Genomic DNA, 56,846 nt, shown 5'->3' on the forward strand with positions numbered 1-56,846 from the left:
TCACGCTTATCGCGTTGAGGAGGCGCATCTTACGCTCCTCACTTCGAAAGTCAAGCGGTTGTTTTCGCTTTTCTTTCGGCGCCCACTTCCTAAGGAAGCTGGCTCATCAGTTCGGCGTGGACCGCCGTGCTGGTAGGGGCGCATTATAGGGAGCCGCGCCGTGATGACAAGGGCTTTTTCACCGAAAAGAACCGTTCGCTCAGATATGCAGCAAAGCGGTTCAATTTCGTTCGCATCACCACCATTTCGGGCTGTCATTGGATTTAAATTGAACATTTGAAAAGCCACTTTATAATTGGCTTTTAAAATGTTCAATTAAGGTTTCATTCATGCACCAGATCCTGGATAGCCGCAAAGAGGAGAGAATCGTTCCTTTGTTCCGCCTCGGGTTTCGGCCTTTCTTCCTGTTCGGCGCCTTGTTCTCGGCTTTGGCGATGCTGGGCTGGCTGGGGCAGCTCAACAGCTGGTTCGCTCTGCCCGGGATTGCCAACCCCATCTGGTGGCATGCACATGAAATGCTGTTCGGCTTTGGTGCCGCCATAGTGGCGGGTTTTCTGCTTACCGCCGTCCAGAACTGGACCGCTCACCCAGGTGTACGCGGTTGGCCGCTGGCACTGGTCGTGGGATTGTGGGCCATCCCGAGAGGCCTGCTCCCCTGGTTTGGAGAAAGCAATGTCACTCTGATGGTCATGGACCTGGCCTGGTTGCCCCTCTGTACGTGGTTCCTCGCCAGACCCATCATAGTGACGCGCCAGTGGCGCAATCTCTTTTTTGTTCCCCTGCTTCTCGTGTTGACCCTGCTCAATACCGCTTGCTGGCGGTGGCATGCCGAATGGCCATTGGTGGAACATATCCTGCTTGCAACCGTGCTCCTCTTCACAACCCTGATTGCCGTCATGGGAGGACGTGTCATTCCCTTCTTTACCGCCAGAGCCACTGGGACGGAAAAAGCATTACCACTGCCGTGGCTGGAGCGCATTGCCCTCGCGTCTCTGTGGCTCATCCTGCTGCTCTGGTTGGTGCTCCCGACACAGTGGGTCATCGGAATTCAGATGTTCCCTCTATATATAGTGGCGGCAGGGGCTCACCTCTACAGGCAGCTGCGCTGGCGACCCGGAACCACGTTGGCCCAGCCCCTGCTGTGGTCGCTTCACCTGGCCTACCTCTTTATCCCACTGGGGCTGACCGCCCTGGCGGCACGCACGGCTGGCTGGCCGATTGCCTTGTCACTGGCCAGCCATCTGTTCAGCGCGGGCAGCATGGGGGCCATGATCCTCGCGATGATAGCCCGTGTATCCCTCGGACACAGTGGCAGAGCCCTGCAGATAGGACGCAGGATCACGGCGGCATTTGCACTGGTGATCCTGTCCGCGCTGTTGCGGGTCTTGCTCCCTCTCTTTTGGCCAAATCTCACCCTCACGGGATGGAACCTCAGCGGATGGAGCTGGGTTGCCGCCTACGGTCTGTTCATCTGGGTTTATACCCCCATACTGACCAGTCCCAGAGCGGATGGCCGCCCCGGCTAATCATCGCGTGGCCATGGACGGATAGTGGATCAGATTGTGGAAGATGGCGGGAGCGACCCCAAGATTGCGATAGCCATGGGTACGGTCCGCTGCAAACCGGACTGCCTCACCCTGATCGAGGGAACGCCACGCTCCGTCAACCAGTACCTCCATCACACCGCTGATGACGATGACATGTTCGGTCACTCCGGGTTCATGGGGTTCTGACTCCCGCTGGTATCCAGGTAGCAGGGTCAGTTCGAACAACTCGAAACCAAAGCGGGCCTCATAGGGGAAAAGCGGGGCAACCTGCATCCCCTCTCCCGCCGGCTGCTGTCGAATATCATCGGCAATACGGTATACCGTCTCTCCCTGTGCCGCTGGTGTCGGCTCAATGAAACTGGAGAAAGAGACCCGAAAACCGGTGGCAATCTTCCACAATGTTGCCACCGTCGGACTGGATTCACCTCGCTCGATCTGTCCCAGCATGGCCTTGCTCACCCCCGTTTCACGGGCGGCCATATCCAGGCTCCATCCTCTTTCAGTGCGCAGCCCTTTCAATCGCTGGGCCAGATAGCGACTCATCTCCTGCATCTGTTCTCCGATTTCTTCGAGCCATATTGTGCGCCATAACGCACAGCGTTATAGTCCAAACCACATTGTACGCAATAGCGCACAAGCTATCAGCATCCACAAGGAAGTTTCCCATGCCCCTAGCCCTCCCCCACATGGTCGCGGGACTCATCGCCGTATTGGTGGGTTACACGAGTTCTGTCGTCTTGATCATCCAGGCCGCCACGGCCGCCGGTGCCGATGCAGCCCAGGTCTCTTCCTGGCTATGGACACTGGGTATCGGCATGGGGGTCAGCTGCATCGGCCTCTCCCTTTATTACCGGGTGCCTGTCTTGACGGCCTGGTCCACCCCGGGTGCCGCCCTGCTCATCACCAGCCTGGGGAACTTCAGTCTGGCTGAAGCCATCGGCGCCTTCATCATCTCTTCACTGCTGATCACCCTCTGCGGTATCAGCGGCTGGTTCGACAGGCTGATGCGTCACATTCCCGCCCCACTGGCGGCCGCCATGCTGGCCGGAGTCTTGCTCAGGTTCGGGCTGGATCTCTTCAAGGTGGCACCGCAAGATCCTCTGCTGCTTGGCACCTTGCTACTGGCTTTCTTGCTGGGTCGCCACCTCTGGCCCCGCTACACCATGGTGCTGGTCCTGGCTGCCGGCATACTGCTCTGCACCCTGAGGGGCGAGCTGCAACTCAACGAGGTTCACTGGCAACTTTCCACCCCGGTCTGGATCTCGCCAGCCTTTTCCATCGACGCCCTGCTCGGCATCGCACTCCCGCTCTTTCTCGTTACCATGACCTCGCAAAACATGCCGGGCATTGCCATCCTGCGCGCCCACGGCTATCAACCTGCCACTTCTTCCTTGATTGGCTGGACCGGATTCATCGGCGTGCTGCTGGCACCGTTTGGCGGCTATGCCTTCAACCTGGCCGCCATCACAGCCGCCATCTGCATGGGCAAGGAAGTGGATCACGATGTCACTCGACGCTGGCCTGCTGCCGTGTGGGCTGGATGTTTCTACCTGCTCACAGGCTGTTTCGGTGCCACCGTGGTTGCCCTGTTCAGCGCATTCCCTGCGGTGCTGGTCACCTGCGTGGCCGGGCTGGCGCTGCTCGGCACCATAGGCAGCAGCTTGCACAGCGCCTTGCAGCAGGACGAGGAGCGGGAAGCCGCGCTACTGACTTTCCTCGTGACTGCCTCGGGGATCACCCTGCTCGGGGTCGGGTCTGCCTGCTGGGGATTGCTGATCGGAGTGACATTGCATCAAGTCAACCGGCTCCGCTCCTGACCTGACCATCTGGGGAGACTCCAGTGAGACGCAGCACATAATCCTGAGAAGAGCGTTCACATATGAACCTTATTCCTTTCTAGTGAGAAAACGGCGCAGATCCTTCCCGACAAGCGCCGTTGTCAGACTCAATACTGGAGAACGAAGATGAGGAATCAGGCTGTCATTTTGTTACTGGCACTGCTGGGCGCCACCACGACCCAGGCTGCCGACACCGATCGGGAGCTGGCACGCCAGCTCGCGCTGCAGCAGAAGAACCTGCTGCCACTCCTGCACAATCAGGAATACCAGAGCCCGCTGCCCAACCTGCTGCCAAAGGCCAGCCCGCGTCTGAAGCGCCAGGCTCGGGATGCCAACCAGGCGGCCATCAGTCGGCAAGGGCTGGATGGCGAGGTCAGGGAACTGATGCAACTGCGGCTGGCCAATCCGGATCAGGCGGATGCACTGCAACAAGGGGTTGAGCCACTGGTTGCCTACATACCAAGTGGTGACGAAAAGAGCTGGAGCGCCATCGAGGCGTTCGACAGCGCCGGCAGCCCGATCTATCTCGATGTGAACCAGCCGCCGGCGCGGCCGGTACTGGTGGTGGAGGCCGATCCGGTAAAAGCCAAGAATGCCGGCCTGAAGGTGATGCGAAAGGCGCTGGCTGCCGCCGACATGCAGGTGACGCCCCGTGCCACCAGCAACACCACGCCCCTCAAGACCAGCATTCTCAAGAAGATCAGGCTCAACGATGATCAGGAGCCCTGGCTGCTGGGCGCCGCCGAGGTCTATGCCGTCGTGGTCGGGGTCAATCCTGGTAGGGACGAGCCCGTGGTAGATATCGTCGACATGCCCTATCTCGACTACGACAACACCGACTACACCCCCAACCAGATCCTGGTCTATTGGGATCGCTACCGCTGGGGAGCCGTCGACGTGGTCATGATGGAGCAGGATGACAACGTCAATTACAAGGCGCTGAGTGCCCTCCTGATTGACGCACTCAAACTCGGCTTCACTGCGGGCGGCGTACCCGAGGCCCTGCCCTTCCTCGACCTCGGCGGTCGTATCGTCAAGGCACTTCCGGACTCCTGGATGACCAACAACGACGACTACCTCGACACCTTCTATACCCTGGAGCAGGACCAGAGCTATCACCAGTATCCCGGTGCCGCCGGCAATGCAGTCATCGATCTCGAGCCCAGGGAGATCCAACCAACCCGGCCCTGACTGTCGCTCAAAATAAAAAGCCAATGAGAAGACTCATTGGCTTTTCTGTATCAGAGCCGCGGATCAGGCCTGACCTTTCGGCCTCACACCCAGTGTGTGACAGATGGCGTAGGTCAGCTCTGAGCGGTTCAGGGTATAGAAGTGGAAATCCTTCACCCCTTCCTGACTCAGCACACGCACCTGGTCGATGGCAATGCTGGCTCCCACCATGTTGCGAGTCATCTGATCGTTTTCCAGCCCTTCGAAACGCTGGTGCATCCAGCGCGGGATCTTCACGTTGGTGAAACCGGCAAACTTGGCCAGGGTCTGGTAGTTGGAGACCGGCAGTATCCCCGGCACGATCTCCGCATCGATACCGATGGCGGCGCAGCGATCCCGAAAACGCAGATAGGTCTCCACATCGAAGAAGAACTGGGTAATGGCCCGGTTGGCACCGGCATCTATCTTGCGCTTGAGGTTGAGCAGGTCGGATTGCGCACTGCGAGCCTCGGGGTGGCCTTCCGGATAGGCGGCGACCGAGATATCGAAATCGGCTTCGGATTTGAGCAAGGCGACCAGGTCGGTGGCATACATGTCAGGCTTGTCGAGGCCGGGAGGCAAGTCTCCGCGCAGGGCCACGATGTGGCGAATGCCGCTGTTCCAGTAGTCACGGGCAATGGTGCGCAACTCGTCACGGCTGGCATCGATACAGGTCAGGTGCGGGGCGGCGATGAGCCCGGTACGCTCCTTGATGTCCTTGATCACCTTGTGAGTGCGGTCCCGGGTGCCCGAATTGGCGCCATAGGTCACAGAGACGAATTTGGGCTCCAGCACCTGCAGGCGCTCGATGGACTGCCAGAGGGTGTTCTCCATCCCTTCGCTGTTGGGCGGGAAAAACTCGAAACTGACCGATATGTCGCCACCCAGATCCGCCAAACTCTGGTTGAGTGCCTCAACCTGACGCGCGCTGTGAAATCCCATCTGCTCTCTCCCTGTCCTGCAACCCATTCCTTCACGCCAAAACGGATGTTTGGACGTCTAAACGTCTTTCTATCTTTATGATAAAACGGATCAAAGTCAATACCGATTTGTCAGCGACAAGGGGGATTGCCGATTTTTTTATTTTGCAATTCAACCTAAGTAATGAGCGACCCCATCCCAAAATGCTGTCAGGCACGCTATGATGCGGGCGGATCGTCCTGGACGTTCTGAATCTGCGTGTGATTGTTTGGCCGGGTTTCCCGGCCTTTTTTTAATTTCTTTCCCCGCCTGCCGATAAGCAATTCAAGCGTTTGCAGGAGCCCCATCATGGAAGATCACCCCGGTTTTGCCACCGATCTGCTGTTCGATCGCTATCAGGGCGAGGTGACGGATCATGATGCGTTCTGGACCGTGCGCACCCCGGGCTCTCCAGACTACTACTTCGGCAACTACCTGTTGCTGCCCACCCCCCCAAGCGATCGTGACAAGGGCTGGCTCGAGGCCAGTTTCGACAGGCTGATTGGCTGGGATCCCCGTATCCGCCACCGCACCTTCCAGTGGCCCCTCGCCGCAGGCCAGAACAGCCGGGTCGCCGGGTTCGTGGCGGCGGGATACCAATACATGGAGTGCGTGGTACTGGCGCTGGGTGCAATGGAGTGGCAAGCCCCCACCGGCAGCGACCTGGCTCCGGCTCGCCCGTTCACCGCGGCAGACTGGGATCAGTGGCTCGCCTTCGAGCTGGCAGAGCGGGATCCCGCCCATTCGGAGGAGCGCTATCTTCCCTATCTCTTGTCACGCCGCCAGCTCTATCAGGCCATGATCGATGACGGGCTCGGACAGTGGTGGGGGTTATGGCACCAGGATCAACTGGTTGCCAGCTGCGGACTCTTCTTCACCGGCACCCTGGGACGCTTTCAACTGGTGCGCACGCACGCAGAGTGGCGAAACCGGGGGCTCTGTCGTCTGTTGCTGAGCCAGGTCGCACGCCAAGGACTGGCACGGGCCAGTTCGCTCATCATAGTGGCAGACGAGCACTATCACGCCCAGCGGGTCTATCGCACTCTGGGTTTCGTGCCGGTGGCCCGTATTGGCAGCCTGTGCCGCTTGCCACGGGAATGACAGGTCATCACGCAGATGAAGAACGGGAGGCCAAGGCCTCCCGTTCTTCATGGTGAACCATCAGGGCTGTGCCCCCTCCAGTTCGCTGGCGAGCGCCTCCTCCACTTCGGCAGGAGGCGCTGGAGCGACGGCTCCGGACACCGGTACTGACGGAGGCTGGGTCGCGCTTGCTCCGGAAGGCGCTTGTCCATCCGGCACCACAGGTGCAGCAGGTTCGGTCCCGATGGCACCCGACACAGGGACGGCAGGCACGCTCGCCTCACACTGACACTCCTGTCCCTTGCCCTGGTTGCCCTGATGGGGGGCATACCACCCTTTCAACCCCTGTTCCAGGCGATCGGCCGCCGCCTTGGGTGCCACGGTTCCCAGCAATACCTGCTGGCTCACCTCGGCCAGTTCATCCCCGAGCTTGGGAGTGCCGCGGGAGAGGATCTGGGTGGCAACCCGGATGGTGGAATCGCACTGATCCCGCCACTCCATCATCTCTCTGGCCGCCGGATTGGTGGCTTCAAAGAAGTGGTTGGAGAGCGAGAAGAAGCCGGGCAGCGAGTTGGTATAGAGCTCGGCAAACTGGGGAGTGGTCAGCCACTGCAGGAAGGTCATGGCGGCCTCCTTGTTCTTGCTGGCCGGATTCATCCCCATACCGATATCGGTGTGATCGGTGAAGAAACAGCCATCCCCCTGCTTTGCCACGGGCGGGCGCATGACACCGAAGTCCACCTTGCCGGTGAAGGGGGCAATCTCCCAGGATCCCGCCGCATAGAAGGCAGCCTTGCCCGAGGTGAACAGCTCGTTGGTGGTGGCGTAGTCGCGGCTCTCGCCCCCCTCCCCCAGGTAGTCACGCCAGCGGGCCAGCTCCTCGAACACCTTGACGTATTGCGGGTTGTTGAAGCGCTCCTGGCCCCCGATCAACGCCAATCGACCATCCTCCCCCTTCCAGTAGTTGGGGCCTATGTTCTGGAAACCGAGCTCGGAGGCAACCCAGCTCTCCGAGCCGCTCACGGCGAGGGGAACATAGCGACCATCCGCCTTCACCTTGTCCAGGGCCGCGAAGAATGCCTCGCGGGTCTGGGGAACCGTCAGCCCCAGCTCACTGAAAATCTTCTTGTTGTAGAAGAAGCCGTGAATCACCGATGCCATGGGTACGCAGAAAGTCTGGGCGCCACTGTCGGTCTGCCAGGGGGATTGGGCAAAGCTCGGGAAGTTCTCCATCCCCGCCATCTCGCTCAGCTCCACCAGATGGCCCGCCTTGAACAGGGCCAGGGAGTCGTCAAACGGGCGGCAGGTGATGAGATCCCCCGCCTTGCCCGCCTTGAGGCTGGCCCAGAGGGTCGGCATGTACTCGACGTTCTGCACCCCGTTGAATTTCACCTGAATACCCGGGTGGGCGGCCTCGAATGCAGGAATGATCTTCTGTTCCCACAAGGCCTTGTCATCTATGCGCCAGCTCTCTATCACCAGCTCGCTGGCCATCAGCTGGCCACACAACAGGAGACTCAGGGCCCCGATCCACTTGTTAGCCATAAGTCCTCCTACACCTTGAAATGGGCGATCAATTGCTGCTGCTTGGCAACCAGATCCGCCAGCACCTCACTGCTGCTGGCCGATTCCCGCGCCTCCCGCTCGGTCTCGTAAGCCACATCCGCAATGCCGGCGACATGACGGGCAACCCCCTGACTCACGGAGATCTGTTCCTGGGCGGCATGAGCCACCTGATCCGCCATCGCCTTGATGGCACTCATCCGCTCGGCAATGGATTGCAACGCCTCGTCCATCACCCGGGTCTGGGCCACGCAATCCTGGGTCTGCTCCTGGCTGCGTGCCATCACGGCCACCACGTGCTTGCTGGAACTTTGCAGGTTCTCGATCATGGCCTGGATCTCCTCGGTCGAGGTCTGGGTCCGGTTCGCCAGTGCCCGCACCTCGTCCGCCACCACCGCGAAGCCGCGACCGGCGTCCCCCGCGCGGGCCGCCTCGATGGCCGCGTTCAGCGCCAGCAGGTTGGTCTGCTCGGCGATGCTGCGGATCACGTCGAGGATACTGCCGATGTTGTCGCTGAATTCCCCCAGCTTGTGGGTGATGCCGACCGCCTCTTCCATGGCACCCGCCAGTTGTTCGGTGATCTGGCGCGTAGTCGCCACCTGTTTGCGTCCGGCGCGGGCCTCTTCGTCCGCCAAGTCCACCTCGCGCTTGGTGCCATCGGTGGAACGCGCCACCTCGGTGGCACTCACCTCCAGCTCGGTGATGGCGGCAGCCACCTGATCGGTCTGGCTCTTCTGATCCTGCACCCGTGACATGGCCCGCTCGCTGATCTCGGCGGCGCGGCTCGCCTCGTCCACCAGATGGCGCGAGCCGGCATTGATCTGGGCGAGCAGCTCGCCAGTCTTGTCTGCCAGGGTATTGATGGAGCGGGTCAGGCTGCCAAATTCGCAGCGGCTCTGGTAGTCGATGCGCCGGGTCATGTCACCCGTAGCCATGCGATCCAGCTCCCGATCGATGAGTTGCAGCGGACGCTGGATACTGCGGGCCGTGGTGTAACCGATGAGGAGCGCGGCGGCCGCGGAGATGGCAGACACGATCAGGATCCAGGCGCTGGCGCTGCTGACGGCGTCATCCGCCCCGACCCGGCTCGCGCTGGCAATGCTGCCCGCCGATTTGGCCATCTCGTCCAGCAGCGCCAGGCTGTTGACCAGACTGGTGTCGAGCTGCTGGTTCAGGGACTGCAGCGAGGCCGCCAGTTGCTGGCCATTGCGCATGGTCGCCAGCAACCCTTTCGGGCCGAGGGCCAGCTCCTGCATCCGATCGAGGTTGACGATGAAACGCTGCCTCACGTCATCGGGCACCTGCACCCGTTCGAGCCGTTTGCGTGCCATCTCGATATCCTTGCCGAGCACCTTCTCCAATTCATTGAGATCGGTCTTGGCATCGGCCCGGCGGATGTTTTTCAGATCCCGGGCAATGCCGGAGGTGATGAGTTCGGCCTTGTTGCGCATGGAGCGTTTGCTCGCGGTCTGCTGCAGCAACAGATCGGCGGCCCACTGGTAGGTATCTTCCAGCCGGATGAACGCCAGCTCCAGTTCATGGCGCCGATCGAGTGCGGCCACCCACTGACCGTGCTGGGTCAGCACCTGATCCGCCAACCCGTAGAACTCGCGGGTCGCCCCGTCGACCTGGCGAAACCGCTCGCTCGCCTCGGCCACCCCGTCAAACCGGGCCATCTCCTTGCTCTGGGCCAGGAAACGCTCCTGCTGCGCCTTGAACTGGCTGGCCAGTTGCGGCAACTGGGCCGCCTCCTCGCTGGTTCTGTAGGTGAGCACCCAGCGGTTGCTGTCCTGCAGTGCGCCCTTGAGCCCGGCGACCGCGATCACCAGGGGGGTGGCACGATCAGAAACCTGGGAGAGCCCCTCGTTGATCCCCCGGATCTTCAGAATACTGATGAAGCCGAGCAGAACCAGCAACAACAGCATCAGCACGAAGCCGGCGATGATCCGCTGCACAATAGATAAACCCATGGAGGCATCCTCACTCGTTGGGGAAAGGGGTGAATGCCGAGGTTATCGGCAACGGGATGCAATGGAATAGCGGTTCGTGACGCGATGGCGGGCCAGATCACAGTTGGCGTGACATGGCAGGCAGAAAAGGGCCCGAACAGAGCCGGGCCAAAGAGACATGCTTGTTGTCATGGCCGTGCACCGGCCACGTTTGTCATCAGAAGCGGTAACCGACGCCGAACATGAAGGCCACCGGATCGATGGAGGTGTTGATGGTGCCCACGGCGGTATGCACATCGGTATCGATGTCGATGAGCCAGGCAGAGGCGTTGACGAACCAGCGGTCATTGATCGCCATGTCCAGGCCCACCTGACCCGCCATCCCCCAGGAGGAGTCCACGCTCACATCCGTCCCGGCCAGGGCACCGCGCCCTTCCTCGTCGAAGAAGGTGGTGTAGTTGATACCGGCACCCACATAGGGGCGCACCTTGCTGTTGGCATCACCGAAGTAGTACTGCGCCATCAGGGTCGGCGGGAGGTGTTTGACCTTGGCGACCTCACCCAGGCCGGCAGTCGACACCGAGTGGGAGAAGGGGGTCGCGGCCAGCAGCTCGACACCCCAGTTGTCCGTCAACATGTAGGAGAGGGTCAGGCCAAGCTGCATGTTGCTGTCGATCTCCAGCTCGCCCGTCCCCAGCACGTTGTCACTGCTGGTCTGGGGAGAGACGAACGCCAGGCCACCACGGACCAGGATGTCACCGGCCTGATGTGCCATGGCGACGGGGGAAGCAAAAGCGGCTGCGATTAACAGAGGAAGGATCTTTTTCATCACATTATTCCTTTTTTGTTTTCTTTCTATGTTGCAAGCCCGAAAACTATAAAAGGATGTGAATGGCCGGTTATTGATTTAGCTCAATAGTTATCAAGAAATAGATAGATGTACACGGCAGCTTTGATTGGACAATCAAACCGCAGATGAAAATAAAAAGTCATTCAAATACATGATGATGCCTTAAATTACCGCATCAGCATGAAATGTAAAATACCAATTAAATACACCTTAAACACCTTCATATCACCTTTCAATTGTTGTTTAATTATGCCCCGGGGCGTATTTTATTAATGCGATGTAACCACGCTGTAATTTGAATTTTATGAAACCACAGACACGCAAAGACAAAATTCTCGGCATTCTTGCCGCCATCTGGGGGATAGGTTCCTTCCTCTTCATTCTGCTGGGTTTCCTGTTCGCCCTCGCCTTCCTGATGCTGACACACTGAGTCTGCCGGACGAGTCCCTCTTTTCTCCCTCTCATCCCTGGCCGGGCGCCAGACCGGCGCACCTCGCCCACCGGCCAACAAAAAAGGGGCCTTGGCCCCTTTTTCTCGAGTGACGCTTATTTCTCCAGTAGAGGAGCGAGGAAGCGCGCCGTGTGGGACTCCTTGCAACGGCTCATCTCCTCAGGCGTACCCGTCACCAGGATGCGGCCACCACCAGCGCCCCCTTCCGGGCCCAGATCAACGATCCAGTCCGCGGTTTTGATGACGTCCAGGTTGTGCTCGATGATGACGATGGTGTTGCCCCGATCCCGCAGTTGGTGCAGTACCTTGAGCAACTGCTGGATATCGTGGAAGTGCAGCCCCGTGGTCGGTTCGTCCAGGATGTAGAGGGTCTGGCCGGTGTCCCGCTTGGAGAGCTCCCGCGCCAGCTTGACCCGCTGCGCCTCGCCGCCAGAGAGCGTGGTAGCGGACTGACCGAGGCGGATGTAGGAGAGGCCCACGTCCATCAGGGTCTGCAGCTTGCGCGCCACCGCTGGCACCGGATCGAAGAAGGCACGGGCATCTTCCACCGTCATCTCGAGGATCTCGTGGATGTTCTTGCCCTTGTACTTCACCTCCAGGGTCTCGCGGTTGTAGCGCTTGCCCTTGCAGACGTCGCACGGCACGTAGACGTCCGGCAGGAAGTGCATCTCCACCTTGATGACCCCGTCCCCCTGGCACGCCTCGCAGCGTCCCCCCTTCACGTTGAAGGAGAAGCGGCCCGGCTGGTATCCACGGGAACGCGCTTCCTGGGTGCCGGAGAGCAGCTCGCGGATCGGGGTGAACAGGCCGGTGTAGGTGGCCGGGTTGGAGCGCGGGGTGCGTCCGATGGGGCTCTGGTCGATATCCACCACCTTGTCCAGATGCTCCAGCCCCTCGACGCTGCGATAGGGCGCAGGTGTGGACTCGGTGGCCTTGTTGAGCTCGCGGTGGGCGATGCGGAACAGGGTGTCGTTGATCAGGGTCGACTTGCCGGAACCGGAGACGCCGGTGACGCAGGTCATCACTCCGATGGGCAGATCCAGGTTGACGTTGCGCAGGTTGTTGCCGCTCGCCCCTTTCAATTTCAGCCACTTGCCGGTGAGCGGGGTGCGCTCAGCCGGGATGGCGATCTGCTTGCGCCCGGAGAGGTAGTCACCGGTCAGAGACTCGGGGTTCGCGATGATCTCCTCCGGCGTCCCCTGGGCGACGATGGCACCGCCGTGCACGCCAGCCCCCGGGCCGATGTCGAGCACATGGTCGGCGAGGCGAATGGCATCCTCATCGTGCTCCACCACGATCACGGTGTTGCCGAGATCACGCAGGTGAGTCAGGGTCTTGAGCAGCCGCTCGTTGTCCCGCTGATGCAGGCCGATGGAAGGCTCGTCCAGCACGTACATGACCCCCACCAGGCCAGCCCCGATCTGGCTGGCCAGCCGGATCCGCTGCGCCTCGCCGCCGGAGAGGGTCTCTGCACTGCGCGACAGGCTCAGATAGTTGAGGCCGACGTTCACCAGGAAGCCGAGCCGCTCGACGATCTCCTTGAGGATCTTGTCCGCTATCTGGGCACGCTGACCGGACAGGTTCAACCCTTCGAAGAAGGCCAGGGCATCGCCGATGGACTGCTCGGCGATAGCCGGCAGGTTGCGATTGTCCACGAAGACGTGGCGGGCTTCTTCCCGCAGTCGGCTGCCACCGCAACTGGTACAGGACTTGTTGGCGATGTATTTGGCCAGTTCTTCCCGCACCGCGTTGGATTCGGTCTCCCGGTAGCGGCGCTCCATGTTGTGCAGGATCCCCTCGAACGGGTGCTTGCGCACCACCACGTCGCCGCGGTCATTCATGTAGCGGAACTCGATCTCGGTGCGCCCGGAACCACGCAGGATCACCTCCTGGGTCTTGAGCGGCAGATCCTCCCAGGGGGTCTCCAGGTCGAACTTGTAGTGATCGGCCAGGGATTTGAGCATCTGGAAGTAGTAGAAGCTGCGTTTGTCCCAACCACGGATGGCGCCGCCGGCCAGGCTCTGGCCCGGATCATGGATGAGCTTAGCGGGATCGAAATACTGCTGCACCCCGAGACCGTCACAGGTGGGGCAGGCCCCCGCCGGGTTGTTGAAGGAGAAGATCCGGGGCTCCAGCTCCGACATAGAGTAACCGCACTCGGGGCAGGCGAAGTTGGCGGAGAAGGTCATGGGGGCAACCCCATCCTCCCCGTCCATCGGCACCACCAGCACGATGCCGCCGGAGAGAGTCAGCGCCGTTTCGAACGATTCGGCCAGGCGCAGGGCCAGGTCATCGCGCACCTTGAATCTGTCCACCACCACCTCGATGGTATGCTTCTTGTGCAGCTCCAGGGCGGGAGGATCCGACAGATCGCACACTTCGCCGTCGATGCGGGCGCGGATGTAACCCTGGGCCGCCAGGTTCTCCAGCAGCTTGGTGTGCTCCCCCTTGCGGTTGCGCACCACGGGGGCCAGCAGCATCAGCTTGGCGCCTTCGGGCTGGGCCAGCACCTGATCCACCATCTGGCTGATGGTCTGGGCCGCGAGCGGAATGGCGTGGGTCGGGCAGCGTGGCTCGCCGACCCGGGCGAACAGCAGCCGCAGGTAGTCGTAAATCTCGGTGATGGTGCCAACCGTCGAGCGCGGGTTGTGGGAGGTGGACTTCTGCTCGATGGAGATGGCAGGCGACAGCCCCTCGATGTGGTCCACGTCCGGCTTCTCCATCAGGGAGAGGAACTGGCGGGCATAGGCGGAGAGCGATTCCACATAGCGGCGCTGCCCCTCGGCATAGAGGGTATCGAACGCCAGGGAGGATTTGCCCGAACCGGACAGGCCGGTGACCACGATCAGCTTGTCACGTGGCAGGATCAGGTTGATGTTCTTGAGGTTGTGGGTGCGGGCACCCCGGATCACGATTTTTTCCATCTTGTTGCGCGCTCGATACGGGAACCAGAGCGGGCCAGTATGGCATAGAGACTACTGGATGAATAGACAGTCTTTCCTTCCGTACCCCTTCCTCAGAGATACTCCTTGGCCCAGCTCACCGCCTGCAACCGGTTCTTGACGTTCAGCTTCTTGAAGACGTTGTAGAGATGGGATTTGACGGTGTGTTCGCTCACGAACAGGCTGTCGGCGATCTCGGTGTTGGAGGCCCCCGTCATCAGGTGACGCACGATCTCCTGCTCGCGGGCGGTCAGCAGCGTCTGCTGACGCTGAGGTTGCCCGCTCCCCTTGCGGTAGTAGTCCACCAGGTCGCACAGCAGGTGGCGAGGGATCCAGTACTCCCCCTGCAACACCTTGCGGATGCCGAAGACCAGCCTGTCCAGCGTGTCCTGACGAAAGAAGAGCCCACTGGTATGGGGCCACATCAGCAGCAGCTCTTTGTTGGTGCTGGTCGGGGCATTGAGCAACACGGCACTGGCCTCGCCAAAGCGCTGGCAGATGGCATTGCTCCACAGCTCCTGCTGGGTCGACTTGAGATAGTCCAGATCGATCAGCAGCAAGGTTTTGGGGGCGCCCTCTGCAACGTCTGGCAGGTCATTCAGCTCCCCCACCAGCAAGATGGGCAGACCAAGCTCTTCACTGAGGTGACGCTGGAAACGGGAGGCTTGTGCGTTATTTTCGGTGATCAGCACCAGGAGGGAGTCGGGCGTCATCAAGAGAACTTCCTTGCACATTCGAGTCGGGGCTTTTTGGCAAGGAAGAGTACCAATCCCCCTCCCGGCTGCAGCATTAAAAAAGTATTAGACGCATCGGTGGCTCCTTTGAAGCCCAGCAATTTTCCAGCCAATACAATTGGCTAGCACGCCCCCCCCATTTGGGGGGTCAAGTAGTGCCGGTGCGCACCATAACAGCTCCGCCCTCTTCACGCAGCCTGCCCCAGCCGCCTCCCCTTGCTGGTGGCACCTTACCTCGGGTAAGTTACTCAAGCTGTGGCGATCCATTGACGCCACAGTGGCAGGGAAGATGTGCGCTCATGCCCGTCAACTGGTACTATGGCGGCCAAACGCTGCGGCCGATCCATGACGCCTCTGCCGGCAAGCTCCGGCGCAGCCAGGACACTGAGGAGAGATGACACCCGTCCAGGGCGCGCATCTCGTTGCAAACAAACGCATTATTGAATGGGCCCAGGCATCTGGCCTGGCCGGTATACATAAGGGTGGAAGAGAGATTATGGCCAGTCGAGGCATCAACAAAGTCATTCTGATCGGTAACCTGGGGCAAGACCCGGAAGTGCGCTATATGCCGAGCGGCGGTGCCGTGACTAACATCACCCTGGCCACCTCCGATACTTGGCGCGACAAGCAGACCGGTGAGCAGAAAGAGCGCACCGAATGGCACCGTGTCGTCTTCATGGGCAAGCTGGCCGAAGTGGCCGGCGAGTACCTGAAGAAGGGCTCCCAGGTCTATGTGGAAGGCAAACTCCAGACCCGTAAATGGCAGGATCAGAGCGGCCAGGAGCGCTACACCACCGAGGTGCTGGTCGACAGCTTCACCGGTGTGATGCAGATGCTGGGTGGCCGTCCGCAGGGCGGTGGCCAGGGCATGGGCGGCCAGTCATCCCAGGGCAACTGGGGCCAGCCGCAACAGGCTGCACCGCAACAGAACATGCAACGTCCTGCTGCCCCGCAGCAGAACATGCAACCGCAAGGCGGTTACGGCCGTCCGGCCCAGCAGCCGCAATCCGCCCCGCCGGTCTACAACGAACCGCCGATGGATTTCGACGACGATATTCCGTTCTGATCCCCTGCGGCAGGCCCTGATTCATCAGGGCCTTTTTTTACCTGTTTCTGACGCATTCACCTCCCCCGACGACCATGTTGCTGCCACTTTCCCGCGCTTTACGTCCCCTTCGTCCAGGCTTGTGGCTATCATCGAGACGATTTCTCCCTTCGGGAACCTGCATGAACCACTTGAGTCGTCTGCTGTGCCTCGCCCTGCTGATGTTCGGCAGCCACCTTGCCGCGGAGCCGCTGCGGGTGGGAGTCAGCTTTGCCATTCCTCCCTATGTCATCAGCCACGAAGACAGGGGCATTGAACTCGATCTCATGCGAGAGGCCTTCGCAGGCAGCCCCCATGAGCTGCAGGTCGTCTATCTTCCCCTGGAGCGCACCTTCAGGATGCTGGAGGAAGGCAAGCTGGACGCCATCATCAACGTCAAACCCGGCATGCTGGAAAGCGCCTACCTCTCACAGCCGGTGATCACCTTCCACAACCGGGTCTTTACCCTGGACCCGACGGCAGTCCACACCATGAAGGATTTGCAGACCCTGCGAGTCAGTGCCTTCCAGCGTGCACGGCAGATCCTGGGAACGACCTTCTCCGACATCGTCGACCAGAATCCCCGTTATGAAGAGGTGGCGAGGCAGGAGGGACAGGTACAGCGGCTCCTGCTCGGGCGCACCGATGCCGTGATCCTGGAACAGCGGGTGTTCTACTACTATCTGGCGCAGTTGCTCGGGGATGACCAGGAGGGCGACCGCTATCCCAAGGACAAGGTCAGACAGCACGACCTCTTCCCCCCGACTCACTACCACTTCGCCTTTCGCGAGGCGGGCCACCGGCAATGGTTCGACAGACAGCTCGCCAAGATGAAGGCGGACGGGCGCTATGAGCGGATTTTTGCCGCCTATGGCACCACCTCTACTGCCGGAGACAAAAAAGCCAGCCCATGATGGACTGGCTTGATACCGGCTCCAGGGAGCCGCAGTGGATGGAGCGTTACTTCATCGCGCTGCCGTTTTTCAGCTCTGCTTTCTGACGTTTGGCTTCGCGTTTCTCTTTCAGTGACATCTGCGGTTTTTTCTTGGCATCTTTGCCGTGATGCTGTTCTTTGTTGCTCATCATCAGACTCCAAAAAGGTTACCTGGACAGTTGGAACGGGTGTTCCAGCATGTCAGCCGAATCGTGGATTTCAGTACGCCAACAGTGACGATCGGGGATCGCACTGGCCTCAGCATACTCCCAATCTTCCGCCGGGATCCAGCCTCCCGGCAACGCCTGTCAGGCAGGCGTTCCCTTAGCGTGCTCCCCCGGAAATGACGACCGGGCGACACTTTTGGCATCCGGGGACGGATGGTCAGCCTGTCTCCGGTGGATGTGTGTTAGGGTGGGCATTCAACGATCGCAGGAGCGCGTCATGAAGAAGCTGGAAATGAAAGATCTGACCGAGGCCGAGAAAGCCGAGATTGCCCTGCTGGTGCAAAAGGCCCAGGCCAATGCCGATCACACCCTGACCAACGGGGAGCGCAACAAAATCCGCGAAGCAGGACGCCAGAAGATCGCCGCCGATCGCGCCCAGGCCGCCAAGGCGGCTTCCGCACTGGCGCGGGAGAAAGCCAAGGAGCGAGCCAGCGCCCAAGTGCTGCCTGACACCTTCAACTGGTCCGATTCCGTCAGCAACAAATACCGTGGCAGACGGTAACGGCAGCATGAATGCACGCAGATGACGCTGCTGCATAAAAGGGGGCTGGCAGAGCGTCCTGTCATCCCCCTGAAAAGGGCAGCAGGAGGCGCCTGGCAGCTGATGCACACCCGGATAAAACGCCGATCCAGCCATCACCGGCAGAAATGAATCCCAAGATAAAGATTGCCATGACAGGGTGTGCGTGTTCTAATCGTTTTCGATGGTTCGGTAGTTCAGACCTGATTATGTTAGGCAGTCATCTTAAAGCAGTGATTTGTGCAGGCAGTTATCCCCGATAATTCTTGCCAGATAATTCTCCTTCTTTAGTGCTCCCCATACGTATTTCTGACGAAAAATCATGGATTGCCGCTCCGGTGGCGTTTCACTAATCACTACTCAAGGAAATTATCATGTCCAAAATGACTGGTACCGTAAAATTCTTCAACGCCGAGAAAGGCTTCGGTTTCATCTCCCCGGCTGACGGCAGCAAAGACGTGTTCGTTCACTTCTCCGCCATCCAGTCCAACGGTTTCAAAACCCTGGAAGAAGGTCAGCGCGTTGAGTTCACCATCGAGCAAGGCCAGAAAGGCCCGGCTGCTGCGAACGTCGTTCCGCAGTAATTCAAGCCGGAGCACCTTCCCCTCTTTGGGCAAGGGCCTCAGCAAGAATTGAAAAAACCCGCTTCGGCGGGTTTTTTGTTGCCCGTTTCCGGGTGGCCGACCTGTTGCTCTGCTTCCCTAGCGCCACGGGCAGCAAAAAGGGCACCCTGGTGGTGCCCCATTTTCTGGTCAGGTTCCTTACAGGGGCAGGCTGATCCGCGCTTCCAGCCCCCCCTCCTCGCGATTGTGAAGGCTGAGCTCACCGCCGTGCTGGTGCACCAGGGTACGGGCGATGGCGAGCCCCAACCCCACGCTGCCCGACTCGGTATTGCGGGCTTCATCCAGGCGCACGAAGGGCTTGAACACCTCCTCCAGCTGGCTCTCCGCAATCCCCGGCCCCTGATCGCGAACCAGGATCAGCAACTCGCCGTCACCGCGCACCAGCGAAACCTCGGCACCCCCTGCGTACTTGATGGCGTTGCCGATGAGGTTTTGCAGTACCCGGCGCAGGGTATTGGCCCGGCAGGCGTAAACCTGCTTGCCCTCGGCCAGGCAGGTGACGGGCTGGCCCATGTCGGCATAGTCGTCACACAGGCTCTCCAGCAGGCTGACCAGATCCAGCTCCCGGGTCGCCTCCTGCTGCCCCTCCTCCCGGGCAAAGCTCAGGGTCGCCGCCAGCATCTGCTCCATCTGCTGCAGGGTCTGCTGGAAGCGATCCTTGTCTTCCCCGTCCGCCAGAAACTCGCTGCGCAGCCGCAGGCTGGTGATGGGGGTGCGCAGGTCGTGGGAGATGGCGGCCAGCATCCGGGTTCTGTCCTGCACGAAGCGATCGAGCCGGGTGTGCATCCGGTTGAAGGCCTGGATGGACTCGCGGATCTCGGTGGGCCCCTCCTCGCGCAGGGGCTCGATGTCCTCACCACGCCCCAGCCTGTCGGCGTTGGCCGCCAGTTGCTTGAGGGGACGGGTCGCCCGGCGGAACAGCCAGATCATCAGGCCGATCACCAGGCTCGCCACCAGCAGCAGGTTGAGGGTGGTCTGCCAGGACCAGCTCGCCGTCTCCTTGTCCACCAGGGAGCTGAACTGGAGCCAGCCGCCGTTGGGCAGTTCGATGGAGCCGTAGAGCCGCATGTCCTGGGGCGGCGGCATGCCGTTGCGATCCTTCATCATGCGGTTGTGGTGCTGCCAGGCCCGGCTGCGCTGGATGTCCTGCTTCAGCTCGGCGCTGATCTCCACCGCCAGGGAGGATGGATAGCCGAGCTTGGCCCGCACCAGCTTCTCGAAGCGGGGGCTGCGGTTGTCCGGCTGCAACGGCTCGTCGGCCAGACGCAGCAGCAGGGTCTCGCTGCGGCTCGCCTTGAGGATCTCGTGATAGAGGGAAGGAGGAGAGAGGGAGAGCAGGCGCACCACGGAGATGATGCGCTGCATGGCGTTGCGGCTGTTGACGTAACCGAGGGCCTCCTCCCTGTCCGAGCGGTAGATCTGGATACTGAGCAGCTGGATCAGTACCAGCCCCGCCAGGGCCACCAGCACTATCTGGCCGGTCAACCCCTTGGGCAGCAGCCTGGCGAAGACGCGCTTGATCATGTCGGCCTCACTCCTGGGTCACGTCGGCGGCGAACAGGTAACCGCCACCCCAGATGGTCTTGATGAGCTCGGGATTCTTGGGATCCCGCTCCAGCTTGCGCCGCAGCCGGCTCACCAGGGTATCGATGGCGCGATCGAAGGCCACCGCCTCCCGGCCACGGGCCAGATCCAGCAACTGATCCCGGCTCAGCACCCGCTGGGGCCGCTCCAGAAACACCTTGAGCAGATCGAACTCGGCGGTGGAGAGGCTCATCCCCACCCCCTCCTCGTCCACCAGCTCCCGGCGATTGACGTCGAGCAGCCAGCGATCGAAGCGCAAATCCCGGGTCAGGGTCTCCGGCACGGGCAGGCTCTCCGCCTGGGTACGGCGCATCACCGCCTTGATGCGGGCCAGCAGCTCCCGCGGGTTGAACGGCTTGGAGAGGTAGTCGTCCGCCCCCATCTCCAGGCCGATGATGCGGTCCGTCTCCTCCCCCATGGCGGTCAGCATGATGATCGGCAGGCGGGATTTGACCCTGAGCTCGCGGCACAGGGTGAGGCCATCCTCCCCCGGCATCATCAGATCCAGCACCAGCAGATCGAACTCCCGCTCATCCAGCAGCCGCTTCATCTCCTTGCCATCGCGGGCGCAACTGACGCGCATGCCATGCTGCTCCAGAAAGCGCTTGAGCAGATCGCGGATCTCGCTGTGGTCATCGACCACCAGAATATGAGGGCTGCCTTGGTTCATCATCATCTCTCCGTTATCGGGCTGGGGCGATTATACGAAAATCAACCGGGCGGGTTGTGTCAAAGTGTGCCAGCATGCCCCTGTGCCACACTCTGCTACAAAATAGGCTTCTACTGGCAAATTTCAGACACTTCCACGGTGTTTACTGGATACCAAGGCGAAAGAGCCTCTACCCGTACACATCCGACAGGAGTTACCCATGAAAAAGCTGACCAAGACCCTGCTGACCGCCACCCTGATCCTCGGCCTGCCGCTGGGCGCCTATGCCGCCAGCGAGGCGGTCTCCACCGCGCAACCGACCCAGGCCACGGCGACCGGTTGCCCCATGGACGGTAGCGGCATGATGGGCGGCAAGCATCATGGCGGCCGCCACGACAAGATGGCCCGCATGAAGAACATGACCCCGGAACAGATCCAGGCCCATCTGCAACAGCGCTACGACAAGATTGAAGATCCGGCCAAGAAGGCGGAGTTCGTGAAGAACCTTGGTCTGCGTGCCGACGGCATGATCAAGCATGCCGAGGTGATGAAGCAGTTCGCAGAAGCAAACCAGTAAAGCGAAGTAATGAAGCGGTTTGCCGAAGCAGACCCGTGATCCGGCGGGGCACTGCCCCGACACCGGCGAAAACGACAGGGTGGCGCAAGCCACCCTTTTTTGTCTTAACCCCCCAGTTTTTTCACCTTTTCCTGCCTGGCCGCATCATGTTATGTGAGCGATAACAAACGTTTCACTTTCGAAATAAATCATAATGGTCCCTCATACAACAGACGCGGGCACGATCCCGGACACAGTGGACAGGAGTCGTTATGGGATGGAATCTGGGCACAATCAAGGGGCGCTATACCGCCGTTTTTCTGGGCTTCATGGCGCTGGTGTGCGCCCTGACGGTGATCGGCATCCAGATCTGGATCACCCCCGCCCTGCAAAAAGCGGGGGAGGAGAACGTGGCGCTGCGAGTCGGCGAGATAGCGACCGACATCCGTGACCAGCTCAACGGGGTGCAGACCCAGTCGCGCAGCATCACCCAGCTGGTGGCACAACTGCCGAGCGAGCAGATAGATGCCCAGCTCCCGGCCCTCATCGACCAGTACGGCAACGGCATGGTCTTCGGTGGCGGCATCTGGCCCCTGCCGGACAAGCGGGAGGCGGGACGCGCCAAGTTCAGCACCTTCTTCCACAGGGATGCGTCCAACGCCCTCATTCCCAACACCTACTGGAACTCGGCAGAGGCGCCCAACTATTTCGATCAGCCCTGGCACAAGGCCGGTCAGCAGGCGCCCCGTGGCGTCTGTGCCTGGGCCGCCGCCTACAAGGATGGCGCTAGCCAGCAGCCGAGAACCAACTGCGCCATGGGGATCTACCAGGATGGCGCCCTCTACGGGGTGTCGACCATAGACGTCACCCTGGGCTTCTTCAACGACCTGGTGGCCAAGAAAGAGCAGGAGATCGGCGGTCAGGTGATGATCATCGAGGCTGACGGCAAGATCCTGAGCCGCAACGCCCGTCTGACCGGGGATGTGGTGCTCGGCAACCTCTCCGCCCACGCCGACTATCCCTTCGCCCTCGCCATCAGCGGCCTGCTGGGCCAGGATGCGAGCAAGGGGCAGCTGCGCACCACCTTCCAGGATCAGGGTGAGGAACAGACCCTGCTGATGGAGGCCATCGAAGGGACCCCCTGGCTGCTGGCCGCCGCCCTGCCGACCCGCACCCTGACCCAGGACAGCCGGGATGTGCTCGCCACCCTGGCGAGCATCCAGCTCCCCCTGGCGGGGCTGCTGTTCGTGCTCATGGTGCTGGCCATCAGCCAGCTTGGCAGCCGCCTGCAGACCCTCAAGCTCAACATCGACGCCCTCAGCGCCGGCGACGCCGATCTGACCGCCCGCATCCAGGTCAAAGGGCATGACGAGCTGGACAACATCGCCCTGTCGGTCAACCGCTTCATCGCCTTCCTGCAACAGATGATGGTGCAGGTGACCGCCGCCACCGACCTCATCACCCGCGAGCTGGCCCAGCTCGATCAGCAGACCGGGCAGGCCAGGCGGATCCTGGGAGAACACGCCAGCGAAACCGATCAGGTCGTCACCGCCCTCAACGAACTCAGCTCCACCGCCGACAGCGTTGCCCGCCACGCCAACGACTCCGCCAGCTTCACCGAGGCCGCCAACGGTCAGGCGGCCAGCTCCCGCAAGGTGGTGGGATCAGCCTCCGCCAGCGTGGTGGCCCTCATCGACGAGGTGGATCTCGCCGCCGCCAAGGTGCTGGAGATGCAGGAAGATGCCCAGCAGATCGGCAGCGTGCTCGGGGTGATCGGCGGCATCGCCGCCCAGACCAACCTGCTGGCGCTCAACGCCGCCATCGAGGCGGCCCGGGCCGGTGAACAGGGCCGGGGCTTCGCGGTGGTGGCCGACGAGGTGCGTGCCCTCGCGGCACGCACCCAGAACAGCACCGCCGAAGTGGGCAGCATGTTGTCACGGCTCACCCAGGGGGTCGCCGAGGCCGTGGTCGCCATGGAGCAGACCAAGCGCAGTTGCCAGGCGGCGGCCGACACCACGGGGCAGGTCACCGGCGGCCTCGACACCATGGCCGACGCCGTGGTGCAGATCCACGATCTCAGCAGCCAGATCGCCACCGCTGCCGAGGAGCAGAGCCGGGTGACCGAGGAGATCAACCGCAACATGGTGAGCATTCGCGACATGCTGAACCTCCTGGTGGAGAACGGCGGCAACACGGAGCAGAGCGCCGCCACTCTGCTGGGGTCCAACCGCCAGTTGCTGGCCCTGGTACACCGCTTCAAGGTGTGAGCCTGAACACCAGACAGCAAAAAGGGGCCCTCGGGCCCCTTTTTCATTCACTTTGCCAGGACTCAGGCCTTGTTGGCCAGGTTCAGGGTCTTCACGGTCTCGCCTTCGAACTTGATGACCACGTTCTTCTGGGCCACTTCGGAGTCTTTCAGCAGGGACTTGGTGGTCTCGGCCAGCAGCGGGGAGGCCTTGTTCAGAGCGTCCAGGTCATAGGTCCACACTTCCAGACCGGCGTCGGTCTTGGTGCTGGCCGGGGCGCCCAGCTTGTCCTTGATGGCCTGCTTGTTGGAGCCGCCTTCCTTGATGTCCAGGGCCTTCTTGATCGCTTCGTTGGAAGCGGTGTCCATGGCGTTGCCAGCCATCTCTTTGGCGGTGCTGGTGACGCTGCTGGTCACGGTGTCGGTCAGGGAATCCATCAGGCCGGCGTGGGCAACCAGAGGCAGGGCGGTCAGGGCAATCAGCAAGGACTTTTTCATGAAGATACATCTCGCAAGAATGAAAAGAGCGCGCATGAAACCAGCGGGATGAATTGGAGTCAAGAAAATCCCTTGGTCAAGCCGTATTCGGGGGGGAAAAGCCCCGTAGCGGCTCCGACCAGTGCCCTTGTCAGCCGCTGAGCTGGTCCTTGCCCGCCAGCTTGGCCCGGTAGAGCGCTCTGTCGACCCGTGCCATCAGATGGGACACCTGCTCGTCGGGGTCGGACTCCACCAACCCGAAACTCAAGGTCACGGGCTCGATCCCCTTGACCCTGGCATGGCTCAGGCGCTGCCTCAGCTTTTCGGCCACCACCCGGGCGTCGGGCAACCGGGTATTGGGAAGCACCAGCATGAACTCGTCACCCCCCCAGCGGGCCAGCAGATCGATCTCGCGGATGCAGCCCCGGGTCAGCTGCACGATATCGATCAGGGTCTGGTCCCCCACCCCGTGGCCATGGCGATCGTTGATCTGCTTGAAGTCGTCCACGTCCATGGCGATCACGGCAAAGGGCTCCTTGAAGCGCTTGGCGCGCTCATGCTCCAGCCGCACCGCCTGCTCCAGCCGATAGCGGCTGGCCGCGCCGGTCAGGGAGTCCGTCTCCGCCAGGCGGCGGTTCTCCTCCACCTGAAACTGCAAGGCCTGGTTGAGCCGCTCCAGTTCGGCGGTACGCTGCGCCACCTGCTGCTCCAGGGTGCGGTTTTGCAGCTCCAGCCTGGCGTAGAGTTCCCGCTGGGCGTGGATGTTGCGGTGTGCCCCCACCATCCTGGCGACACTGCCGTCCGGGTTGCGTGCGACGATGCGGCCACAATCCGCCACCCAGAGGTAGTCACCGTTACGGCAACGGCAGCGGTATTCGGCCCGGTAGTCCGCCGCCCGCCCGCTCAGGCAGGCATCGAAGCTCTCCATGACCTGCGCCAGATCGTCCGGGTGGATCAGGTTCTCCCAGGTGAAGACGGTGTTGTCGAGGGAGTGTGGCTCATACCCCAGCATCTGATACCAGCCGGGATAGCGATGGACATAGCCGGTGTTGGCATTCCAGTCCCAGAGACCGTCGCTCACGACCTCCAGCATGCCGCTCATCACGGCCTCGTCGAGGGCCGGTAGCCTTGTCATCTCATTGTCATGCAGCATGAAAACCTTCCTTGTTCTGCTACTCGGCGCCACGGTTCCGCTTGTTGACCTGGCGGGAAAACCGGGCCTGCCGGTCGAGCCTTCAAGGGGGCGACTGGCCTCGACACCCCGTCATGACGGGTTATCGGCCAGGTTGCCCTCTTGTTGAACAACAGTAGCAGCCCGCACACTTTCGAGTCTTGCGCGCCGTCACGCTCCCTTCCGTTCTTCTGCCGGCCAGATTGCACCACGGCGGTGCACACCTTTGGCGCAGCCCTGCCCATATTGGGCAAGCCTCGCTGACCAGGGCTGCGATTAATAAGCAAGTGCATGAATAAAAAGAAAAATACTTTTCTGGCGCAATATTTGCCTTTATCTGGGTGAACCACAAGGATTGGGGATATTGCATGAAATTAATCACCGCCATCATCAAGCCGTTCAAACTCGACGACGTGCGCGAAGCCATCGCCAACCTCGGCGTCGAGGGGCTGACGGTTTCCGAGGTCAAGGGGTTTGGCCGCCAGAAGGGGCACACCGAGCTGTACCGGGGTGCCGAATACCAGGTGGATTTCCTGCCCAAGGTAAAGCTGGAGATCGCCACCCTGGCCGACAACGTCGAGCAGATCATCGAAGCCATCAGCAAGGCCGCCCACACCGGCAAGATAGGTGACGGCAAGATCTTCGTTTATGACCTGCAGGCCGCCGTGCGCATCCGCACCGGCGAGACCGACGCAGACGCCCTTTGATACGACTGGAACTGAGGAATACGACATGGAAGAGTTGATCACATCCGTCAGCGAGCTGCGCTATGCACTCGACACCTTCTACCTGCTGATCTCCGGCGTGCTGGTCATGTGGATGGCCGCCGGGTTCGCCATGCTCGAAGCCGGCCTGGTCCGCGCCAAGAACACCACCGAGATCCTGACCAAGAACATCCTGCTCTATGCCATCGCCTGCATCATGTTCCTGCTGGTCGGCTACAACATCATGTACGTGGACAACAGCGCCGGCGGCTGGCTGCCGAGCTTTGGCAGCCTGATGGGCAGCCAGGCGGACGACGCGGGCCACTCCCTGCACTCCGACTTCTTCTTCCAGGTGGTGTTCGTCGCCACCGCCACCTCCATCATCTCAGGTGCGGTGGCAGAGCGGATGAAGCTCTGGTCCTTCCTGCTGTTCTGCGTGGTGATGACCGGCTTCATCTACCCCGTGGAAGGCTACTGGAGCTGGGGTGGTGGCTTCCTGAAGGAGGCGGGCTTCTCCGACTTTGCAGGCTCCGGCATCGTCCACATGGCGGGCGCTGCCGCTGCCCTGGCCGCCGTGCTGCTGCTCGGCCCCCGTCGCGGCAAATATGGCAAGCAAGGGGAGATCTACCCCATCCCCGGCTCCAACCTGCCGCTCGCGACCCTGGGCACCCTGATCCTCTGGATGGGCTGGTTCGGCTTCAACGGTGGCTCCCAACTGGCGCTCTCCAGCGCCGCTGATGCCACCGCCATCGGCACCGTCTTCGTCAACACCAACGCCGCCGCGGCCGCCGGTGTGGTCGGCGCCCTGCTGGTCAGCAAGCTCACCTGGGGCAAAGCGGATCTCACCATGATCCTCAACGGCGCCCTCGGCGGTCTGGTCGCCATCACCGCCGACCCGGCCTCCCCCAGCCCGCTGTTCGCCAGCCTGATCGGCGCCCTGGCCGGTGCCCTGGTGGTCTACGCCATCGTCGCCTTCGATCGCCTGAAGATCGATGATCCGGTCGGTGCCATCTCGGTACACGGCGTCTGCGGCCTGTTCGGCCTGATGGTGGTGCCCTTCTCCAACACGAGCGCCACCTTCGGTGCCCAGTTGCTGGGTGCTGCCACCATCTTCGGCTGGGTCTTTGTCGTCTCCCTCGTGGTCTGGAGCCTGCTCAAGGCCACCATGGGCCTGCGGGTCAGCGAAGAGGAAGAGATGATGGGTGTGGATGTCCACGAGTGCGGCATCGATGCCTACCCCGAGTTCGTCAGCGTCAAATCCAGCATCTAAGCACGCCATCTGCTTGCGGGGCCCGGGGGACACCTCGGGCCCCGTTTTTTTGGGCGCCCTCAGCGCCCCTTGAAGGCGGGGTGATGCAACCGGCGATAGTGACTGGGCGCCAGCCCATGCTGGCGCTTGAAGGCGGTGGAGAAGTGGTATTCGTTCTTGAAGCCGCACTGCTCGGCCAACTGCTTCACCGGGTCGGCCCGGCTCGCCAGCAAGAGCGCCGCCCGCTGCAACCGCAACCGTTGCAGCAGCGCCATGGGCGCCAGCGCGAAATGCTGCTGACAGAGTCGATGGAGCTGACGCTCGGAGAAATGCAGGGCGCCGGCCATGCGGGCTATGTCCCAAGGCTCGGTCAGCGCCTCTTTGAGCAGTAATTCGAGGCGCAGCGCCAGCCGCTCGCCGCGGCTCTGTCCCTCTCCCTTTTGCAGCAGGCGGCGCAGGTAGAAACCGAGCTGCTCCACCAGCAGAGCGCTGAGCAGCGGGTCCTGATGGCGCTCCTGCTCCGCATAGAGGTTCTCGATCGTGCGCAGCACGGTGGCCTGCTGGGAGGTACAGCCGAGCCGGGGGTGGCTGGCGAAGGCATCCCAGGGGGAATCCTTGTGCAACAGCAGCCACACCAGCGCCCACTCGTCCGTCTCACTCAACGGCTGATCCAACGGCTCATTAACCTTCTCACTAGGCTGCTCACCAAGCTGATAGCAGAGCGGCTCCCCGGCCGGGATCAGGGCCCACTCCCCGACCTGCAACCGCTCGAAGCGATCGCCGATCAGCACCTCTCCCTCGCCCCCCAGAGTCAGCAGAAAACAGTGCACATCGGCAAAGCGGCGGGAAATGCGATAACGGGTCTTGAGACGGGAATAGCCCGCCAGCCACACCTGCTCCTGTGCGAGGGCCGGCAGCAGGCTGTCGCAACAGATCTGCTCGCGGCAGTCGAGGGAGACGTCAATGACTTCAAGATTGGCAGTTTCAGACATCATCAGGACGGGCTCAGCCATGTCGAAGGGACAGGCCCCAGCATAGCATCAAGGGCATCGAGTCACAGGAGACCAGCCATGCATATCCATCACGTCGCCATCTGGGCGCAAGATCTGGAGGCACTCAAGGCATTCTACTGCTCCCTGTTTGGCGGGCAGGCCAATGAGCGCTACCACAACCCGACCAAGCAGTTTTCGTCCTACTTCGTGCGCTTCGAGGGAGGCGCCAGCCTGGAGCTGATGCACAGCCCCATCCTGTTCCCGGCAGATCTCAGTCTGCCACACCCGTTGCAGGGACTGGCCCATCTCGCCTTCTCCCTCGGCAGCGTGGAGGAGGTGGACAAGATGACCGCCCATCTCAAGCTGCTCAAGGGCGCCGATGTAAAACACCTGGACGGCCCCCGCTGGACCGGCGACGGCTATTACGAGAGCACCTTCCTCGATCCCGAAGGCAATCGGCTGGAGCTGACTATCTAATTACCTGAATGATCCCCTCACCCTGCCCTCTCCCAATGGGAGAGGGGATAAAACCGCATCGGGGATATGATCGCCAGCCACGTAGGTTCGATTAGCGAAGCGTAATCGGACGACATGTTTTCTCCCTTCTCTCCTTTCTCTCCTTTCGGGAGAAGGGCTGGGGATAAGGGAAAGAAAAAATATTTCGCGATATATATAACACCACTAACAAGTAATAACCATCATGTGATGAAATTATCTAAACCCTCGGAAGAAAATAATCATTCAACACTTTCAGCGCTGCATCATCAAACTTAGCAGCATCTCTAATTTCGACTGGGCCAACGACAATGAGGTTATATTTGTGTTTGTTTACCTCTTTTGTTTTTAAAATTCTAGCCATAGAGTCATCTGAAATTCTTCCTGTTGTCCACAATTCAAATATAGGAATTTCTCTGCTTGGCTTGACTATCTCCAATCTATTTAAGTGTTCTCTTACTCTATTAATCCTAACATTCAACCATCTATCAATTTCCTCATTACTAACAAAAGAGCCTGGTTTCATTGCTTTGCACTCTATCATCCTAGGATTTCCAATTTGAGGAATCACATAGACATCTACCTCAGCATTTTCTCCTTTATTATCCTTGCATATCTTATTCAGTTCAAAAATCCCAGCTGTAGAGCTTCTAACTATATGACTGACAAGCATTTCAAAAAATGCTCCCCGCATATTACCCATCACCCCCTCTAAACGATTCAGCTTAGCCATGACTTCATCAAGATATTTGCTTTCTAGATTGCCAGAAATTGACTTCTCAGTAACTTTAATTAGAGAAATAAATGCTTCAGCAATATCCTTACCAAAGAGACTCTCCGGTGTTGCGGGTATTATACCTTTCTCCCTTAACTTTCTATAAGCATCATTCTCATAACTAAGCGCCACAAAAATATAAAGCGTCCTTTTTATATTTTTAAGTGATTGCAATGACTGGACCTTGTTAAAGAATGGCTCCAAATCACCCATATTGACATTCGTACTAAATAGAACATCACAAACAACAAAACCAGGCGTTGGTTTATCTTTCGTCTTCCATTCTACAAGCGGGGCTAGATAACTAGGTGATGAAATATCCCAAAAGAATGGCCCAACCAAAGGGGGATTTGAAAAATCCTCCCTGGTTTTAATACTGTCATAACTTGCAATAGATAAACGACGAAGCCACTCTTTAATCGCGCCAATAAATACCTGTTCTGCGAGGAGCCTTGATCTAATAGAGTTTACCACTTGTTCTTTTAAAACATTATTATCATGCAGTTTCTTAGTAAGAATGCATTCTCCTATACCATTTATCTCATCTTTTACAAAGATGTTCGCCTCAAGCATTCTTTCCATAACACTGAATAAACTTATTTTTTTCTGCTGAGCCTTTGGTGAACCACAAGCTATTTTAAAATGTTCAATTGGGACAATACCTCTACTTTCCACAGCTCTAAGGGCTAATGCATATGCGCCCTTCTGGCTATAAATCACTCGAAACAAATTATCCCAAAATATAGGTGAACCGTAGTCTTTTTCTAAGTATGTAAAGCGAGTACCTCTAGAAAATTTCAAATGTGAGAGCTGCTTGACTTTATCACTTGCCCTGCTGATTCGTTGACGAGCAGCCTCTTTTGACAATCCATATGCATCCACAAGATGCGCTGCCAACTCACTACTCAGGCACGGACCAAGTTCCTTGTACGACAATGCTTCTTCAACCACCGTCTTCTCCTTCATAAATCGCTGTCACACTGCGCTATTTATAAAACAAAAATACTATTCACCCCTCCCGCAAAAACAGCAACAGATAAACTTCATATTTATCATATGTTTGCGACGTGATTTCGAGAGGTGATTTACTTTGATGTCACGGTCGATGAAAACCTAGCGCTCAACGCTCCCCCCCATGACGGGTAAGGAAGCCCACAGTAGGACTCCTACTACGTATTCAAACAGCGGTAAATTCCTTCACCGCCATCCAATAAATCACTCCCCCAACCTCTGTGCCAATCCCGAATAACGCTCGGTCTTTTTCCGCACGGCCTGTGCCAGCAGGGCGCGATCGCCGTAGAGATCGAGGCGGGCCTTGGCGCGGGTGATGCCGGTATAGACCAGCTCACGGGTCAGCAGCGGGCTGGGGCTGTCGGGCAGCACCAGCACGGTGTGGGCAAACTCCGACCCCTGGGATTTGTGGATGGTCATGGCGTAGACCGTCTCGTGGGGGGGCAACCGGCTGGGCAGCAAAGCCCGCAGGGTGCCGTCCGGCTGCTCGAACCACACCTTGAGGCGGCCGGTGTCATCGGGCAGACAGAGCCCCATGTCGCCGTTGTAGAGGCCCACCCCGTGGTCGTTGCGCACCACCATCACCGGGCGGCCCGCATACCAGTCGCCGTCACGCTGGATCAGCCCTGCCTTGGCGAGGGCCAGTTCGAGGCGCTCGTTAAGCCCCGTCACCCCGAAGGGGCCGTCCCGCAGGGCGCAGAGGATCTGGAAGCCGTTGAACGCCTTGAACACCGCCGCCGGATCCTCTCCGGCCCGGGCCGCCTTGAGGTAGCTGCCATAACCGGCCACCCCCTCTGCGATCAAGGCGTTGTAAGCCTCCCCCACCCAGGGGTGCAGGCGGATGTCGCCAAATCCTGCGCCCCAGACCGCCTCCACCGCCGCCCCGTCGCCGCTGTTGCAGGCCCGCGCCAACTGGCCGATGCCCGAATGCTGGTCAAAGCGCCAGCTCTTGGAGAGCAAACAGAGGCTGTCGCGCACGCTGGCCCCCGCTGGCGTGCCTTGCAGGCGATAGCCGGTCTGGCGGGAGAGCCAATCCGCCTGCGCGGGGCTGATGCCCTGTTCGATAAAGCTGCAGATATCCCCGAGCACGGCCCCCGCCTCCACCGAGGCGAGCTGATCCTTGTCGCCGAGCAGGATGAGGCGGGCGTGGCGGGGCAGCGCGTCCAGCAGGCGCGCCATCATGGGCAGGTCCACCATGGAGGCCTCGTCCACCACCAGCAGGTCGAGGTGCAGCGGGTTGCCTCTGTGGTGGCGGAACTGGCTGCGCCCAGGGATCACCCCGAGCAGCCGGTGCAGGGTGCCCGCCTCGGTGGGGATGGCCTCCACCCACTCGGGGGGCAGATCCAGCGCCTGCAGGGCAGCGCCGATACTCTCGGTCAGACGCGCCGCCGCCTTGCCGGTGGGGGCCACCAGCCGGATCGCCGGGGCCTTGCCCCCTTGCAGGCCGGTCTCCACCAGGATGGCGAGGAGCTTGGCCACCGTGGTGGTCTTGCCGGTGCCGGGGCCGCCGGAAATGACCGCGAAGGGGCGCGCCGCCGCCGTGGCCGCCGCCAGCTTCTGACCGTTGCAGCAGAGCGCCTCGGGCACCAGGGTATCCAGCCGCTCCAGCTCGCTGGCCGCCTGGGCGCTTTTTAGCAGGGTCTCCACGGCGGGCCACTCCACCTCATGGGGGAAGACCAGATCCAGGTACTTCTCCACAAAGTGGCGGACGGAGAAATCCGGTGCGAGGCGGGCCTTGAGCAGGGCCCCGAACACCAGGCCGTAGTCGCGGGCAAAGAGGCGTGACAGGGCCGGGGCAATCTCCGGCCATTCGGCCCGTTCACTCAAGGCGCTAAGGTGGCGGGCCACCCCCAGCTCAAAGTCGTGGTAGCGGGTGAGGTAGAGGCGATCCCCCCAGAGTCGCAGGGGCCAGCGGGGGGTCTCCCCCTCCTCCTGTTCGCTCCCCACCAGGGGGCTGGCCGCAAAGAGGGCGGGCCAGCTCGCAGGATCCGCGAGATCCGCCAGCAGATCCCGGCTCTGATCCGGATCCAGCCCGAAGGGACGCGAGGATCCCTGCCCGTCACCGCCCTGAGCGAGCATCGCCAGCGGCAGGCAGACATGGCCGCGCCCCAGCTCATGACAGGCGAGCGCGGCCCCCAGCACCAGCTCGGGGCTGCCGCCAAGGTCGGCCACCAGCCTGGCAAATTGCAGGTCAAGCTGGCGGATGCGCCCCGCCAGCGCCAAGGCTTTCAGCCGCTCTATCATGGTTTCGCCCTTCATCTCGCCCCTCATGCCTCTGCCTTGTTCGATTTTTCTAAACGATGATCGTCAGACGTCACACCTTTACTAAACAACTCGTCCAGCCCCAGCACCAGTTCCCGGCTGGGCCTGGCATGGAAAATGCCCCCCTGGGGCATGCCGCGCAGGAAGAGATAGAAGACCCCGCCAAAATGCCGGTCGAAATCGTAGCCCGGCAGCCGCAAGGCGAGCAGCCGGTGCAGGGCCAGCGAATAGAGCTGGTATTGCAGATCGTAGCGATGCTCGCGCATGGCCCGCTCCAGGGCCGGGCGGCCGTAATCGGCGGGGCTCATGCCAAGGTGGTTCGATTTGTAGTCGAGCAGATACCAGCGCCCCTGCCACTCGAACACCAGGTCGATGAAGCCCTTGAGCATCCCCTGCACGGTGGCAAAACCGAGCGGCTTGCCGCCCCGCGACAGGGGGTCGTGCAGCTGGCAGAGTGCGGTCAGCGCCGGTGCCGTCACCCGCCCCATGGGCAGGAAGAACTCCAGCTCCACCTGTTTGCACTCGGGGGCCAGATCCCGCAGCCGCACCGGATCCCCAAGGCCGGTCTCAAGGGGGGTATCCAGCACCGCCTCCACCTGCTGTTGCAGCACGGGGGCCCAGCCTTCGTCGAACCCCTCCTGGGCCAGCAGGGCGGCGATGTGCTGTGCCAGCGACTCGCCCCCCGCGTGCTCGAAGTCGATGGTCTCGAACAGGCTGTGGAGCAGGGTGCCGGGACGCGCCCCCTTGGGGAAGGTGAAGATGGAAGGGGCGGGCGCCTCCTCTTCCTGCACGGTGACGGCGGCCTCGGTGGCCACCTCGTCGTCGAAGCCGGGGTTGGCCAGCACCCCCTTGCCGTGGCCGTTGCCCTGGGCCGCGAGCCCGGAGTAGGAGCTGATCCACCAGTCCCGCTCAAGCTGCCCCTGGAACGCGCGCACGCTGGGCTCACCCGGCTTCTCCGCTTCGGCGGGCAGCGGGGCCGGGCGGGTGAGCGAGGGCTCACCGACGGCCACCCCCGGCAGGGCCTGGGCCAGGTCGGTGAGGGCGGTCGCCAGTGTCCCGGCGTCCCCCTCCTCCCCCTTTTGCAGCAGGTAGCCGATGGCGGTGCGGTGCAGGTCGGTCTTCTCCGACTTGCCCGCCCCGGAGCGCACCGGCGCCAGCCCCAGCCAGGTGGCATAGACCCCCCGGGTCAGGGCCACGTAGAGCAGGCGCAAGTCTTCGGCGAGGCGCTCCTTGTCGGCCTCGGCCAGGGACGCTTCGGCACCGGTGAGATCGAGCACGGTGCGATTGCCCGCCTCCCCCGCTTCGTGGAACAGGGGGGTGTCGGCGGCGCGGTGGCTGCAAATGAACGGCAGGAAGACCAGCGGGTACTCCAGCCCCTTGGATTTGTGGATGGTGACGATCTGCACCAGCTTGCGCTCGGACTCCAGGCGAAGTATCTGCTCCCCGTCCTGGCCGTTGGGCTGGCTCACCGCCTCCCCGAGCCAGCGCAGCAGGGCGTACTCCCCGTCCAGCTCGCCGCTCGCCTGTTGCAGCAGTTCGCCGAGATGGAGGAAGTTGGTCAGCCGCCGCTCCCCGTAGGGGCTCGCCAGCAGGGAGGCGGCGAGGTTGCGCCCGTGCATCAGGGCCCGCAGCATGGCCAGCACCCCGTGGCGATGCCAGACCGCGCGGTATCCCATGAACTCCTGCACCGCGCTCTCCCAGGCCCGCTCGTCCGAGGCCAGCGCGTCCAGGGCCCTGGCATCGAGATCGAACAGGCCGGTGGCGAGCGCCGCCCGCAGGCTTCGCTCATCGCTCGGGTTCTGGCAGGCGTGCAGGATCAGCAGGATCTCCCGCGCCTCAACCTGGGCCAGCACGCTCTCGCGGTTCGACAGATAGACGGAGGCGATGGCAAGGCGCGCCAGCTCCTGCTGCACCAGCTTGCCCTCGGCGCCGGTGCGCACCAGCACGGCGATATCCCCGGCCCTGACCGGCTCGCTGCCGAGCATCGCCTTGCCCTCCCGGGCCAGCGTGAGCAGGCGATGGATCTCCGCCGCCGTGGCGCGGGCCATCCTGCTCTGGTACTCCCCCTTGTTGAAGGTGGGCTGACCGGTGAGCTGCCAGCAGTGCAGCACGGGGGCGGTCTGCCCCTCGATCAGCAGTGCCCGGCTCTTGCCCTGCGCCTCCACCGGCAGGAAAGGGATGTCCGCCTCGTAGATGAAGGGATCCTTCGCCCGCTCGAACAGGCCGTTGACCGCCACCACCAGGGCGCGGCTTGAGCGCCAGTTGCGCCCCAGGGTATAGTGGGCGCTCACATTTCGCCGCGCCTGGATGTAGGTGAAGATGTCCGCGCCACGAAAGCCGTAGATGGCCTGCTTGGGGTCGCCGATCATCAGGAGCGCCGTGTCCTGGTGACCGCCGTAAAGGCGATGGAAGATGCGGTACTGCTGGGGGTCGGTATCCTGGAATTCATCGATCATGGCGACCCGGTAGGTGGCGCGGATGCGCTCGCACAGCCGCTCCCCCAGGCCCGAGCCGAGCGCCCCGTCGAGATCCCGCAGCAGATCGTCGAAGGAGAGCTGATGGGCCTGGCGCTTGCTCTCCTGCATCCGGCTGCGCACTACCCTGGCCGCCCGCTGCAAGACGAGATCCCGGATGCCGGGTCGGCTCGCCAGCAGGGCGTCTATCTCGCCAAAGAGCGGCAGGGTGGGCACCGTTCCCCCCTTCTTGAGGTTCTCCTCCAGCGCCTGCTGGCCGAAGCGCTCCAGCTCCTTGGGCAGGACGTAGCCGCTGGTCTCGTCCTGCGCCCAGTCGCCAATCTTGGCAAGCCAGCCCTCATAGTTCTTGCCGGTGTAGCGGCTGATCTGCCCCTCGGTCTGGCGGCGGATCTCGTCCGTCTGCGCCAGCCACCCGGCTTTCACCGCCCCGATGCGGGCCATGGCGACGCTGTGCCGCGCCGCCAGGGTCTCGTCCCCCGCCACCGGGCGGATCTCCAGCTCGTCGTTGTCGAGCCAGCTCCCCATCTCCCGCAGCAGGGCGGCGGGGCTCGGCCAGAGCCTTCGCACCGCCCGGGCCAGGGGCTGATCCACCGGATAGAACTCGGCGCGCCAGTAGTCACTCACCGCCTGCAGCCGGAGCCGGCTGTCGTCGGTCAAAAATTCGGTTTCAAAGAGGGCGCCCGACTCGAAGGCGTTCTGCCTGAGCATCCGCTGGCAGAAGCCGTGGATGGTGAAGACCGCCGCCTCGTCCATCTGCCGCTCGGCGGCCAGCAGGCGACGGGCCGCCAGGTCGTGATCCTCCACCTCCGCCAGCAGTTGGGCCAGCAGGGTATCCGTGCTGTGGCCGCGCATAAAGGCGAGGCGCGCCTCGTGGATGCGGGCGCGGATCCGCCCCCTCAGTTCGGCGGTGGCCGCCTCGGTAAAGGTCACCACCAGGATCTCGGTCACCGACAGGGGCCGCTCGTGGGCACAGGGCTGACCGGCGTCTCCCCCCTCCTCGCCTGCTTGTTCGATAACCGGGCCGTGGCCCAGCAAGAGGCGCAGATAGAGGCCCGCGATGGTATAGGTCTTGCCGGTCCCGGCGGAGGCCTCGATCAGCCGCTCGCCATAGAGGGGAAAACGCAGGGGATTGAGCGGGTTAGCCATTATTGCAACTCCTCCAGCGCCTGATGGAGCGGGGTCAGGTGTTCACGGGCCAGCCCCTGCAACTGGGCCAGCACCTCGTCATCGAGTTCCGGGAAGCAGCGGGCGACATAGACGTCCTGCCCCTCTCCCGTCACCATGTAGCCGCCGTTGAAGCGGGCAAGCGCCGCCTTGTCGGCCTCCTCCGGCTTTGCCGGATCCTTCTCGATCCCCTTGAGCCACTCCCAGGCGGTGCTCGGGAAGAAGGGCAGCGGCCGCTTCATCCCCTGGGTCCAGAGGGCCACCAGAGCCGCCAACCTGGGCCGCGCCTCGTCCGCCGCAAGCCTTGGCAGCCGCAGACTCTGTTTGGCATCGAACAGCAGGGTGTCGCCGGGGGCGCTGCTCAATGAGAGGCAAAGGTGCTGGATCCAGGCCAGCAGCAGATCCTTGCCGTTGAAGCTGCCGGGTTTGACCACCAGCGCTCGTCCCTTCTGGGTGTCTATCCAGCCCTGAAGCTGCCCCTGGGCCAGGGCGATGTCGATCTCCACCGCCTGTTTGTCCCCCGTCCAGGGACGCAGCCGCGCCGCCAGCTTGCCCATCTCGCCGTCGATCTCCTCCAGCAGCAGGCTGCCGAACCACCCTTGTGGCAGCAGGCCGGAGAGTTGCAGCCGGTGGCGACGGGCCTCGCTCTCCCCTTCGGTCAGATGGGCATCCAGCAGCAGCGCCTTGAGCTGATAGTGCTGCAGGCCGTCCAGCTCGAAGGGCTCGCTGTCTTCGATGGTCGCCTCCTCCAGCTCGAACCACACCTTGAGGCGGCGGTTGAGGAAGTACCTGGCGGGCTGGCGATAGAAGCGCAGCAGCTCCGCCAGCTCCAGCCCCTGTTCCCTGCCCCACTCCGCGGGCAGGGGCAGATCGCCGCTCTGGAAGTTGGCGGCCCCCCGCTCGGGGCTCAGGGCCGGCAGCCAGTCGGCGGCATAGGTGAAGAGACCGGAGCCGGGCTCGGGATAAAAGTAGGCCGGGCTGTAGGGGGTGAGGGGGTGCGCCACGATCAGGTGTTCGAGCAGCCGCTGGCCCGAGGTGTCGTCGTCGAGATCTTCATCCCCCGCCAGCACGAAGCCCTGGCGCACGTAGTCGATGAGCTCCGCCAGCAGCACGGAGGGCACCTTCTCGCTGTTGTCCTGGGCGCTGAACCCCTGATAGCTGATGTAGAGCCCCTGCTGGGCACTGAGGAGCGCCTCGAGGAAGAGGTAGCGGTCGTCATCCCGGCGGGATCGGTCCCCGCGCCGCGAGGCCACCGCCATCAGATCGAAGCCCATGGGGGGCAGGGTGCGCGGGTAGACGCCGTCGTTCATGCCGAGCAGGCAGACCTGGCGGAAGGGAATGGAGCGCATCGGCATCAGGGTGCAGAAGTTGACCTGACCGGCGAGGAAGCGCTGGCTGGAGCGGGACTCCCCCAGCACGCTGCCGAGGTAGTCCTGCAAGAGGTCGGCACTGATGGCCTGCTCGAAGCGGGCCTCGCCGAGCTGGGCCTGCCAGTCGGTGAGCTGGCTGCGGATGAGCTGGAGCTGGCGCTCTTCATCCTCGTCGGCGAGATAGAAGCGCTCCAGCAGCGCCAGCAGGCAGGCGTGCCATTCGGCCAGCGGCTGCGCCTGTTGCAGCCGGGGCAGAAACTCCGCCAGGGAGTCGACGAACCAGGCGAGCTTGCCGAGGATCAGCCCCTGCTGCCCCTCGATGTCCGCATAGGGCAGGATCCCCGCCACCGGCTCCCCGTCCCCCATGGCAAAACCCAGCAGCATGCGCCGCAGGCCGAACAGCCAGCTGTTGCCGGACAGACGCGGCAGCGCGAAGCGCTCGGGATAGTCGTCATCCAGCCCCCAGCGGATGCCGGTCTCCTGCACCCAGCGCCGCAGCACGTTGAACTCGTCGTCGTCCAGCTCGAAGCGGCGCAGCACGGCGGGCACCTCCAGGATGGCGAGCAGCTCCCCCGCCCCGAAGCGGGCGTTCGGCAGCCTGAGCAGGGCGAGGAAACTTTGCAGCAGCGGGCTCTCCTGGCTCGCCGCCCGATCGGAGATCGCAAAGGGGATCTGGCCGCGGGCCCCGCCCCGCCCCTTGCCGCCCTCCTTGCCAAAGACGGCCTGGATGTAGGGGCCGTAGCTGTTGACGTCCGGCATCATCACCACCACGTCTTTGGGGGTGAGGGTGGGATCCTGCTCGAACAGGGCCAGCAGCCGGTCGTGCAGTACCTCGAGCTCCCGCATGGGGCCGTGGCAGGCGTGGATCTGCAAAGTGCCGTCATCCAGGCTGACAGGGCTCTTGTGGTGGCTGGCATCGAGGTTGAACTCGCCGGCCCCCCGTTCCGCCAGCTCCAGCACGTCTTTCTGGATGGCCCGCAGCAAGGTGACCTTGCCCTCATCGTCGCGATCCTCAATGTCGACGAAGGCCTCGATCTGCGGCACCTCCAGCTCCATCAGCTGGTGCAGGTAGTCGCGCCCCAGCTTGCCCATGGAGGCGAGCAAGGGGTTCGCGGGGCCCTGCAGGGTCTCGAGATCCGTGCCGGGCTTGAGCTTGTTTTCGAGGCGCGCCAGGGTCTTGCGATCGAGCAAGTCCCCCCAGTAGTAGCGGCAGGGGTTGGTCACAAACAGGTGCACCTCCACCTCGGGGCGGCTGCCGAGGGCCAGCAGGGCCTCCACGTAGCGGGGCGGCAGGGCCGAGATGCCGAACACGAAGACCCGTTGCGGCAGCCTGCCCGGCAGATCCCGGGTGCGCTCCAGCTCATGGATGAAGGCCTCGTAGAGGTTGGCGCGGTGGTAGCCGCTGGGGCTGAGGGCCAGGGTGCGGGCCACCAGCTCGCGCCAGAGCTCGGGCTGCCAATCCTGACCGCTCACCCCGGCCAGCTCCTGGCTCAATCCTTCCCCCTCTTCCCAGCGGGCGATCCAGTCCGGCCGGTAGACCAGATACTGGTCGAACAGATCCGCCACCTTCTGGCAGAGCTGCCAGAGCCGCACCTGCTCCGGCGCCGCCCCGTCACTGCCCCCCAGATAGGCCGCGAGGGGCGCAAAGGCGGGTCTGCCGAGCAGAGTGGGCAGAATGGTCATCAGGTGCCAGCTCATGGCCCCCTTGTTGTAGGGGCTCTGGCGGGGCACGTCCGCCAGCACCCGGGTGAACATCTCCCAAATGAAACTCGCGGGCAGGGGAAAGTCGATGTTGGCGGCGATGCCGAACGCCTTGGCCAGCTCCAGCTTGAGCCACTGGGCCATGCCGGGACTCTGCACCAGGATCTGCTCCCGATCGAAGGGGTGGGAGAGCGGAGCCTGCCGGATGCGGCTCACCAGCAGCTCCTTGAGCAGATCCAGCTGATTGGAGTGGTAGAGGGTAAACATGGACGACTCCCGCCAATTTCATGAAGAGGGGGTGCGCGGGGGGACACTCTCTGGCATTCCCGTCACGGCACGCGAATCGGGATTGTCGGGGATCGGGGGATAAGATGCAAAAGGCACTTGTGGCGTCCGGACTGCGCGCCGTCACACCGATGACATCCCTGGGAAGCGGGCACAAAAAAGCCGGTGCAGGGCACCGGCCAAAAGGCGTTGGAAAACTTGAAACGTCAGGGTATTACCAGTGCTTGCCGAGGCGGGCATCCAGGCTGAAAGCCCCTGCACCGGCCGCCGCCAGGGCCAGGAAACCACCGGCCACGGAGACGTTCTTCATGAACATCAGCATCTGCATCTGCTCGGCAGGCTGATAGTGGAAGATGAAGGCGGCCATCAGGGTGAAACCGGCCAGCAGCACGGAGAGGCTGCGGGTAAACAGGCCCAGCATGATGGCGAGACCGCCACCCAGCTCCAGCAGGATCACCAGGGGCAGCATGAACCCGGGCACGCCCATGGCTTCCATGTAACCCTGGGTACCGGCGTAACCGCCTATCTTGCCCCAGCCAGCCATCACGAACATCAGCGCCAGCAGTACACGACCCACCAGCAGTGCCACATCTTTCATCTTGTCCATCGTCATATTCCTTTGCTTACCATCATGGTATTTACAGTGTAAAAGCTAATTGTTAACTCATTCATTTCGCCAAGATTTTTCTATCAAGGCAGGTCAAACAGCAGGGCTTCACTCCCCCTGGAGGCGGTGAGCACCCAGCTCGACTCGTCGCGGCTGAGCAGCCCGTCGCCGGGTCGGGCAGCCAGACCGTTGCCGGTCAGCTCCCCTGAAATCATGTGCAGGTAACCATGACGCCCTTGCAATGCCCACTCAAGGGTCTCCCCTTCGGCAAGCTGCAGCCGCCATACGCGGGCCTGCTGGCGGATCCTGAAGGATCCCGCCTCGCCGTCCGGTGACGCCACCAGCGTCATCCCGGGCTTGTTTTCAATCTTCTTCTGCTGATAACCCGGGGTCGTGCCGTGTTCATTCGGCTCGATCCAGATTTGCAGCAGGGAGAGCGGCTCGGTCTGCGAGGGGTTGTACTCGCTGTGCCGGATGCCGGACCCTGCGCTCATCAGCTGGAAATCCCCCGCCGGGATCTGCTCGGCGTGGCCGAGGCTGTCCTTGTGCTCTATGGTGCCTTGCAGCACGCAGGTGAGGATCTCCATGTTGGCGTGAGGGTGGGTCGCGAAACCGCCACCCGGCGCCACCCGATCCTGATTGATGACCCGCAGGGCAGAGTGTCCCATCCATTCCGGGTCATAGTAGTGACCGAAGGAGAAGCTGTGACGGGCATCCAGCCAGCCAAAGTTGGCCTTGCCCCGTGCTTCTGCGGCTCTCAATTTCATCATGGTGTGCTCCTCACTGACCAAGTTGGTTCATTAACGCTGGCGACCGTCACCCAGACCGAAGGGGATGCGGTAGCTGCTGCTTTCGTTGCCCAGGCTCACCGTCAGGTTGCCCTGGGTGCGGCTCGGGATGGCGACCTGCTGGGTGCCGATCAGGTTGGCGTGGACAGAAGCCAGCAGATCACCGGACTCGTCGCGCACCTCCAGCATGGGGTTGGCCTTGCCGTCCATCGCGGCGGTGGCGCTCCAGTTGACGAACAGCACGCCCGGGGCGGCATTGAAGTCAGCGGGAACGGAAGCCTGGGCGGCACCTGCGGTCATCAGGCCTGCAACGGCCAGCATCTTGATTACGTTTTTCATGTTCATTCACTCTCTTGGGTTCTATGTCATTGCCAAGGCCCCTTGGGCCCGAATCAATGCATCCATGCAAGAGATCATTCAAATACTATGTTGTTCTTTTGCTGACATCAGACATCGTGTTTGGGGATGTCTCAGCCCGGAACTACCTTTTATTTGGCTGCCAGGCGTTCCTGCCTAAGCGTTGATTGAATATTAAAGTGACTTCCCCTAAGTTGTTAGCGAGATAATCTGGTAAACACATTCAAAAAAATTGAAGGTTGGATATGGCCAAGGAATCGAACAAGGAGCGGGCGCTGACCCTGGAGGCGATCCGGGTGCTGGACGCCATCGACCGTCGTGGCAGCTTCGCGGCGGCGGCCGACGAGCTGGGCAAGGTGCCTTCGGCGCTGAGCTACACGGTACAAAAGCTGGAAGACGAGCTGGACGCCATGCTGTTCGACCGCAGCGGCCACAGGACCAAGTTCACCCCGGCGGGCCGCATGCTGCTGGAGCGGGGCCGGGTGCTGCTGGAGGCGGCCGAGCACCTGGTGGGGGAGACCCGGGCCCTCTCCCGTGGCTGGGAGACCGACATCACCATCGCCGTCGATGCCTTGATGCCGGTACAGGCTCTCTACCCCCTGGTGGATCGGCTGGCCGAACAGACCGATACCCGGCTGAGGTTTCGCGCCGAGGTGCTGGCGGGCAGTTGGGAGTGCCTGGAAGATGGCCGCGCCGACCTGCTCATCTCCTCCCTCAATGCCGATATCGCCATGACCGGCATCAAGCACCAGGTGCTCAGGGAGGAGGTGATGCTCTACGTCGCCCACCCCGATCACCCCCTGCATCAGGAACCCGAGCCCCTGGCGGACGAGACCCTGCGCCGCTATCGCGCCATCGCGGTGGCCGACACGGCGCTGCGCAAGCCGGTGCTCACCTACCGCCTGCTCGACAAGCAGCCGCGCCTGACCGTCAGCACCATGGGGGAGAAGCGGGACGCCCTGCTGGCGGGGCTCGGCATCGGCACCATGCCGCAACGCTGGATTGAAGAGGACATCAAGGCGGGCAGACTCAAGGTGATCAGTCCCGAATATCGCCACCAGATCCAGGTCGTGCTGGCCTGGCGGCGAGACACCATGGGCAAGGCCAAGAGCTGGCTGGTGCGGGAGATCCCCAAGCTGTTTGCCGGTCAGGGGGAATAAAGGACTGCCTTCCGGGGTCGGTGGCGCAGGAAGTACCAAAACTGCGCCCCATTCTTGACGACGGGCTCAGATTCGGAGAAAAGAAAAAAAGCGGACCTCTTGCGAGTTCCGCTCAATGCCAGGAAAGAATAAAACCTTGCGGTTAAAAAAACCCTTAAATTGGAAGCAAACAATCGTTTTCTCAACCAGGAAGGTATTGAATCCGATTCGTGTTGAATTATGTGCGATGTAATATGCATCACCAGCAAAATGTTGAAAGGTTGAAGGATATGCACCACCGAGTGTCATTTTCTGCCACCTTGCACCACAACTGGTCAGGCCATTTCCGCCATTATCACCGGGTTACCCTCCTCTGGTTTTTCTAGGTGTCAAAATTTGAGCCCGATACAGACAAACCACTCAATTTCTGACACGACTAAAAATGCAGATAAAGGAATAGTTGCATGACCTACAGCCAGACACTGGCCAATCACATCCTCGACACCCTGAAGAAAACCCTGACCGACAAGGGGATCCGCTATCAGACCCTGGCAGAAGCCATGGGGGTTTCCATCGCCACCGTGAAGCGCATGATGAACAAGCCCTCCCTGCCGTTCGACACCCTGCTGGAGATTTGCCATCTGGTGGGACTCTCCTTCGAAGAGCTGCTGGACCGGACCCAGGATGCCCAGAGCCGCCGGGCCGTCTTTACCCAGGAGCAGGACGAGGCGTTTCACAAGGAGCCGGGGCTCTATGCCTTCCTCGCCAACATCTTCTGGCGCGACAAGACCCTTATCGATCTCAAGCGGGAGTACGGCCTGACCGATGCCTCCTGCTACCTCTATCTGCGCAAGCTGGAGAAGCTCGGCATCCTGCAGCTTGGCATCGACAACAGCTACCACTTCCTCATCAGCGAGCGCATCAGCTTCGAGCAGCACAGCCGCTTCGCCCGCCAGCAGGCGCGCCAGGCCATGTCGGTGCTGGGGGACTATCTGGTGGAGAACATGCACAGGCCCAACAACTACATGGCGCTGTGCCAGCTCCATCTGGGGGAAAGCGAGGCCATGGCGCTGATCGATCGCATGAAGGAGTACTGGCATCAGGAGCTCAAGCTCAACCGCCCCGCCATCGGCCAGCGGGAGGGCAGCAAGACCTACACCATGTCCCTGCAACTGGCGGACTGCGGCTACCAGAGCTTCGACGATCTGATCCCCAACATCGACAACTGATCCCGGTGGATCCTGCGGGATCCGCCCCGTCAGGGCGCCAGAACGCCGCTACTCTGCCAGTTGCACCTGCCGCGCGCCGGTGGTGAGCGGTTGCAGTGCCCGGGTATCCAGGCAGATGCGGATGGCATCCGGTCGCCAGTGCTCGATGTCGCAATCCACCAGCTTCCCCTCCTCGTCATGATTGACCCGCACCAACCGCAGCACGGCGCTCCCCTGGGCCAGGTTGAGGGCGCGGGCTATCTCTCCCCGTGCCGCCGACAGGGTGATCTCGAGGCTCGCCCAGCCCTGGCCTATGCCATAGCGCTGCCGGTAAAGCTCGGTGAGGGAGCTGGCCAGGGGAGCGCTGGCGATGCCGGGGAAGCGGCTCGCCAGCAGGTGATGGCTGACGTGGAGCACAGGGCGACCGTCGATCAGCCGCTGGCGGTGGATCTCGTAGAGCGGCGTAAAGGGTTCCAGACCCATCCAGCGGCACAACTCGCTGCTGGCAAGCTGGTTGCCATGGGCCAGCACCCGGGTCTCGGCGGTGCGCTGCTGTTCGCCAATCCACTGGTGAAAGTGGGTGTGGATGGCGGGATCGTAGGTGAGGCGAGGCGGCGCCACGAACCAGCCGCGCCGCTCGGCCCGGTAGATGAGGCCGTCCGCCTCGAGGCTGGAGAGTGCCTCCTTGATGGTGATGCGGGTGGTGGCGAAGCGCTCGCTCAGCGCCCGTTCGGCGGGCAGCTGCTGCCCCGCCGCCAGGTGTCCGCTGCCGATATAGCGGCGCAGGGTCCGGCAAATCTGTTCGCACTTGGAGGGTATGCGGCCATCGGCCATCCCCTGTTCACTCAATCGCTCTGTCACTGTCACATCCCTGTCGGTCATTCGGGTTTGCACACCACTGGAGTAGACCAGAGGTTGTCGACCCCGAGTTGTAACCGCCCCTGATGACAGCGCCATGACAGGGCGATTGTCACGAAACTGCCATCAAAGCGCCCCGCCACCGTCATATTTCCCCTCTAGCATCCCTCTCGAACCTTAACTGACCTAGTCCAGAGGGATGGGATGATGAAAAGCGTGATCGCAAGTGCACTGGCCCTGGTGGCCATCAGTCAACCGCTGTTTGCCGCCGAGAACATCGCGGATCTCGAAAAAGCCGCCCGCGGTGAGGGCCAGCTCCAGAGCGTCGGCATGCCGGACAGCTGGGCCAACTGGAAGGATACCTGGCAGCAGCTCGGCAGCATCTACGGCATCAAGCATCAGGATACCGACATGAGCTCCGCCCAGGAGATCGCCAAGTTCGCCGCCGAGAAGGCCAACGCCACCGCCGACATCGGCGACGTGGGCGGCGCCTTCGGCCCGGTGGCGGTCAAGCAGGGGGTCACCCAGCCCTACAAACCCTCCACCTGGGCCGACATTCCCAACTGGGCCAAGGATGCGGACGGCCACTGGATGCTGGCCTATACCGGCACCATCGCCTTCCTGATCAACAAGGATCTGGTCAAGGCCGCCCCCACCAGCTGGCAATCCCTGCTGGGTGGCGACTACAAGGTGACCCTGGGTGACGTGGGCGTCGCCTCCCAGGCCAACAACGGCGTGCTGGCGGCGGCCTATGCCACCGGCGGCAGCGAGAAGAACCTCAAGCCCGCCCTGGATCTGTTCGGCAAGCTGGCCAAGCAGGGCCGTCTGTCGCTGAACGACCCGACCATCGCCAACATCGAGAAAGGCGAAGTGGAAGTGGGGGTGCTGTGGGACTTCAACGCCCTCAACTACCGCGACCAGATCGACCCCAAGAAGTTTGATGTGGTGATCCCGAGCGACGGCTCCGTCATCGCCGGCTACACCACCATCATCAACAAGTGGGCCAAGAACCCCAACGCCGCCAAGCTGGCGCGGGAATACATCCTCTCCGATGCAGGTCAAATCAACCTGGCCCGTGGCTACGCCCGCCCCATTCGCAGCAACGTGACCCTGCCGGATGACGTCAAGGCCAAACTGCTGCCGGCCGAGCAGTATGCCAACGCCAAGCCGGTGCAGGATCACGCCGCCTGGGAGCAGAGCTCCAAGGCCCTGCCGCGCCAGTGGCAGGAAACCGTCATGATCAACATGCAGTAAGGAGCGGCCAGTGCAACACAAGGTGATAGTGGTACTTGTGGATGGCCTGGCAGCAGAGGTAGCCCATTGCATGGGCTACCTCTGTGGCATGGTGGAGGCAGAGCGCGGCCTGCATACGACCCTGAGTGCCGCCCTGCCCTCCCTCTCCCGCCCTCTCTACGAGTGCATCCTGACCGGCGTGCCGCCGGTGGCGAGCGGCATCACCCACAACGGGGTGACGCGCCTGAGCCAACACGACGCCATCTTCCATCTGGCCCGGGCCGGCGGCAAACGCACCGCAGCGGCGGCCTACCATTGGGTGAGCGAACTCTACAACCAGAGCCCCTGGCTGGCGGCCCGCGATCGCTTTACTCACGACGAGCAACTGCCCATCCAGCACGGCTGCTTCTACTGGGATGACGGCTACCCCGACAGCCATCTGCTGATGGACGGCGAGTGGCTGCGCAGCCAGTACGACCCCGATTTTCTGCTGATCCACCCCATGGGGGTGGACGATGCGGGCCACCAGTTCGGCCTCGATTCCCGCCAGTACCGCAATCAGGCTCGCCGCATGGACAGCCTGCTGGCCGAGCTGCTGCCCCAGTGGCTGGCAGAGGGGTATCAGGTGATGATCACCTCGGATCACGGCATGAACAACGATCTCAGCCATGGCGGCACCCTGGCCGAGGAGCGCACCGTGCCACTCTGGCTCTTTGGCGATGCCTTCGTCGAGCGCTGGCCGGATGGGGTAGTGATCGCCCAGACCCAGCTCTGCGCCCTGATGGCAGATCTGCTGGGGGTTCCCCACGACAAGCCGGCAGCCCCCCCGCTGCTCAAGGCGGCCTTTATGCGCGAGGTGCACTGATGATGCCTGCCACCACCGAGATCCTCGCGGATCAACAGGTGAAGCCACGCCGGGTGCGCCGCCACTGGCTGCCGGCCCTGGTGCTGCTGCCCTTTGTCCTCTTGATGGTCCTGTTCCAGCTCGCCCCCATGGTGTGGGTGCTGGTGGGCAGCGTCCAGACCCCTGATGGCTGGGGTCTCGACCACTACCGGGAGATTTTGGGCTCCCCCTTCTACCTGCAATCCTTCGGCAACTCCTTGCGCATCGCCGGCATCGCCAGCCTGGCGGGGCTCGCCATCGGCACCCTCGGGGCGGCGGCGCTGCGCCACAGCGGCGAGCGGGTCAAGCGGGTGCTGCTGGCCTTCGTCACCATGACGGGCAACTTCAGCGGCGTGCCGCTGGCGTTCGCCTTCATCATCGTGCTCGGCATCAATGGCGCGGTGACCCTGCTGCTCAAATCCTGGGGCCTCATCGATGGCTTCAACCTCTATTCGGGCAGCGGTCTTATCCTGATTTACACCTACTTCCAGATCCCGCTCGCCCTGCTGCTGCTCTACCCGGCATTCGACGCCCTGCAGGATGAGTGGCCCCAGGCCGCCGCCCTGCTCGGTGCCAGCAAGCGCCAGTATGTGTGGCACGTGGCGCTGCCGGTGCTCACCCCCGCCCTGCTCGGCACCCTGATCATCCTGTTTGCCAACGCGGTGGGGGCCTATGCCTCCGCCTACGCCCTCACCACCGGCAACTTCAACCTGGTGACCATCCGGGTGGCCAGTCTGGTCTCCGGCGACATCTTCCTCGAGCCGAATCTCGCGGCGGCGCTGGCGGTGATCCTGATGGTGCTGCTGGGGGTGGTGACGGCCGCCAACCAGTGGTTGCTGAAAAAGAGCTATGTGAACAAGGGGCAATCCCATGCATGATTTGACGCCGCGCTGGCCCAGATGGGTGCTGGGGGCGCTGGTCGCCACCCTGCTGCTGCCGCTGCTGGCCACCTTTCTCTACTCCATCTCCACTCGCTGGGGGGCGACCCTGCTGCCGGACGGCTTCACCCTCGACTGGTATCTCAAGCTCTGGGGCGACCCGCGCTTTCTGGCGGCCTTTGGCCGAAGCCTCCTGGTCTGCTTCGCCACCCTGCTGCTGGGGACCCTGGTGCTGGTGCCCACCGTGCTGGTGGTGGCCTACTACTTCCCCAGACTGGATCCCTGGATGAACCTCTTGATCCTGCTCCCCTTCGCGGTGCCGCCCGTGGTCTCCTCGGTGGGCTTGCTGCAGATTTACGCCGACGGCGTCCTGCCCATCATCGGTACACCCTGGATCCTGATCGGCACCTGGTTCACCGTGGTGCTCCCCTTCATGTACCGGGCGCTGGCCAACAGCCTGCAGGGGGTGCCGCTGAAAGATCTGATGGATGCCGCTCACCTGCTGGGGGCCAGCAGTGCCCGCGCCTTCCTGCTGGTGGTGATCCCCTGCCTGCGCAAGGGGCTGCTGGCGGCGCTGTTTCTCTCCCTCTCCTTCCTGCTCGGCGAGTTCGTGTTTGCCAACATGCTGGTGGGCACCCGTTACGAAACCCTGCAGGTCTACCTCTACAACATGCGTGCGACTTCGGGCCACTTCACCAGCGCCCTGGTGATGAGCTACTTCCTGCTGACCCTGCTGCTCACCTGGGCAGCCAACAGATTTCATCGGTGAATCAACATGTTCCATCTAGAAGTGAATCAACTGCACAAATCCTACGGCGACACCAAGGTGTTCGAGGGGATTGAATTCGGCATCCGCAAGGGGGAGCTGGTGACCCTGCTCGGCCCCTCCGGCTGTGGCAAGTCCACCCTGCTGCGGGCCCTGGCCGGTCTCACCCCGGTGGATGGTGGTCAGGTGCGGGTGGCCGGTGAGGACATCACCTGGCAGGAACCCCAGAAGCGGGGCATCGGCATGGTGTTCCAGAGCTATGCGCTCTTCCCCAACATGACGGTGTGGGACAACGTCGCCTTCGGCCTCAAGATGAAGCCCCAGCCGGGGCGGGATCTCGCCGCCAGCGTGCAGGAGGCGCTGGCGCTGGTGGAGCTGACCGGCTTCGAGCGACGTTATCCGGGCGAACTCTCCGGCGGCCAGCGCCAGCGAGTGGCGCTGGCCCGGGCGCTGGTGGTGCAACCGCGGATCCTGCTGCTGGATGAGCCGCTCTCGGCGCTGGATGCCCGCATCCGCCGCAGCCTGCGCCAGCAGATCCGCGAGATCCAGCAGCGCCTCGAGCTCACCACCATCTTCGTGACCCACGATCAGGAGGAGGCGTTGACCCTGTCGGACAGGATCTTCCTGATGAACAAGGGCTCCATCGTGCAGAGCGGCACGCCGGAGCAGATCTATACCCGTCCCGCCAGTGAGTTCGTGGCGGGCTTTATCGGCAACTACAACCTGCTGGGTGGCGAGCAGGCCAAATCCCTGTTCGGCCCGCGCTTTCGCGGCAAGCTGGCGCTGCGGCCGGAGTCCATCACCCTGCTGCCCGCAGGGGCGACCAGCCACGAGCCCAGCCTGCCCGGCATCGTTCGCCAGCAGCAGCTGCTCGGCAACGTCATCCGCTATCAGGTGGAGTGCGAGGCGGGGCTGTTGACGGTGGATTGCCTCAACCGCCGTGCCGGCGATCTGCTGCCGGTGGGCAGCGCCGTGACCCTGGTGGTGGCCCGGGATCAACTCTGTGAGGTAGCATAACGCCATGAATCCCATTCATTTTTCAGCCAGTACCCCGATGCTGGCAGCCAACCCGAGGAGCAGCCATGGCCCTGGCACTGTTTGATCTGGACGAGACCCTGATAGCGGGGGATTCCGCCAGCCTCTGGCTGGAGTACATGGTGGCCCAGGAGCTGGCCCCGGCGGGTATGGTGGCCGAGGAGCAGGCCATGATGTCCCTCTACCATCAGGGCAAGATGGACATGCACCAGTACATGGCCTTCACCCTGCAACCGCTGGCAGGCAGGACGCGCCAGTGGCTCGACTCCCTCTGCACCCGCTTTGCCGAACAGGTGCTGCGGGAGCGCCTCTACCCCGAGGGGCTGGCCCGCATCGAGTGGCACCGCCAGCGTGGCGACGAGCTGGTGCTCATCTCCGCCTCCGGCGAGCATCTGGTGGCCCCCATGGCGCAGATGCTGGGGATGGATCACTGCGTGGCCATCCTGCTCGACGAGGAAGCCGGCATGCTGACCGGCCAGACCCGCGGCACCCTGAGCTTTCGCGAAGGCAAGGTGGCCCGCATCAACCAGCTCTTTGCCGGAAAGGAACACCTCTGGCAGGGGAGCTTCGGCTACAGCGATTCCCACAACGATCTGCCCATGCTGCGGGCGGTGAGCCATCCCCATGCGGTCAATCCGGCCCCCGCCCTGCGCCAGTGCGCCGAGGAGCTGGGCTGGCCCCTCTGGACCTGGCAGTTGCACCCTTGATCCGCGCAATGAAGAAGAGGCCCTCAGGCCTCTTCTTTGCTCAACATGCCATCCCCTGAGGGCGAGTCGTCCCGGGGAGCCAGGGGATCCACCATGTAGATGCGATTCTTGCCGTCACCCTTGGCGCGATAGACCTCGGCATCGACCATGGTCAGCAGGCTCCTGGCCCCAAGCCCGGGGGCACTCGCCACCAGGCCGCCGCTGAAGGTGATCCCAAGACCGGGTTCACGCCAGTGCAGGGAGGCCACCCCAATCCTGTACTGCTCCAGCAGCATCTGGCAGAAGTGGATATCCGGATTGGCGAACAGCACCACCAGCTCTTCCCCGCCATAGCGGCATACCCAGCCATGATCCCCCAGCAGCTTGGCGCCAAAGCTGGCCACCCGCTTGAGCACCACGTCCCCGGTCTGGTGACCATAGGTGTCATTGATCCGTTTGAAACCGTCCAGATCGATCATGGCCAGGCAGAAGCTGTCCTGATCGAGCAGCAGCCGATTCAATCGCTCGTCGAAGAAGCGCCGGTTGTAAAGGCCGGTCAGCTTGTCGAGGTTCGCCTGCTGGCGCACCTCGTGATAATCCTTGCTCACCTCCGCCAGCTCGGCATAGACGTGCCTGAGCTCGCGCATCCCCCCCTGGTGCACCTCGTCAGGCTGGGTCCGGCTGGCCCGGATCACGGTGGAGATCTCGTCCAGCATCCGCCTGAAATAACGGGACCAGATCAGTGCCAGCACCATGTAGAGCACGCTGGCCAGCACGATGATCCCGAGCACGTTGAGGGAGGCGCTCGCCACCACCGCCTGGATGCTGGAGGCGGGCAACACGCTGATCAGCACCCAGTTGTGGTCAGGCAGGCGGCTGTAGGCCACGAACTGGCGAGACGCCTGATCCAGGAAGATGCCGTCCTCTCCGCTGAAGCGGGAGAGCCAGGTCGGGTGGGTCATGGGCTTGAGCAGTTGTGAGGGATCGGGGTGGGCCAGCACCTTGCCCGACTGGTTGACGATCATCTGGTAGCCGCTGTTCCACTGCCGGTTCAGCTGGGCGGAGAAGGGGGCCAGGATGGCATCCACCGCGAAGACCCCCTGCACCTTGCCCTCCTTGTCGGTGATGGCCCGCGCCAGGGCGATCACCAGCGTGCCGTTGGTGTAGTCGTAGTAGGGTTCGGTCCAGACCATCTTGCCCACATGCTGGCTGGCCAGCTGATACCAGGGGCGCACCCTGGGATCGAAGTCCGCATCCGCCTGCCATTCGGGGTAGATCAGCATCTGGCGCTCGGCGGTGCCCACATAGATGTAGATGAGATCCGCCATCACCCCCTTGTAGAGACGCCACTCCCTGAGATAGGAGTCGGTGTTGCGCAGACGGGGGCCGCTGATGTCCTCCACCTTGACCTGGTCGTAGATGAGGGAGAACTGACGCTCCATCTCGTTCAGGTAGGGTTCGATGAAGACGTGGCGCAACTGGTGATTGGTGGCGAGCAGGCGCTGTTGCAGCTCTCGCTGCAGGCTGCGCTCCATGTGCAAGTAGTAGATGGCGCCCAGCATCAGGACGGGAATGAAGAGCAGAAGCAGGCCCAGGCGCATCCGTGCCACCAGGGACCAGGTCTTTTTGGAGACTGCTCGCTTATCCAACCCTGACTCCATGCTATCCCCTGACATCGTGTAGTGTCAGAATATCAGCCCCACCTGATGGCGTCCAAAGGGAAGCGCATCAGGTGGCCAACGAGAAGGAACTGGCCTGGATGTTGAAACCGGAACTGCTGACTGCCCTCCATTACTGCGCCGTGATCACCCTGACCGGTGCCATCACCTCGGAGTATTTCCTGTTCCGGCGCGGCATGTCCATCGAGCAGGTGCGCAAGCTGCTGCTGGCTGACAGCCTGGCCGCCCTGGCCCTGCTGCTCATCTTCATCACGGGCGTGCTGCTGGTGGTCGCCCATCCCCAGCCACCGGCCATCCTGTTTGCCAATCCGGGTTACCGCACCAAGCTGCTGATGTTCTTCGCCATGGCCATCAGCTTTGGCTACCCCAGCCGGCTGTTCCACCACTGGCGCCGATCCTTGCGCCAGGGACGGGCTCCCCTTGTCTCCACCCAGCAGCAGTTCTGGGTGATCTGGATCCTTAGGGGCAACCTGCTACTGCTCGCCCTGCTGCCCCTGCTCGCCAAGCTGGCCAGCCGCTGATCCTGCACTCGCCCGGCAACAAATGGCTGACGACAAACGCCCCTTCTCGCAGGTATCGTAATGGCGGGGCCCGAGTGCCGCCGAGACTCTTTCTCAGGGATGATTCCGTATGCGTTCAAACATGATGTTATTGATGGCCGCCGCCATCTGGGGGCTGGGCTTCGTCGCCCAGCGTCTGGGGATGGATCACATGGGGCCCTTCACCTTCAACGGCCTGCGCTTCCTGCTGGGCGCCCTCTCCCTGCTGCCGCTCTTGTGGTGGCTCAAGTCACGCCAGCCGCCCCAGCCTACCGGTGATCACCGCCTGCTGCTGACCGGGGGCCTCATCGCCGGCACCGTGCTCTTTTCCGCCGCCTCCCTGCAACAGGTGGGGCTGCTCTACACCACGGCCGCCAAGGCGGGCTTCATCACCGGCCTCTACATCATCCTGGTCCCCGTCATCGGCCTGGCCCTGCGCCACAAGACCGGGGCCAACACCTGGGTAGGCGCCCTCATCGCCATGGCCGGGCTCTACTACCTCAGCGTCACCGAGGAGTTCACCATCGGCTACGGCGATCTGCTGCAAGTGATCGGGGCCCTGTTCTGGGCCGTGCATCTGCTGGTGCTGGATCACTACTCGAACCGGGTCGCCCCCATTCGTCTTGCCGGGGTGCAGTTCGTGGTGTGCGGTCTGCTCAGCCTGGCCACTGCCTTCGTCATCGAGACCCCGACGGCGAGTGGTGCCGTGGCGGGCTGGCAGGCGCTGCTCTACGCCGGTCTGGTCTCGGTCGGCATCGGCTATACCCTGCAGGTGGTGGGGCAGCGCGGTGCCCATCCGGCCCACGCCGCCATCATCCTCAGCCTGGAGACGGTGTTCGCCGCCATCGGCGGTGTCTTGCTGCTGGGGGAACATCTGGACGAACGGGCCGTGGTCGGCTGTGCCCTGATGCTGGCGGGGATGCTCATCTCCCAGATCCGCCTGCGCTGGTGGTGGAAGTCCCGCCGCAACAAGGTGCCCAGCCAGTCCTGATATCTGCGGTGGTCATGGACCCCAAATTGAACGAGGCGCCCTTGGGCGCCTCGTTTTATTGCCGCCTGCCTAGCGCACGCTGGAGCAGAAGCTCACGTCATCCCGCAGCGGGTCATTGCTCACGCTGTGATAGAGCTCGAAGCAGGGGCCGTCCCCAAAGGCGAGCCCGGCCGCGACGATATCGCCGATGTGCTCCTGCCAGCGCTCTCCGTACTGGCTGCGATCCGTGATGAGATAGCGGGACTGGGCGTAGCGCCCGGCGGGGATGAGCTGAATTTCCACCTCTCCCGAGCCCTGGGTCCCCACCGGTACGCTGATGCCGATGTCGGTGCGGCACTGGGCCGGCGGCGTCACCTCGGGGTTGTCGTGGTAGATGAAGATCCACTCTCCTCCTTCCAGGCCACGGGGCGCGGCCCACTGGTGAAGGCGATGGCAGACGGCGTCATACCCTTCGCCATAGGGGCCGGTCACGCGGATATAGGCCAGGGTGCGGGCGTCCATCTCGACGGTGTTCATGGTGTTGCTCCTTGCTGATGAGTGGCCTTCAGCATAAGGGAGTGCCCCTTGCCATGCGTGTCCTTCCTTGCGATCCAGGTGTCCGTTCTTGCCCTTGTCGCGGCGAAACGCCCCTGGGGTGCAACCATAGTGACGGCGAAACGCCTTGGCGAAAGCCTGGGAGCTGCCAAGTCCCGCCCCCAGAGCGATGGCGGTGACGCTGGCATCGGTGTAGCAGAGCTGCCAGGCCGCCCGCTGCATCCGCAGGCGGCGGCACATCTCGCCGGGGGCCTCCCCCACCACGGCGGTGAACACCCGGTGGAAGTGGTAGAGGGAGAGGCAGGCGCGACTCGCCAGCGCCTCGATGGAGAGATCCGGATCCTGCTCCAGTGCCCGCAGCACCGGCGTCAGGCGCTCGCGATAGTCGATCATCGGCGCACCCTGGCCATGTAGAGGGCATCCACCAGCACCCCATGACGCAGGCCGTAATCCCGGGCAACGCCCTCCTCCACAAAGCCCGCCTTGCGATAGAGGGCCAGGGCTGCCTGATTGTCGGCCCAGACCGTCAGCTCCACCCGCGTCAAGCCGAGCCAGTTGTCCGCCAGATCCAGCGCAGCCTGCATCAGGGCAGTGCCCACCCCGCGCCCGGCCCAGTCATCGTGTACCGCCATGCCGATGCTCGCCACGTGGCGGCGGCGGGGGGCAGGCTCCACCATCAGGACCAGCGCGCCCGCCACCTCCCCCTCCCACTCCGCCAGCAGGCTGTAGATGCCATCCCTCGGGGTCAGCTTCTGCTCCCACTGCTGCAGGGAGGGGAAGGGAAGTTGCAGGGTGCCCGCCTGGGCATGGGGCATGGCGTGAAGATCCCGCAGGGCGGCGGCATCTTCCGGCCCGGCGCGGCGAATGGTGATGGACATGAGACCTCCTGATTGGCTGAATCCCATCTTGCCGCAATGCTGGCGTCTGTTTCCACCCCCATCAGCGAAACCAATCAAAGGGTTAGGCACACTCCATTGGAGCCGCTCCCCTACTTCACCTAGTCTGGCGACTCATCACAAGGAGACCCGCCATGACCGACAAGACCCTGCGCAGCGCCAACGGCGCCCCCGTCGTCGACAACAACAACAGCCTCACCGCCGGCCCCCGCGGCCCCGTCCTGATGCAAGACATCTGGTTGATGGAGAAACTCGCCCACTTCGACCGCGAGCGCATTCCCGAGCGGGTGGTGCACGCCAAGGGCTCGGGCGCCTACGGCACCTTCACCGTGACTCACAACATCAGCGCCTTCAGCAAGGCTGACCTGTTCAACGCCGTCGGCAAGCAGACCCCGGTGTTCCTGCGCTTCTCCACCGTGGCCGGCGAGAAGGGCGCCGCCGACGCAGAGCGCGACGTGCGCGGCTTCGCCCTCAAGTTCTACACCGAGCAGGGCAACTGGGATCTGGTGGGCAACAACACCCCGGTGTTCTTCATCCGCGATCCCCTGAAATTCCCTGACTTCATCCACACCCAGAAGCGGGATCCCCGCACCAACCTGCGCAGCGCCACCGCCGCCTGGGACTTCTGGTCACGCCACCCGGAATCCCTGCACCAGGTCACCATACTGTTCAGTGATCGCGGCATTCCCAGGAGCCTGCGGGAGATGAACGGCTACGGCAGCCACACCTTCAGCTTCATCAACGACGCCAACGAGCGCTTCTGGGTCAAGTTCCACTTCAAGACCGAGCAGGGCCACAGCTTCTACACCGATGAAGAGGCGGCCACCGCCGTCGGTCAGGACAGAGAGACCAGCCAGGCAGATCTGTTCAACGCCATCGAGCGGGGGGACTTCCCGCGCTGGAAGGTCTATGTGCAGGTGATGCCAGAGGCCGAGGCCCAGACCTACTCGATCCACCCGTTCGATCTCACCAAGGTGTGGCCCCACAAGGACTACCCGCTCATCCCGGTGGGCGTGCTGGAGCTCAACCAGAACCCGGACAACTACTTCGCCCACGTGGAGCAGGCCGCCTTCACCCCGGCCAACGTGGTGCCCGGCATCGGCTTCTCGCCGGATCGCATGTTGCAGGGTCGCCTGTTCTCCTACGGTGACACTCAGCGCTACCGCCTCGGCGTCAACCACGGCCTGCTGCCGGTCAACGCCCCGCGCTGCCCGTTCCACCACGGCGCCCACCGCGACGGCGCCATGCGGGCGGACAGCAACGGTGGCGCCAGCCCCAACTACCAGCCAAACCGCTTCGGCACCCAGCAGCCGAGCGAGCAGCACGAACCGGCCCTGAGTCTGGAAGGGGCTGCCCTGCACTACGATTTTCGTGACTACGACAGCGACTACTACAGCCAGCCGGGGGATCTCTTCCGCCTGATGGACGAGGGACAGCGCGCCCGCCTCGCCGCCAACCTGGCCCGCTCCCTCATCAATGTGGAGGATGACGCCATCGTCGCGGCCCAGCTCAGGCACTTCGAGCAGGCCGACCCCGAGTACGCCAAGCGGGTCGAGCTGGCCCTGGCCGCCCTGCAGCGCTGAGTCGCAGGCAGCCAACCTCTGCAAAAGCAAAACGGGGGCCTGATGGCCCCCGTTCTCGCATGACGGTCTTTGCTGAATGAAGGGGTTGTACCGCCAGCTCACGGCGGCAACGACGTTGAGCACTGGCAGCGCGGCACCATTATCCACCTGTGGTAATCAACCTGTCTGTGGTAATGCACTTCTAGTCAGCAATAAAAACGGAGCCCGAGGCTCCGTTCTTCCATGTCGTATCCATCCCGGACACTGCGCCCTCGCGCGCTTCCCTCCTTTGCCAACAAGGGTTTGTACCGCCAGCTCACGGCGGCAACGACGTTGTGCACTGGCAGAGCGGCACCATTATCCACCTGTGGTAATAAACCTGTCTGTGGTAATGCACTTTTAGTCACCAATAAAAACGGAGCCCGAGGCTCCGTTCTTCCATGCCGTATCCATCCCGGACGCAGCGCCCTCGCGCTCTTCCCGCTCCCTTGCCAACAAGGGTTTGTACCGCCAGCTCACGGCGGCAACGACG

49 protein-coding genes are annotated in these 56,846 nt (G+C 62.4%); 25 read left to right on the forward strand and 24 right to left on the reverse strand.

The features are described 5' to 3' along the window. The first annotated feature begins 329 nt into the window (after window positions 1-329). Entirely contained in the window at window positions 330-1,526 is a 1,197-nt protein-coding gene (locus tag AB5Y47_RS02780) for an NnrS family protein (protein ID WP_043156079.1), read from the forward strand. Here AB5Y47_RS02780 and AB5Y47_RS02785 read toward each other — a convergent pair whose 3' ends face one another. Beyond that, the gene (locus AB5Y47_RS02785; protein ID WP_043156077.1) at window positions 1,527-2,099 is read right to left on the reverse strand and encodes a helix-turn-helix domain-containing protein; all 573 of its coding nucleotides are present in this window, start codon (window positions 2,097-2,099) and stop codon (window positions 1,527-1,529) included. It lies immediately after the preceding gene. Between the two features lie 113 nt (window positions 2,100-2,212). Between AB5Y47_RS02785 and AB5Y47_RS02790 the strand changes: the two genes are divergently transcribed. Beyond that, window positions 2,213-3,364 (forward strand): benzoate/H(+) symporter BenE family transporter, encoded by a 1,152-nt coding sequence (locus AB5Y47_RS02790; protein WP_043156076.1) that lies wholly within the window; start codon window positions 2,213-2,215, stop codon window positions 3,362-3,364. Between the two features lie 147 nt (window positions 3,365-3,511). Beyond that, on the forward strand, window positions 3,512-4,576 hold the full coding sequence (locus AB5Y47_RS02795) for a DUF3103 family protein (protein WP_368219786.1): 1,065 nt from the start codon (window positions 3,512-3,514) through the stop codon (window positions 4,574-4,576). A gap of 63 nt (window positions 4,577-4,639) precedes the next feature. Here AB5Y47_RS02795 and metF read toward each other — a convergent pair whose 3' ends face one another. After that, window positions 4,640-5,536, reverse strand: a complete 897-nt coding sequence (metF, locus tag AB5Y47_RS02800; protein WP_010674220.1) for a methylenetetrahydrofolate reductase — start codon at window positions 5,534-5,536, stop codon at window positions 4,640-4,642. A gap of 327 nt (window positions 5,537-5,863) precedes the next feature. Here metF and AB5Y47_RS02805 point away from each other — a divergent pair, with 327 nt between their 5' ends. Continuing rightward, a complete protein-coding gene (locus tag AB5Y47_RS02805) occupies window positions 5,864-6,655 on the forward strand; it encodes a GNAT family N-acetyltransferase (protein WP_043156071.1) in 792 nt (263 codons plus the stop codon). A 60-nt stretch (window positions 6,656-6,715) separates the two neighbouring features. Here the strand turns inward: AB5Y47_RS02805 and AB5Y47_RS02810 are convergent, their stop codons facing one another. The 3 genes from AB5Y47_RS02810 to AB5Y47_RS02820 all read right to left on the reverse strand — a co-directional run bounded on the left by AB5Y47_RS02810 (window position 6,716) and on the right by AB5Y47_RS02820 (window position 10,975). Next, window positions 6,716-8,179: an extracellular solute-binding protein gene (locus AB5Y47_RS02810; RefSeq protein WP_042864821.1), complete on the reverse strand. Its 1,464-nt coding sequence runs from the start codon at window positions 8,177-8,179 to the stop codon at window positions 6,716-6,718. A gap of 8 nt (window positions 8,180-8,187) precedes the next feature. Beyond that, window positions 8,188-10,167 (reverse strand): methyl-accepting chemotaxis protein, encoded by a 1,980-nt coding sequence (locus tag AB5Y47_RS02815; protein WP_039040116.1) that lies wholly within the window; start codon window positions 10,165-10,167, stop codon window positions 8,188-8,190. A 196-nt stretch (window positions 10,168-10,363) separates the two neighbouring features. Beyond that, window positions 10,364-10,975: an OmpW family outer membrane protein gene (locus AB5Y47_RS02820; RefSeq protein ID WP_010674216.1), complete on the reverse strand. Its 612-nt coding sequence runs from the start codon at window positions 10,973-10,975 to the stop codon at window positions 10,364-10,366. Window positions 10,976-11,300: 325 nt separating this feature from the next. On the opposite strand from AB5Y47_RS02820, the gene AB5Y47_RS02825 reads away from it, so the two are divergent. Continuing rightward, entirely contained in the window at window positions 11,301-11,426 is a 126-nt protein-coding gene (locus tag AB5Y47_RS02825) for a hypothetical protein (RefSeq protein ID WP_010674215.1), read from the forward strand. Between the two features lie 116 nt (window positions 11,427-11,542). On the opposite strand, the gene uvrA is transcribed toward AB5Y47_RS02825, so the two are convergent. Together uvrA and AB5Y47_RS02835 are read right to left on the reverse strand one after the other, a co-directional pair. After that, window positions 11,543-14,371, reverse strand: a complete 2,829-nt coding sequence (gene uvrA / locus AB5Y47_RS02830) for an excinuclease ABC subunit UvrA (protein WP_039040117.1) — start codon at window positions 14,369-14,371, stop codon at window positions 11,543-11,545. A 92-nt stretch (window positions 14,372-14,463) separates the two neighbouring features. Next, window positions 14,464-15,102: a LuxR C-terminal-related transcriptional regulator gene (locus AB5Y47_RS02835; protein WP_010674213.1), complete on the reverse strand. Its 639-nt coding sequence runs from the start codon at window positions 15,100-15,102 to the stop codon at window positions 14,464-14,466. Between the two features lie 517 nt (window positions 15,103-15,619). Between AB5Y47_RS02835 and AB5Y47_RS02840 the strand changes: the two genes are divergently transcribed. Continuing rightward, window positions 15,620-16,189, forward strand: a complete 570-nt coding sequence (locus AB5Y47_RS02840; RefSeq protein ID WP_010674212.1) for a single-stranded DNA-binding protein — start codon at window positions 15,620-15,622, stop codon at window positions 16,187-16,189. A 161-nt stretch (window positions 16,190-16,350) separates the two neighbouring features. Then, entirely contained in the window at window positions 16,351-17,121 is a 771-nt protein-coding gene (locus tag AB5Y47_RS02845) for an ABC transporter substrate-binding protein (protein ID WP_223920418.1), read from the forward strand. Between the two features lie 46 nt (window positions 17,122-17,167). On the opposite strand, the gene AB5Y47_RS02850 is transcribed toward AB5Y47_RS02845, so the two are convergent. After that, a complete protein-coding gene (locus tag AB5Y47_RS02850) occupies window positions 17,168-17,290 on the reverse strand; it encodes a hypothetical protein (RefSeq protein WP_010675895.1) in 123 nt (40 codons plus the stop codon). Between the two features lie 295 nt (window positions 17,291-17,585). On the opposite strand from AB5Y47_RS02850, the gene yjbD reads away from it, so the two are divergent. Next, entirely contained in the window at window positions 17,586-17,870 is a 285-nt protein-coding gene (gene yjbD / locus AB5Y47_RS02855) for a DUF3811 domain-containing protein (protein ID WP_042879473.1), read from the forward strand. Between the two features lie 392 nt (window positions 17,871-18,262). Then, complete coding sequence (locus AB5Y47_RS02860) at window positions 18,263-18,472, forward strand: cold shock domain-containing protein (RefSeq protein ID WP_010675897.1); 210 nt, start codon at window positions 18,263-18,265, stop codon at window positions 18,470-18,472. 177 nt (window positions 18,473-18,649) lie between these two features. Here AB5Y47_RS02860 and AB5Y47_RS02865 read toward each other — a convergent pair whose 3' ends face one another. Both AB5Y47_RS02865 and AB5Y47_RS02870 read right to left on the reverse strand, forming a co-directional pair. Then, window positions 18,650-20,035 carry an ATP-binding protein gene (locus AB5Y47_RS02865; RefSeq protein WP_052816044.1) on the reverse strand — a complete coding sequence of 462 codons (1,386 nt, stop codon included), beginning with the start codon at window positions 20,033-20,035 and terminating at the stop codon, window positions 18,650-18,652. Between the two features lie 7 nt (window positions 20,036-20,042). Further along, entirely contained in the window at window positions 20,043-20,765 is a 723-nt protein-coding gene (locus AB5Y47_RS02870; protein WP_010675899.1) for a response regulator, read from the reverse strand. Between the two features lie 199 nt (window positions 20,766-20,964). Between AB5Y47_RS02870 and AB5Y47_RS02875 the strand changes: the two genes are divergently transcribed. Together AB5Y47_RS02875 and AB5Y47_RS02880 are read left to right on the forward strand one after the other, a co-directional pair. Beyond that, window positions 20,965-21,321 (forward strand): hypothetical protein, encoded by a 357-nt coding sequence (locus AB5Y47_RS02875; RefSeq protein WP_139436261.1) that lies wholly within the window; start codon window positions 20,965-20,967, stop codon window positions 21,319-21,321. A 251-nt stretch (window positions 21,322-21,572) separates the two neighbouring features. Next, window positions 21,573-23,567: a methyl-accepting chemotaxis protein gene (locus AB5Y47_RS02880; protein WP_039040120.1), complete on the forward strand. Its 1,995-nt coding sequence runs from the start codon at window positions 21,573-21,575 to the stop codon at window positions 23,565-23,567. A 62-nt stretch (window positions 23,568-23,629) separates the two neighbouring features. Here the strand turns inward: AB5Y47_RS02880 and AB5Y47_RS02885 are convergent, their stop codons facing one another. Together AB5Y47_RS02885 and AB5Y47_RS02890 are read right to left on the reverse strand one after the other, a co-directional pair. Next, entirely contained in the window at window positions 23,630-24,043 is a 414-nt protein-coding gene (locus tag AB5Y47_RS02885; protein ID WP_010675902.1) for a hypothetical protein, read from the reverse strand. Window positions 24,044-24,173: 130 nt separating this feature from the next. Beyond that, window positions 24,174-25,175 carry a sensor domain-containing diguanylate cyclase gene (locus AB5Y47_RS02890; protein ID WP_039040121.1) on the reverse strand — a complete coding sequence of 334 codons (1,002 nt, stop codon included), beginning with the start codon at window positions 25,173-25,175 and terminating at the stop codon, window positions 24,174-24,176. A 386-nt stretch (window positions 25,176-25,561) separates the two neighbouring features. Here AB5Y47_RS02890 and glnK point away from each other — a divergent pair, with 386 nt between their 5' ends. Beyond that, on the forward strand, window positions 25,562-25,900 hold the full coding sequence (gene glnK / locus AB5Y47_RS02895) for a P-II family nitrogen regulator (RefSeq protein ID WP_010675904.1): 339 nt from the start codon (window positions 25,562-25,564) through the stop codon (window positions 25,898-25,900). A 25-nt stretch (window positions 25,901-25,925) separates the two neighbouring features. Beyond that, window positions 25,926-27,167 (forward strand): ammonium transporter, encoded by a 1,242-nt coding sequence (locus tag AB5Y47_RS02900; RefSeq protein ID WP_042864817.1) that lies wholly within the window; start codon window positions 25,926-25,928, stop codon window positions 27,165-27,167. 59 nt (window positions 27,168-27,226) lie between these two features. Here AB5Y47_RS02900 and AB5Y47_RS02905 read toward each other — a convergent pair whose 3' ends face one another. Next, entirely contained in the window at window positions 27,227-28,141 is a 915-nt protein-coding gene (locus AB5Y47_RS02905) for a helix-turn-helix transcriptional regulator (protein WP_263309497.1), read from the reverse strand. Window positions 28,142-28,216: 75 nt separating this feature from the next. Here AB5Y47_RS02905 and AB5Y47_RS02910 point away from each other — a divergent pair, with 75 nt between their 5' ends. Next, window positions 28,217-28,615 carry a VOC family protein gene (locus AB5Y47_RS02910; RefSeq protein ID WP_263309496.1) on the forward strand — a complete coding sequence of 133 codons (399 nt, stop codon included), beginning with the start codon at window positions 28,217-28,219 and terminating at the stop codon, window positions 28,613-28,615. A 238-nt stretch (window positions 28,616-28,853) separates the two neighbouring features. Here AB5Y47_RS02910 and AB5Y47_RS02915 read toward each other — a convergent pair whose 3' ends face one another. The 7 genes from AB5Y47_RS02915 to AB5Y47_RS02945 form a co-directional block, all read right to left on the reverse strand. Continuing rightward, window positions 28,854-30,359 carry a hypothetical protein gene (locus tag AB5Y47_RS02915; protein WP_263309495.1) on the reverse strand — a complete coding sequence of 502 codons (1,506 nt, stop codon included), beginning with the start codon at window positions 30,357-30,359 and terminating at the stop codon, window positions 28,854-28,856. Window positions 30,360-30,623: 264 nt separating this feature from the next. Next, on the reverse strand, window positions 30,624-32,678 hold the full coding sequence (recD, locus tag AB5Y47_RS02920; RefSeq protein ID WP_263309494.1) for an exodeoxyribonuclease V subunit alpha: 2,055 nt from the start codon (window positions 32,676-32,678) through the stop codon (window positions 30,624-30,626). 8 nt (window positions 32,679-32,686) lie between these two features. After that, window positions 32,687-36,301 (reverse strand): exodeoxyribonuclease V subunit beta, encoded by a 3,615-nt coding sequence (gene recB, locus AB5Y47_RS02925; RefSeq protein WP_263309493.1) that lies wholly within the window; start codon window positions 36,299-36,301, stop codon window positions 32,687-32,689. Next, window positions 36,301-39,657, reverse strand: coding sequence for an exodeoxyribonuclease V subunit gamma (gene recC / locus AB5Y47_RS02930; RefSeq protein WP_182976265.1), 3,357 nt, complete (start codon window positions 39,655-39,657; stop codon window positions 36,301-36,303). The genes recB and recC overlap by 1 nt, the downstream gene beginning before the upstream one ends. Before the next feature lie 232 nt (window positions 39,658-39,889). Then, on the reverse strand, window positions 39,890-40,282 hold the full coding sequence (locus AB5Y47_RS02935) for a DoxX family protein (protein ID WP_010675909.1): 393 nt from the start codon (window positions 40,280-40,282) through the stop codon (window positions 39,890-39,892). An 83-nt stretch (window positions 40,283-40,365) separates the two neighbouring features. Beyond that, window positions 40,366-41,052 (reverse strand): pirin family protein, encoded by a 687-nt coding sequence (locus tag AB5Y47_RS02940; RefSeq protein WP_010675910.1) that lies wholly within the window; start codon window positions 41,050-41,052, stop codon window positions 40,366-40,368. Between the two features lie 30 nt (window positions 41,053-41,082). Beyond that, window positions 41,083-41,415 carry a hypothetical protein gene (locus tag AB5Y47_RS02945; protein ID WP_053288810.1) on the reverse strand — a complete coding sequence of 111 codons (333 nt, stop codon included), beginning with the start codon at window positions 41,413-41,415 and terminating at the stop codon, window positions 41,083-41,085. Between the two features lie 257 nt (window positions 41,416-41,672). Here AB5Y47_RS02945 and AB5Y47_RS02950 point away from each other — a divergent pair, with 257 nt between their 5' ends. After that, entirely contained in the window at window positions 41,673-42,587 is a 915-nt protein-coding gene (locus AB5Y47_RS02950) for a LysR family transcriptional regulator (RefSeq protein WP_010675912.1), read from the forward strand. A 443-nt stretch (window positions 42,588-43,030) separates the two neighbouring features. Further along, the gene (locus AB5Y47_RS02955) at window positions 43,031-43,795 is read left to right on the forward strand and encodes a helix-turn-helix transcriptional regulator (RefSeq protein WP_010675913.1); all 765 of its coding nucleotides are present in this window, start codon (window positions 43,031-43,033) and stop codon (window positions 43,793-43,795) included. Window positions 43,796-43,843: 48 nt separating this feature from the next. On the opposite strand, the gene AB5Y47_RS02960 is transcribed toward AB5Y47_RS02955, so the two are convergent. Further along, a complete protein-coding gene (locus AB5Y47_RS02960; protein WP_368219789.1) occupies window positions 43,844-44,656 on the reverse strand; it encodes a UTRA domain-containing protein in 813 nt (270 codons plus the stop codon). Between the two features lie 183 nt (window positions 44,657-44,839). Here AB5Y47_RS02960 and AB5Y47_RS02965 point away from each other — a divergent pair, with 183 nt between their 5' ends. From AB5Y47_RS02965 to AB5Y47_RS02990, 6 genes are all read left to right on the forward strand, one after another. Beyond that, on the forward strand, window positions 44,840-45,886 hold the full coding sequence (locus tag AB5Y47_RS02965; RefSeq protein ID WP_010675915.1) for an ABC transporter substrate-binding protein: 1,047 nt from the start codon (window positions 44,840-44,842) through the stop codon (window positions 45,884-45,886). A gap of 10 nt (window positions 45,887-45,896) precedes the next feature. Beyond that, window positions 45,897-46,730 carry an alkaline phosphatase family protein gene (locus tag AB5Y47_RS02970; RefSeq protein ID WP_368219790.1) on the forward strand — a complete coding sequence of 278 codons (834 nt, stop codon included), beginning with the start codon at window positions 45,897-45,899 and terminating at the stop codon, window positions 46,728-46,730. Further along, window positions 46,730-47,626: an ABC transporter permease gene (locus AB5Y47_RS02975; protein WP_368219791.1), complete on the forward strand. Its 897-nt coding sequence runs from the start codon at window positions 46,730-46,732 to the stop codon at window positions 47,624-47,626. The genes AB5Y47_RS02970 and AB5Y47_RS02975 overlap by 1 nt, the downstream gene beginning before the upstream one ends. After that, a complete protein-coding gene (locus AB5Y47_RS02980; protein WP_039040132.1) occupies window positions 47,619-48,395 on the forward strand; it encodes an ABC transporter permease in 777 nt (258 codons plus the stop codon). Before AB5Y47_RS02975 ends, AB5Y47_RS02980 begins: the two co-directional genes overlap by 8 nt. A 6-nt stretch (window positions 48,396-48,401) precedes the next feature. Continuing rightward, window positions 48,402-49,409 (forward strand): ABC transporter ATP-binding protein, encoded by a 1,008-nt coding sequence (locus tag AB5Y47_RS02985; protein ID WP_323948057.1) that lies wholly within the window; start codon window positions 48,402-48,404, stop codon window positions 49,407-49,409. A gap of 65 nt (window positions 49,410-49,474) precedes the next feature. Beyond that, a complete protein-coding gene (locus AB5Y47_RS02990) occupies window positions 49,475-50,134 on the forward strand; it encodes an HAD family phosphatase (RefSeq protein WP_041214057.1) in 660 nt (219 codons plus the stop codon). 23 nt (window positions 50,135-50,157) lie between these two features. Here AB5Y47_RS02990 and AB5Y47_RS02995 read toward each other — a convergent pair whose 3' ends face one another. After that, window positions 50,158-51,762 carry a diguanylate cyclase gene (locus AB5Y47_RS02995; RefSeq protein WP_368219792.1) on the reverse strand — a complete coding sequence of 535 codons (1,605 nt, stop codon included), beginning with the start codon at window positions 51,760-51,762 and terminating at the stop codon, window positions 50,158-50,160. A gap of 110 nt (window positions 51,763-51,872) precedes the next feature. Between AB5Y47_RS02995 and AB5Y47_RS03000 the strand changes: the two genes are divergently transcribed. Both AB5Y47_RS03000 and AB5Y47_RS03005 read left to right on the forward strand, forming a co-directional pair. Further along, a complete protein-coding gene (locus AB5Y47_RS03000; RefSeq protein ID WP_029314852.1) occupies window positions 51,873-52,313 on the forward strand; it encodes a DUF2214 family protein in 441 nt (146 codons plus the stop codon). 109 nt (window positions 52,314-52,422) lie between these two features. Beyond that, complete coding sequence (locus AB5Y47_RS03005; RefSeq protein WP_368219794.1) at window positions 52,423-53,322, forward strand: DMT family transporter; 900 nt, start codon at window positions 52,423-52,425, stop codon at window positions 53,320-53,322. A gap of 69 nt (window positions 53,323-53,391) precedes the next feature. Here the strand turns inward: AB5Y47_RS03005 and AB5Y47_RS03010 are convergent, their stop codons facing one another. Next, on the reverse strand, window positions 53,392-54,249 hold the full coding sequence (locus AB5Y47_RS03010; RefSeq protein WP_319873117.1) for a helix-turn-helix domain-containing protein: 858 nt from the start codon (window positions 54,247-54,249) through the stop codon (window positions 53,392-53,394). Further along, entirely contained in the window at window positions 54,246-54,734 is a 489-nt protein-coding gene (locus tag AB5Y47_RS03015; protein WP_010675925.1) for a GNAT family N-acetyltransferase, read from the reverse strand. The genes AB5Y47_RS03010 and AB5Y47_RS03015 overlap by 4 nt, the downstream gene beginning before the upstream one ends. A gap of 152 nt (window positions 54,735-54,886) precedes the next feature. On the opposite strand from AB5Y47_RS03015, the gene AB5Y47_RS03020 reads away from it, so the two are divergent. Continuing rightward, window positions 54,887-56,335: a catalase gene (locus AB5Y47_RS03020; RefSeq protein WP_368219796.1), complete on the forward strand. Its 1,449-nt coding sequence runs from the start codon at window positions 54,887-54,889 to the stop codon at window positions 56,333-56,335. The last annotated feature ends 511 nt before the right edge of the window (window positions 56,336-56,846 follow it).

The organism is Aeromonas sp. R7-2, from assembly GCF_040908105.1.
Lineage (GTDB): Bacteria > Pseudomonadota > Gammaproteobacteria > Enterobacterales > Aeromonadaceae > Aeromonas > Aeromonas caviae.

Bases quoted from the DNA above. Each gene is read 5' to 3' on its own strand.
- AB5Y47_RS02870 (WP_010675899.1), bottom strand. From the start codon at position 20,765: ATGAACCAAGGCAGCCCTCATATTCTGGTGGTCGATGACCACAGCGAG.
- recB (WP_263309493.1), bottom strand. From the start codon at position 36,301: ATGGCTAACCCGCTCAATCCCCTGCGTTTTCCCCTCTATGGCGAGCGG.
- AB5Y47_RS02955 (WP_010675913.1), top strand. From the start codon at position 43,031: ATGACCTACAGCCAGACACTGGCCAATCACATCCTCGACACCCTGAAG.
- AB5Y47_RS02910 (WP_263309496.1), top strand. From the start codon at position 28,217: ATGCATATCCATCACGTCGCCATCTGGGCGCAAGATCTGGAGGCACTC.
- uvrA (WP_039040117.1), bottom strand. From the start codon at position 14,371: ATGGAAAAAATCGTGATCCGGGGTGCCCGCACCCACAACCTCAAGAAC.
- AB5Y47_RS02795 (WP_368219786.1), top strand. From the start codon at position 3,512: ATGAGGAATCAGGCTGTCATTTTGTTACTGGCACTGCTGGGCGCCACC.
- metF (WP_010674220.1), bottom strand. From the start codon at position 5,536: ATGGGATTTCACAGCGCGCGTCAGGTTGAGGCACTCAACCAGAGTTTG.
- AB5Y47_RS02805 (WP_043156071.1), top strand. From the start codon at position 5,864: ATGGAAGATCACCCCGGTTTTGCCACCGATCTGCTGTTCGATCGCTAT.
- AB5Y47_RS02880 (WP_039040120.1), top strand. From the start codon at position 21,573: ATGGGATGGAATCTGGGCACAATCAAGGGGCGCTATACCGCCGTTTTT.
- AB5Y47_RS02900 (WP_042864817.1), top strand. From the start codon at position 25,926: ATGGAAGAGTTGATCACATCCGTCAGCGAGCTGCGCTATGCACTCGAC.
- AB5Y47_RS03015 (WP_010675925.1), bottom strand. From the start codon at position 54,734: ATGTCCATCACCATTCGCCGCGCCGGGCCGGAAGATGCCGCCGCCCTG.
- AB5Y47_RS02985 (WP_323948057.1), top strand. From the start codon at position 48,402: ATGTTCCATCTAGAAGTGAATCAACTGCACAAATCCTACGGCGACACC.
- glnK (WP_010675904.1), top strand. From the start codon at position 25,562: ATGAAATTAATCACCGCCATCATCAAGCCGTTCAAACTCGACGACGTG.
- AB5Y47_RS03005 (WP_368219794.1), top strand. From the start codon at position 52,423: ATGCGTTCAAACATGATGTTATTGATGGCCGCCGCCATCTGGGGGCTG.
- AB5Y47_RS02825 (WP_010674215.1), top strand. From the start codon at position 11,301: ATGAAACCACAGACACGCAAAGACAAAATTCTCGGCATTCTTGCCGCC.
- AB5Y47_RS02905 (WP_263309497.1), bottom strand. From the start codon at position 28,141: ATGATGTCTGAAACTGCCAATCTTGAAGTCATTGACGTCTCCCTCGAC.
- AB5Y47_RS02875 (WP_139436261.1), top strand. From the start codon at position 20,965: ATGAAAAAGCTGACCAAGACCCTGCTGACCGCCACCCTGATCCTCGGC.
- AB5Y47_RS02945 (WP_053288810.1), bottom strand. From the start codon at position 41,415: ATGAACATGAAAAACGTAATCAAGATGCTGGCCGTTGCAGGCCTGATG.
- AB5Y47_RS03020 (WP_368219796.1), top strand. From the start codon at position 54,887: ATGACCGACAAGACCCTGCGCAGCGCCAACGGCGCCCCCGTCGTCGAC.
- AB5Y47_RS02980 (WP_039040132.1), top strand. From the start codon at position 47,619: ATGCATGATTTGACGCCGCGCTGGCCCAGATGGGTGCTGGGGGCGCTG.
- recC (WP_182976265.1), bottom strand. From the start codon at position 39,657: ATGTTTACCCTCTACCACTCCAATCAGCTGGATCTGCTCAAGGAGCTG.
- AB5Y47_RS02990 (WP_041214057.1), top strand. From the start codon at position 49,475: ATGGCCCTGGCACTGTTTGATCTGGACGAGACCCTGATAGCGGGGGAT.
- AB5Y47_RS02960 (WP_368219789.1), bottom strand. From the start codon at position 44,656: ATGACCGACAGGGATGTGACAGTGACAGAGCGATTGAGTGAACAGGGG.
- AB5Y47_RS02865 (WP_052816044.1), bottom strand. From the start codon at position 20,035: ATGATCAAGCGCGTCTTCGCCAGGCTGCTGCCCAAGGGGTTGACCGGC.
- AB5Y47_RS02950 (WP_010675912.1), top strand. From the start codon at position 41,673: ATGGCCAAGGAATCGAACAAGGAGCGGGCGCTGACCCTGGAGGCGATC.
- AB5Y47_RS02885 (WP_010675902.1), bottom strand. From the start codon at position 24,043: ATGAAAAAGTCCTTGCTGATTGCCCTGACCGCCCTGCCTCTGGTTGCC.
- AB5Y47_RS02860 (WP_010675897.1), top strand. From the start codon at position 18,263: ATGTCCAAAATGACTGGTACCGTAAAATTCTTCAACGCCGAGAAAGGC.
- AB5Y47_RS02890 (WP_039040121.1), bottom strand. From the start codon at position 25,175: ATGCTGCATGACAATGAGATGACAAGGCTACCGGCCCTCGACGAGGCC.
- yjbD (WP_042879473.1), top strand. From the start codon at position 17,586: ATGAAGAAGCTGGAAATGAAAGATCTGACCGAGGCCGAGAAAGCCGAG.
- AB5Y47_RS02820 (WP_010674216.1), bottom strand. From the start codon at position 10,975: ATGAAAAAGATCCTTCCTCTGTTAATCGCAGCCGCTTTTGCTTCCCCC.
- AB5Y47_RS02965 (WP_010675915.1), top strand. From the start codon at position 44,840: ATGAAAAGCGTGATCGCAAGTGCACTGGCCCTGGTGGCCATCAGTCAA.
- recD (WP_263309494.1), bottom strand. From the start codon at position 32,678: ATGAAGGGCGAAACCATGATAGAGCGGCTGAAAGCCTTGGCGCTGGCG.
- AB5Y47_RS02790 (WP_043156076.1), top strand. From the start codon at position 2,213: ATGCCCCTAGCCCTCCCCCACATGGTCGCGGGACTCATCGCCGTATTG.
- AB5Y47_RS03010 (WP_319873117.1), bottom strand. From the start codon at position 54,249: ATGATCGACTATCGCGAGCGCCTGACGCCGGTGCTGCGGGCACTGGAG.
- AB5Y47_RS02840 (WP_010674212.1), top strand. From the start codon at position 15,620: ATGGCCAGTCGAGGCATCAACAAAGTCATTCTGATCGGTAACCTGGGG.
- AB5Y47_RS02785 (WP_043156077.1), bottom strand. From the start codon at position 2,099: ATGCAGGAGATGAGTCGCTATCTGGCCCAGCGATTGAAAGGGCTGCGC.
- AB5Y47_RS02780 (WP_043156079.1), top strand. From the start codon at position 330: ATGCACCAGATCCTGGATAGCCGCAAAGAGGAGAGAATCGTTCCTTTG.
- AB5Y47_RS02975 (WP_368219791.1), top strand. From the start codon at position 46,730: ATGATGCCTGCCACCACCGAGATCCTCGCGGATCAACAGGTGAAGCCA.
- AB5Y47_RS02845 (WP_223920418.1), top strand. From the start codon at position 16,351: ATGAACCACTTGAGTCGTCTGCTGTGCCTCGCCCTGCTGATGTTCGGC.
- AB5Y47_RS02835 (WP_010674213.1), bottom strand. From the start codon at position 15,102: ATGACGCCCGACTCCCTCCTGGTGCTGATCACCGAAAATAACGCACAA.
- AB5Y47_RS02810 (WP_042864821.1), bottom strand. From the start codon at position 8,179: ATGGCTAACAAGTGGATCGGGGCCCTGAGTCTCCTGTTGTGTGGCCAG.
- AB5Y47_RS02940 (WP_010675910.1), bottom strand. From the start codon at position 41,052: ATGATGAAATTGAGAGCCGCAGAAGCACGGGGCAAGGCCAACTTTGGC.
- AB5Y47_RS02850 (WP_010675895.1), bottom strand. From the start codon at position 17,290: ATGAGCAACAAAGAACAGCATCACGGCAAAGATGCCAAGAAAAAACCG.
- AB5Y47_RS02935 (WP_010675909.1), bottom strand. From the start codon at position 40,282: ATGGACAAGATGAAAGATGTGGCACTGCTGGTGGGTCGTGTACTGCTG.
- AB5Y47_RS02815 (WP_039040116.1), bottom strand. From the start codon at position 10,167: ATGGGTTTATCTATTGTGCAGCGGATCATCGCCGGCTTCGTGCTGATG.
- AB5Y47_RS03000 (WP_029314852.1), top strand. From the start codon at position 51,873: ATGTTGAAACCGGAACTGCTGACTGCCCTCCATTACTGCGCCGTGATC.